General features: G+C 46.6%; 51 protein-coding genes, 5 tRNA genes, 1 pseudogene and 1 riboswitch (2 of these 58 cut by a window edge). Of the genes and pseudogenes, 17 read left to right on the top strand and 40 right to left on the bottom strand.

All coding sequences use genetic code 11. The features are described from left to right. Positions 1-629, top strand: partial view of an acetyl-CoA C-acyltransferase FadA gene (fadA, locus tag FTT64_RS02295; protein ID WP_004975824.1) — the 3' portion only. 544 nt of this gene lie to the left of the window's left edge; 629 of the gene's 1,173 nt are visible here — the last part of the coding sequence; the start codon falls outside the window, past its left edge; the stop codon is at positions 627-629. A 150-nt stretch (positions 630-779) separates the two neighbouring features. Here fadA and FTT64_RS02290 read toward each other — a convergent pair whose 3' ends face one another. Both FTT64_RS02290 and FTT64_RS02285 read right to left on the bottom strand, forming a co-directional pair. Next, positions 780-2,141 carry a nucleobase:cation symporter-2 family protein gene (locus FTT64_RS02290; protein ID WP_168396661.1) on the bottom strand — a complete coding sequence of 454 codons (1,362 nt, stop codon included), beginning with the start codon at positions 2,139-2,141 and terminating at the stop codon, positions 780-782. A 548-nt stretch (positions 2,142-2,689) separates the two neighbouring features. Then, positions 2,690-3,439, bottom strand: a complete 750-nt coding sequence (locus FTT64_RS02285) for a hypothetical protein (protein WP_104471815.1) — start codon at positions 3,437-3,439, stop codon at positions 2,690-2,692. Positions 3,440-3,723: 284 nt separating this feature from the next. Between FTT64_RS02285 and FTT64_RS02280 the strand changes: the two genes are divergently transcribed. After that, positions 3,724-4,407 carry a DsbA family oxidoreductase gene (locus FTT64_RS02280; protein ID WP_180181997.1) on the top strand — a complete coding sequence of 228 codons (684 nt, stop codon included), beginning with the start codon at positions 3,724-3,726 and terminating at the stop codon, positions 4,405-4,407. A 65-nt stretch (positions 4,408-4,472) separates the two neighbouring features. On the opposite strand, the gene FTT64_RS02275 is transcribed toward FTT64_RS02280, so the two are convergent. After that, positions 4,473-4,673 (bottom strand): dodecin family protein, encoded by a 201-nt coding sequence (locus tag FTT64_RS02275; protein WP_005181715.1) that lies wholly within the window; start codon positions 4,671-4,673, stop codon positions 4,473-4,475. 405 nt (positions 4,674-5,078) lie between these two features. On the opposite strand from FTT64_RS02275, the gene FTT64_RS02270 reads away from it, so the two are divergent. The 5 genes and pseudogenes from FTT64_RS02270 (at position 5,079) to FTT64_RS02250 (ending at position 9,780) form a co-directional block, all read left to right on the top strand. Further along, positions 5,079-5,240: a hypothetical protein gene (locus FTT64_RS02270; protein ID WP_168369786.1), complete on the top strand. Its 162-nt coding sequence runs from the start codon at positions 5,079-5,081 to the stop codon at positions 5,238-5,240. Positions 5,241-5,562: 322 nt separating this feature from the next. Continuing rightward, positions 5,563-5,742, top strand: coding sequence for a hypothetical protein (locus FTT64_RS02265; protein WP_005181710.1), 180 nt, complete (start codon positions 5,563-5,565; stop codon positions 5,740-5,742). Between the two features lie 9 nt (positions 5,743-5,751). Beyond that, positions 5,752-7,071 (top strand): hypothetical protein, encoded by a 1,320-nt coding sequence (locus FTT64_RS02260; protein WP_180181998.1) that lies wholly within the window; start codon positions 5,752-5,754, stop codon positions 7,069-7,071. A gap of 262 nt (positions 7,072-7,333) precedes the next feature. Beyond that, a pseudogene (locus FTT64_RS02255) lies at positions 7,334-8,296 on the top strand (hypothetical protein); the annotation flags it as partial. Between the two features lie 96 nt (positions 8,297-8,392). Next, positions 8,393-9,780, top strand: a protein-coding gene (locus tag FTT64_RS02250) for an IS3 family transposase (RefSeq protein ID WP_373685922.1) whose coding sequence is annotated in 2 segments (ribosomal slippage) — positions 8,393-8,887 and positions 8,890-9,780 — 1,386 coding nt in all. Because the reading frame shifts where the segments join, the coding sequence is not laid out codon by codon here. A gap of 54 nt (positions 9,781-9,834) precedes the next feature. On the opposite strand, the gene htpG is transcribed toward FTT64_RS02250, so the two are convergent. The 5 genes from htpG to FTT64_RS02225 all read right to left on the bottom strand — a co-directional run bounded on the left by htpG (position 9,835) and on the right by FTT64_RS02225 (position 15,672). Beyond that, the gene (gene htpG, locus FTT64_RS02245) at positions 9,835-11,754 is read right to left on the bottom strand and encodes a molecular chaperone HtpG (protein ID WP_005181707.1); all 1,920 of its coding nucleotides are present in this window, start codon (positions 11,752-11,754) and stop codon (positions 9,835-9,837) included. A 92-nt stretch (positions 11,755-11,846) separates the two neighbouring features. Continuing rightward, positions 11,847-12,191 (bottom strand): lysozyme inhibitor LprI family protein, encoded by a 345-nt coding sequence (locus tag FTT64_RS02240; RefSeq protein ID WP_016659674.1) that lies wholly within the window; start codon positions 12,189-12,191, stop codon positions 11,847-11,849. Positions 12,192-12,362: 171 nt separating this feature from the next. Then, the gene (locus FTT64_RS02235) at positions 12,363-12,962 is read right to left on the bottom strand and encodes an OmpW family protein (RefSeq protein ID WP_163146198.1); all 600 of its coding nucleotides are present in this window, start codon (positions 12,960-12,962) and stop codon (positions 12,363-12,365) included. A 356-nt stretch (positions 12,963-13,318) separates the two neighbouring features. Further along, positions 13,319-14,686 carry a Na+/H+ antiporter family protein gene (locus FTT64_RS02230; protein ID WP_005181697.1) on the bottom strand — a complete coding sequence of 456 codons (1,368 nt, stop codon included), beginning with the start codon at positions 14,684-14,686 and terminating at the stop codon, positions 13,319-13,321. A gap of 110 nt (positions 14,687-14,796) precedes the next feature. Beyond that, complete coding sequence (locus tag FTT64_RS02225; RefSeq protein ID WP_168383607.1) at positions 14,797-15,672, bottom strand: alpha/beta fold hydrolase; 876 nt, start codon at positions 15,670-15,672, stop codon at positions 14,797-14,799. A gap of 134 nt (positions 15,673-15,806) precedes the next feature. Here FTT64_RS02225 and FTT64_RS02220 point away from each other — a divergent pair, with 134 nt between their 5' ends. Continuing rightward, the gene (locus FTT64_RS02220) at positions 15,807-16,289 is read left to right on the top strand and encodes a DUF4442 domain-containing protein (RefSeq protein WP_005181693.1); all 483 of its coding nucleotides are present in this window, start codon (positions 15,807-15,809) and stop codon (positions 16,287-16,289) included. 56 nt (positions 16,290-16,345) lie between these two features. Here the strand turns inward: FTT64_RS02220 and FTT64_RS02215 are convergent, their stop codons facing one another. From FTT64_RS02215 to FTT64_RS02075, 29 genes are all read right to left on the bottom strand, one after another. Further along, entirely contained in the window at positions 16,346-16,702 is a 357-nt protein-coding gene (locus FTT64_RS02215) for a hypothetical protein (protein WP_005181692.1), read from the bottom strand. A 223-nt stretch (positions 16,703-16,925) separates the two neighbouring features. Then, entirely contained in the window at positions 16,926-21,116 is a 4,191-nt protein-coding gene (gene rpoC / locus FTT64_RS02210; RefSeq protein ID WP_180181999.1) for a DNA-directed RNA polymerase subunit beta', read from the bottom strand. Positions 21,117-21,271: 155 nt separating this feature from the next. After that, positions 21,272-25,360 (bottom strand): DNA-directed RNA polymerase subunit beta, encoded by a 4,089-nt coding sequence (gene rpoB, locus FTT64_RS02205; RefSeq protein WP_163146199.1) that lies wholly within the window; start codon positions 25,358-25,360, stop codon positions 21,272-21,274. A 309-nt stretch (positions 25,361-25,669) separates the two neighbouring features. Then, positions 25,670-26,041, bottom strand: coding sequence for a 50S ribosomal protein L7/L12 (gene rplL / locus FTT64_RS02200; protein ID WP_004774018.1), 372 nt, complete (start codon positions 26,039-26,041; stop codon positions 25,670-25,672). Positions 26,042-26,089: 48 nt separating this feature from the next. Beyond that, complete coding sequence (gene rplJ, locus FTT64_RS02195) at positions 26,090-26,596, bottom strand: 50S ribosomal protein L10 (protein WP_075167586.1); 507 nt, start codon at positions 26,594-26,596, stop codon at positions 26,090-26,092. Between the two features lie 320 nt (positions 26,597-26,916). Then, positions 26,917-27,612 carry a 50S ribosomal protein L1 gene (gene rplA / locus FTT64_RS02190; RefSeq protein ID WP_005181684.1) on the bottom strand — a complete coding sequence of 232 codons (696 nt, stop codon included), beginning with the start codon at positions 27,610-27,612 and terminating at the stop codon, positions 26,917-26,919. A 3-nt stretch (positions 27,613-27,615) separates the two neighbouring features. After that, a complete protein-coding gene (gene rplK / locus FTT64_RS02185; RefSeq protein ID WP_004868049.1) occupies positions 27,616-28,044 on the bottom strand; it encodes a 50S ribosomal protein L11 in 429 nt (142 codons plus the stop codon). A 118-nt stretch (positions 28,045-28,162) separates the two neighbouring features. Further along, a complete protein-coding gene (gene nusG, locus FTT64_RS02180; RefSeq protein ID WP_005181681.1) occupies positions 28,163-28,696 on the bottom strand; it encodes a transcription termination/antitermination protein NusG in 534 nt (177 codons plus the stop codon). 7 nt (positions 28,697-28,703) lie between these two features. Then, positions 28,704-29,144, bottom strand: a complete 441-nt coding sequence (secE, locus tag FTT64_RS02175) for a preprotein translocase subunit SecE (protein WP_005181678.1) — start codon at positions 29,142-29,144, stop codon at positions 28,704-28,706. A gap of 72 nt (positions 29,145-29,216) precedes the next feature. Beyond that, positions 29,217-29,292 (bottom strand) — tRNA-Trp (locus FTT64_RS02170). Between the two features lie 51 nt (positions 29,293-29,343). Continuing rightward, positions 29,344-30,534, bottom strand: coding sequence for an elongation factor Tu (gene tuf / locus FTT64_RS02165; RefSeq protein ID WP_104513317.1), 1,191 nt, complete (start codon positions 30,532-30,534; stop codon positions 29,344-29,346). Between the two features lie 148 nt (positions 30,535-30,682). Continuing rightward, positions 30,683-30,757 (bottom strand) — tRNA-Thr (locus FTT64_RS02160). A gap of 15 nt (positions 30,758-30,772) precedes the next feature. Continuing rightward, positions 30,773-30,848, bottom strand: a tRNA-Gly gene (locus tag FTT64_RS02155). Positions 30,849-30,884: 36 nt separating this feature from the next. Further along, positions 30,885-30,968, bottom strand: a tRNA-Tyr gene (locus FTT64_RS02150). Between the two features lie 56 nt (positions 30,969-31,024). Next, a tRNA-Thr gene (locus FTT64_RS02145) sits at positions 31,025-31,100 on the bottom strand. Between the two features lie 98 nt (positions 31,101-31,198). Next, positions 31,199-32,692, bottom strand: a complete 1,494-nt coding sequence (gene trpE / locus FTT64_RS02140) for an anthranilate synthase component I (RefSeq protein WP_180182000.1) — start codon at positions 32,690-32,692, stop codon at positions 31,199-31,201. Between the two features lie 120 nt (positions 32,693-32,812). Then, complete coding sequence (gene gph / locus FTT64_RS02135; protein WP_005181670.1) at positions 32,813-33,484, bottom strand: phosphoglycolate phosphatase; 672 nt, start codon at positions 33,482-33,484, stop codon at positions 32,813-32,815. 63 nt (positions 33,485-33,547) lie between these two features. Beyond that, positions 33,548-34,255, bottom strand: coding sequence for an FHA domain-containing protein (locus FTT64_RS02130; RefSeq protein ID WP_005181667.1), 708 nt, complete (start codon positions 34,253-34,255; stop codon positions 33,548-33,550). A gap of 66 nt (positions 34,256-34,321) precedes the next feature. Beyond that, positions 34,322-36,571, bottom strand: coding sequence for a type II secretion system secretin GspD (gene gspD / locus FTT64_RS02125; protein ID WP_180182001.1), 2,250 nt, complete (start codon positions 36,569-36,571; stop codon positions 34,322-34,324). A gap of 40 nt (positions 36,572-36,611) precedes the next feature. Continuing rightward, positions 36,612-37,448: a type II secretion system protein N gene (locus tag FTT64_RS02120; protein WP_180182002.1), complete on the bottom strand. Its 837-nt coding sequence runs from the start codon at positions 37,446-37,448 to the stop codon at positions 36,612-36,614. Further along, entirely contained in the window at positions 37,448-38,188 is a 741-nt protein-coding gene (gene gspN, locus FTT64_RS02115) for a type II secretion system protein N (protein ID WP_005181650.1), read from the bottom strand. Before gspN ends, FTT64_RS02120 begins: the two co-directional genes overlap by 1 nt. A gap of 163 nt (positions 38,189-38,351) precedes the next feature. Further along, on the bottom strand, positions 38,352-38,678 hold the full coding sequence (locus FTT64_RS02110; RefSeq protein ID WP_005181647.1) for an H-NS family nucleoid-associated regulatory protein: 327 nt from the start codon (positions 38,676-38,678) through the stop codon (positions 38,352-38,354). 145 nt (positions 38,679-38,823) lie between these two features. Beyond that, positions 38,824-39,252 carry a thioesterase family protein gene (locus FTT64_RS02105; RefSeq protein WP_016659684.1) on the bottom strand — a complete coding sequence of 143 codons (429 nt, stop codon included), beginning with the start codon at positions 39,250-39,252 and terminating at the stop codon, positions 38,824-38,826. Between the two features lie 10 nt (positions 39,253-39,262). Further along, positions 39,263-40,456 carry a heme biosynthesis protein HemY gene (locus tag FTT64_RS02100; protein ID WP_168382011.1) on the bottom strand — a complete coding sequence of 398 codons (1,194 nt, stop codon included), beginning with the start codon at positions 40,454-40,456 and terminating at the stop codon, positions 39,263-39,265. Positions 40,457-40,458: 2 nt separating this feature from the next. After that, positions 40,459-41,304: a hypothetical protein gene (locus FTT64_RS02095; RefSeq protein ID WP_168398238.1), complete on the bottom strand. Its 846-nt coding sequence runs from the start codon at positions 41,302-41,304 to the stop codon at positions 40,459-40,461. Continuing rightward, positions 41,301-42,080 (bottom strand): uroporphyrinogen-III synthase, encoded by a 780-nt coding sequence (locus FTT64_RS02090; RefSeq protein ID WP_180182003.1) that lies wholly within the window; start codon positions 42,078-42,080, stop codon positions 41,301-41,303. Before FTT64_RS02090 ends, FTT64_RS02095 begins: the two co-directional genes overlap by 4 nt. A 1-nt stretch (position 42,081) precedes the next feature. Next, positions 42,082-42,999: a hydroxymethylbilane synthase gene (gene hemC, locus FTT64_RS02085; RefSeq protein WP_168382019.1), complete on the bottom strand. Its 918-nt coding sequence runs from the start codon at positions 42,997-42,999 to the stop codon at positions 42,082-42,084. Positions 43,000-43,107: 108 nt separating this feature from the next. After that, positions 43,108-43,848, bottom strand: coding sequence for a LytTR family DNA-binding domain-containing protein (locus FTT64_RS02080; protein WP_005181633.1), 741 nt, complete (start codon positions 43,846-43,848; stop codon positions 43,108-43,110). A gap of 55 nt (positions 43,849-43,903) precedes the next feature. Next, on the bottom strand, positions 43,904-45,058 hold the full coding sequence (locus FTT64_RS02075) for a sensor histidine kinase (protein WP_168382009.1): 1,155 nt from the start codon (positions 45,056-45,058) through the stop codon (positions 43,904-43,906). Between FTT64_RS02075 and argH the strand changes: the two genes are divergently transcribed. Then, on the top strand, positions 45,049-46,479 hold the full coding sequence (gene argH, locus FTT64_RS02070) for an argininosuccinate lyase (RefSeq protein ID WP_171525375.1): 1,431 nt from the start codon (positions 45,049-45,051) through the stop codon (positions 46,477-46,479). The genes FTT64_RS02075 and argH overlap by 10 nt on opposite strands. 21 nt (positions 46,480-46,500) lie before the next feature. Next, positions 46,501-46,770 (top strand): oxidative damage protection protein, encoded by a 270-nt coding sequence (locus FTT64_RS02065; RefSeq protein WP_005181625.1) that lies wholly within the window; start codon positions 46,501-46,503, stop codon positions 46,768-46,770. Positions 46,771-47,502: 732 nt separating this feature from the next. On the opposite strand, the gene phoU is transcribed toward FTT64_RS02065, so the two are convergent. Together phoU and FTT64_RS02055 are read right to left on the bottom strand one after the other, a co-directional pair. After that, positions 47,503-48,225 carry a phosphate signaling complex protein PhoU gene (phoU, locus tag FTT64_RS02060; RefSeq protein WP_005181619.1) on the bottom strand — a complete coding sequence of 241 codons (723 nt, stop codon included), beginning with the start codon at positions 48,223-48,225 and terminating at the stop codon, positions 47,503-47,505. Positions 48,226-48,349: 124 nt separating this feature from the next. Continuing rightward, entirely contained in the window at positions 48,350-49,690 is a 1,341-nt protein-coding gene (locus FTT64_RS02055; RefSeq protein ID WP_168383639.1) for a TolC family outer membrane protein, read from the bottom strand. A 348-nt stretch (positions 49,691-50,038) separates the two neighbouring features. Here FTT64_RS02055 and FTT64_RS02050 point away from each other — a divergent pair, with 348 nt between their 5' ends. The 7 genes from FTT64_RS02050 (at position 50,039) to FTT64_RS02020 (ending at position 56,720) form a co-directional block, all read left to right on the top strand. Continuing rightward, positions 50,039-51,061 carry a hypothetical protein gene (locus FTT64_RS02050; RefSeq protein WP_042119428.1) on the top strand — a complete coding sequence of 341 codons (1,023 nt, stop codon included), beginning with the start codon at positions 50,039-50,041 and terminating at the stop codon, positions 51,059-51,061. 60 nt (positions 51,062-51,121) lie between these two features. Continuing rightward, a riboswitch (TPP riboswitch) is annotated at positions 51,122-51,252 on the top strand. A gap of 84 nt (positions 51,253-51,336) precedes the next feature. Beyond that, positions 51,337-53,232, top strand: coding sequence for a phosphomethylpyrimidine synthase ThiC (thiC, locus tag FTT64_RS02045; protein ID WP_180182004.1), 1,896 nt, complete (start codon positions 51,337-51,339; stop codon positions 53,230-53,232). Between the two features lie 77 nt (positions 53,233-53,309). Beyond that, positions 53,310-53,918 carry an NUDIX domain-containing protein gene (locus FTT64_RS02040; protein ID WP_005181612.1) on the top strand — a complete coding sequence of 203 codons (609 nt, stop codon included), beginning with the start codon at positions 53,310-53,312 and terminating at the stop codon, positions 53,916-53,918. A 21-nt stretch (positions 53,919-53,939) separates the two neighbouring features. Then, positions 53,940-54,743, top strand: coding sequence for a metallophosphoesterase (locus FTT64_RS02035; protein WP_180182005.1), 804 nt, complete (start codon positions 53,940-53,942; stop codon positions 54,741-54,743). A 214-nt stretch (positions 54,744-54,957) separates the two neighbouring features. Next, positions 54,958-55,485, top strand: coding sequence for an RNA polymerase-binding protein DksA (gene dksA / locus FTT64_RS02030; protein WP_016659695.1), 528 nt, complete (start codon positions 54,958-54,960; stop codon positions 55,483-55,485). A 2-nt stretch (positions 55,486-55,487) separates the two neighbouring features. Then, positions 55,488-56,408 carry a tRNA glutamyl-Q(34) synthetase GluQRS gene (gluQRS, locus tag FTT64_RS02025; protein ID WP_180182006.1) on the top strand — a complete coding sequence of 307 codons (921 nt, stop codon included), beginning with the start codon at positions 55,488-55,490 and terminating at the stop codon, positions 56,406-56,408. 51 nt (positions 56,409-56,459) lie between these two features. Continuing rightward, entirely contained in the window at positions 56,460-56,720 is a 261-nt protein-coding gene (locus tag FTT64_RS02020; RefSeq protein ID WP_005181597.1) for a zinc-ribbon domain-containing protein, read from the top strand. Here FTT64_RS02020 and ftsW read toward each other — a convergent pair. Next, positions 56,709-57,671, bottom strand: partial view of a putative lipid II flippase FtsW gene (ftsW, locus tag FTT64_RS02015; protein WP_180088566.1) — the 3' portion only. Its footprint extends 234 nt past the window's final position; the window shows 963 of its 1,197 coding nt (coding positions 235-1,197); the start codon falls outside the window, past its right edge; its stop codon occupies positions 56,709-56,711. The two genes, FTT64_RS02020 and ftsW, sit on opposite strands and share 12 nt — an antisense overlap.

Below are 57,671 nucleotides of genomic sequence, written 5' to 3'. Positions count from 1 at the left end.
CTGCAACACAAGAAGGTCGTTTTAAAAACGAAATCATTGGCATTGAAGGTCATGACGCAAATGGCTTTAAACAGCTATGCGACATCGACGAAGTGATCCGTCCAGATGCCAACCTTGAGGCGTTCCAAGCTTTACGTCCTGTATTTGACCCGAAAGGCGGTACGGTCACTGCGGCAACATCTTCAGCATTGTCTGATGGTGCATCTGCGATGCTGCTTATGTCTGCTGAACGTGCACAAGCTTTAGGTTTAAAACCACGTGCGGTGATTCGCTCTATGGCAGTTGCAGGCTGCGATGCAGCAATCATGGGTTATGGCCCTGTACCTGCAACACAAAAAGCGCTTAAACGTGCAGGCTTGTCAATTGCAGACATTCAAACTTTTGAATTAAACGAAGCGTTTGCTGCACAAGGTTTGTCTGTTCTTAAAGGCTTAGGCATTTATGATCAGCAAGATCGTGTGAATTTGAACGGTGGTGCAATTGCACTCGGTCACCCATTGGGTTGTTCAGGTGCGCGTATCACCACCACATTGCTGAACGTGATGGAACAACAAGATACCCAAATCGGTCTTGCGACCATGTGTATCGGTCTTGGTCAAGGTATCGCGACCATTATCGAGCGTGTTTAATCTTTAAATACCGAGATAAAAAAATCCCCGTTTGATACGGGGATTTTTTATATTCGCGAAAATTATTCAAAACAAAACGCCCCATGTGCTACATCGGGCATTTTTAAATTGCATCTCAATCACGACTGAAGCAAGCTTCAGCTCATCGCCTTAATGTTCCGGCTTGGCCACTGTGGTTAACACTGGCTCAACCGTTGTCTTTTTACCAAAATGAAGATGGTTAAACAGGATATTCAGGAAAATCGCCATCACACAGGTCGAGCTAATGCCCGAATGGAACAGGGTTTTAAACCAGGTTGGAAACTGGGCATAGAAAGAATGATCAATAATTGGAATCATCCCGGCAGCCAGAGACGTCGCGACAATAATCAGGTTTTTCTGATCGCTATAGTCCAGTTTAGATAAAGTACGAATTCCGCTGGCCGCCACTGTACCAAATAGGACCAGACCAGCGCCGCCTAATACCGGCGTAGGAATGGAAGCAATAATACGGCCCATAATCGGTAGCAGGCCCAAAATCACCAGAATCAGGCCACCGGCAGCTACCACAAAGCGGCTTTTCACACCGGTAATCGCCACCAGTCCCACGTTCTGGGCAAAGGCACTTTGCATAAAGGTGCCAAAGAAGGGCGCTACTGCTGAGGAAATCATATCGGCGCGCAGGCCATTGGCAATACGCTTGTCATCTACTTTGGCACCGACAATATCTCCCACCGCAATAATATCGGCCGTGGTTTCAGTTAAGACCACCACCATCACAATGGTCATGGCCAGAATTGCGGACAGATGAAAAGTCGGTGCGCCAAAGGCTAAAAAGTCAGGAAAGGCAAACCATGCGCCCTCACCCACTTTGGAAAAATCGCCAAAACCCAAAGCATAAGCCAGAATCGAACCGATCAGAATTGCCAGTAAAATTCCGGTACGGCGAATGGTTTCAGAACCAAAACGGCTTAGAAGCAGCAAAATCCCCAGGGTCATGGCGGCCAGACCAATATTTTGCATAGAACCCCAGTCGGGTGCATTGCTATTGCCGCCCATAATCCAGCGCACAGCCACCGGCAATAAAGACAGGCCGATGATGGTAATCACACAGCCGGTCACCACCGGTGGAAAGAAACGGATAATCTTGGCAAAGAAAGGTGCCAGCAATAACCCGATTAAGGAGGAGGCAATCACCGCGCCCAGAATGGCATTAAAACCGCCACCCGTGGTGGCAATACCGACCATGGTGGCCACGCCGGCAAAGGACACGCCTTGTACCAGTGGCAAGCGTGCCCCGAAATATTTCACGCCTAAGGTTTGTAACAGGGTCGCCAGTCCGCCCATAAATAATGAGGCAGTAATCAAAATCCCAATTTGCGCAGCAGTTAAACCGGCCGCTGTGCCGACAATTAACGGCGGTGCCACAATACCGCCATACATGGTTAATACATGCTGTAAGCCATAAGTCAGGCTTTTTCCTGCCCCTAAAAATTCATCTTCGGGCGAAATATTCTGTTTGCTCGTTGTCATATGTAGCCCCACGCCGCAGCTCAGTGATGCTTTTCTCTGAAGCCATCTTTTAAAAATATACTGGCCCTTGCCTGCATGTTGCAGACAAGCGCTATTCCTGCGGGATTGGAGCAATTACTATGCCATTTTAAAAAAAAATCTGCCGGATTTTGCTGGTAAATCGGCACCAACATGAGGAGGAGATGAACTAGTTAAAAACAAGAAAGAATAGAAAGATAATTTCTTAAATTTTAGAATTTTATCAATTACTTATACCAATATTTTTTCATTCATAATTTTATTCTTTTCCTCTTTTTAAATGGATCACGCACGATGCTGTCCATGTATATAACTCGTAGCCATCCACACCCTTAAAAAGCTCTAGAGGCTGTACACTCACAGTGCATTTTCACAGCCATCGCGGCCAGCAGCAGCACTAAAATATGTCCTGAGCCTGTGGCCAGGTGATCATTAAGAATGCACCTTGCATCTGCCGATACTGCCCCATGACGGTGTTGGGGCAGTATTAAGCTTTGGCTTAAAACAGGTGCAAGAAGTTGAGCTGTTACTTACAGTTTTTCAGCCAATGCCTGCTGATGCGCCTGGGTAATCTCCTGCATTTGCTGATTCAGCTTGAGCATGTCCTGATAGGCCTGATTAAACTGTTTCAGGCCTGCATCTTCATAGAACATAAACAGGTTGTTTTTCATTTCCCAGCGATTATTTTTTAGAATCCCAAGCAGCACATAGGCCTGACTCAGGCTCTGTTTTTCCAGCTCAAACAGCACTGTGCCTTCATCATTCTGGCGGCTTTCCAGCAGAGATTCACTTAACTGACGGCGTAGATGCGATTTAATCGGTAATTCTTCAATTTGGGCCAGCGCCTGTGCTTCATGTTCAGTCAGATGCTCCTGATATAGCTCCATCATAGCCTTGACCTGTGACAGCATCGCTTCAGTTTCGGCATAGTCCTGTTTTTTATCTTCATTCAGGCGTTTAATATCCAGAAACTGATCCCATTGCAACGCTTTCAGTTCGCGTAAATAGCTGTTACGCGCTTCGGCACTTTGCACCAGATGGCTAATCACAAATTCAGCCATCAGGGCATAATCACCGCTTAAACGCGGATCGGACGGATCAACCTGAATCGGGGTCGACCAATCCTGCGCCTGTACATAAATCTGCTCGGCCTTGTCATACAGTACGTTCTGATATTCGTGTAATTGGGTCAGTTCTTTTTGTTGTGCCTGATATTGATAAAACATCAATCCAAACACGGCACAGGTCACGAGGACGATGATCCACACTATACGTCGCATATCCTGTCCTCTTGTTGTATTTCTCGTTATCATAACGCTTTGTTGTTGTATCGCCTGTTTTTTAGACAAAATTATTCAACAAAGCACACAAAAGATCAAACAATAAAAATGACTTAAGTGATTTATTTTATTCAGCTAATTTTTTTATTGTTTAGCTCATTTTCAAAAAATATAAAGTGATGAGGATGAAAAATACGGTTTGCTGGCGGCAAAGTACCCATCTCGGCTTTAATTCAGGCAAATCATCCCCATCAATAGTTGAAAACAAGGCAAAGAGAATATTCATGCGTGTAGATATCTGGTCCGATGTGGTCTGCCCTTTCTGTTATATCGGCAAAAAACGTCTTGAAGCCACGGCAGCACAGGTCGGCGTAGAACTTGAGGTGCACTGGCACAGCTTCCAGCTTGACCCGGAGGCACCGGAACGTCAGGAAATTTCCAATTCTGAACGTCTGGCGCAAAAATATGGCCGTACCCTGGCGGAAGTAGAAGACATGCAGCGCAATATTGCCAGCATGGCTGCTGAAGAAGGCATCCAATTTAACTGGGAACAGGCCAATTCCGGCAATACCTTGAATGCCCACCGTCTGATTCATCTGGCGCAAAGCAAAGGCTTGGGCAATGAAGCCAAGGAAGCCTTTTTCTACAGCTATATGACCCAAGGTCTAGCCATTGGCGAACGCGAAACGCTGGAAGATGTCGCTGCGCGTATCGGTTTAAACCCGGTGGAAGTCGATGATGTGCTCGATTCTGATGCCTATGCCGATTTTGTGAAATTTGATCAGGATGTAGCACGTGATCAGCTTAAAGTGACGGGCGTACCCTTTTTTGTATTTGACCAGCGCGTTGCTTTAGCCGGTGCACAGCCACGGGAAGTGTTTGAACAGGTGCTGAAAAAAGCTTTGGAAACACCTGCAGACAACGGCGCGCAATGCCAGGATGACCAGTGCGATGTACCGGAACAATAAGCAGTTGTATCTTTAAGCAGCTCTGTCATAAAAAAATCCCCTTACGGGGATTTTTTCTATGTGCCTTATTCCACCAGGAAACTGATTTTTAAATTGACCCGATACTCGGTAATCTTATTGTCCTTAATCACCACTTTCTGTTCATTAATCCAGGCACCCTGCAGGTTTTTGACTGTTTCACCGACTTTGGCAATGCCGCTTTGAATGGCATCTTCAAAACTTTTATTACTGCTGGCATTCACTTCTACTACTTTTGCAATCGCCATGATTGATCCCTCAGTGTTGGTATAAACGTTCATCTTAGAATAAAAAATAGACAATAAAAGAGCGCTTAACCATAGCGCGTCAAAAACTTACATCTCTATACAGATCAAGGGATTTGTACAGAGATGACGCGTGGATGGGGCAAAAAATCTGGAGATTTTTTCATCTTAAAACAGGATGATCTCGTTCTTGTAAAAATCATCATTAATTTAAATCTTGTAGCTAAATGATTAGAGCAATTATTCTAATTTATTGTTTTTAAATGTTATTTTTTAACAAAAAGTCTTAAACTTGCCGATATGATCATTTTCTCTCAATCACAACGCGCTATCATAGCTGTTGTTTGAATACACTCTCCCACGATGACTTTTCTCCCAAGTCATCCTTTTTTTGTGAAGGTAAGATTGATGAACGTTTTAAAAGCGCTTGGCCTGTTTATGGTCACCCTGTATGCAGCCAATGTATCAGCAGAAATGGTTTATGTACCAAGCTTCCCGACTGAAAAAGCCCACACTGAAACCGTGAGCAACGATCAGCCTGCAAGCGCTGAACAGAACAAAGAAGCTTAAGCACTTCTTTAAATACAAGCAGACCTCAGGTCTGCTTTTTTTATTGCGGTTTGGGACCATTCTGCGCCTTGCACCTGATCCGACCGGACAATTTGAGACTGACATTTTTTGTCAATTCGGCAGCATGATCTGTTTATTCTCTGATTTAACTGAAATTTATCTAAAAAATTTTTTAATATTTCTTATATTGAAATCCCAATTTCTGTCATAAATGCCTAAAAATCCACAAAAGCTGACATTTTTTTTCATGTAATTTTTAGTGAAATACCTATAATCAAAGTGATCCAAAACAATTATTTAAGTACAGGTTGATGAGAGAGCAATGCACGAACTTCAAGCCCTGATTCAGAGAAAAATTTCTCCACAAGAGATTAATGTAGAAAATCTGGTGGCGCTGGCGGAACATTATTCACAGCCGCATTCTGCCGAATACAAATTGGTTGAACTGGCCCTGAATATTGTCCTGGCCAGTTATCTGGAAAAAGCACAACAACTGGTTTAAGTTTCCACCATGAATACTTTAGAAAAATCCCGGCTGATTAAAGAACTGCATGACCTGACGGGCGCACTGGAGCGTCGTTCCTTGAGTCTGTATGAAACCGCCAAGGCCAAAAGCCGGATTAAAAGTATTTTTGTTGAATGCGACCAGCCGCTGTTTAAAAAACAGATTCTGGCCTATAAGGCACAGGTGCAGCCGGAACGTTCTGCCGAAGAATTTGCGCGCGACACCATTTATGCATGTTCTTTTCGGGGGGTGTTTCAGCAGGTTGAGGCTCTAGAACAAGCTTTATATACCCAGCCCGATTCAGGTTGGGCCATCTTGTATCAGCCCGCCTCCGGCTGGCAAATCTGGCTGATTCCGGCACCCGCACGTACTGCCCTGCTCAGTGACTGGGGCAATCTGGAACAGGTCTATCGCTGGATGTTGCAACAGCAGCATCAGTATCGCAGTCTGCACACCGATCTGGAATTACTTAACCAGCAAAACTATGCCGCAACGCAGGCCTTTCAGCATACCGTCGCAGCACGTTCATCTGTAGCGATAGAACCTGAAGAAGCAGCTCAGCAGTTCAAGCCTACCAAAGCCGCACCTGTTCAGCCTGAACAGCAAGCAGAGTCTAGCGCCCGTCATCTGCTGCTCAATCAGCTCAGCTGCCCGATTTCCGAATTACCCCTGGACCATCTGCCGGCGGAAAAACTGTGCTGGGTATTTTTACCGGCCCGGCCTGAAGTGATGCAGTATGCCGATGTGCTGGTTCATGATGCAGAGCAAGCGGCTCTGCTCAAACGCCCCGGTTATGTGGCCGAGCAAATTAATGCCCAAGGCCGTTTTATTAAATATCTGGTCTTGTTTGGCGCCTTGGATGCTATGCAGGCCACCCGTTTTGCCCACGCCTTTAGCCAGCAGCATGAACATGAAATTGCCGCAATTCGTGAAATAGACAGCGCTGTACTGGAAAGCCAGCTGTTTGCGCTGGACAGTCTGTTTCAGTGCTATCAACATGCCGAGCAGATGATCTGGCACAAAGAAGATTATTATCCGTTTATTCCGCTGCACCTGATTCATACCCAGAAATTTATCCAGTTTGAGGAAACAGCAGCCACGCTGGCCACCCCGCTGATTTTATTAAAAGAGCGACAAAAAATTCGCCTGATTCATGGCCAGCAGCGTTTACAACTGGCGCGTACCGAACCGGCCTATCCCTATATTCTGCTCGATCGTCAGCAGGGCGTGAGCTGGCAAATCATTCAAAAAGTCTTGAATCACCTGCCTGCGCCGGTCGACCCTTTACGTCTGGTTCAGGCCATTCAACGGCTCACCGCCAGTTAATGTTTATGTTTTTGTAGCTGCATCTTGCTTTTCGCCTGAAGATTTTCAACACTAGCAAAAAGAGCTTAAAGATCAGTAAATAATGCCAAGAAAAGTACATTTTATAGCGCCATCATTATTATTATTTTGCCTGTTAGGCAGTGGATATACGGTTGCAGACAACAATACCAACCTGGAGACAGAACCGCAGACCGCACCACCAGGTTATGAGGTGCCACTGGTGCCCGAAACTGAGGCGGGTAATGGTTTTTTCTATACCCTGCCGCGGCTGATTGATGCCACCCCGACCATTTTGCCGGAACAGTCGAATGAACCGATTGTGCCGCCCACGCATGAAACCGAAGAACAAAGCTGGGTAGACCGGCGCCAGAAGCAGATTCGCCATTGGGCAGACAATACCGCACATAAAATTGATAACTGGTTTGGAGAAACCAGCCCGGAGGAACCGGCCTCTGCGACCTTGCGTATTCTGGTCGACAGTCGCTGGAACAAATATGATGACTACGATATTAAACCGCGGGTACGTGGCCGGATTAAACTGCCGACGCTGGAACGCAAATTAAGTCTGGTCTTTGGTGATGACTCACTGGATAACGAACTGCAAAACAGTGTTGCCATTACCAATGAAAACCCCAGCAACAGCCCGGACAAAACCCTGGATGGTCGACGGGCGCGTGAAGACAACAGCTCCCTGGCCTTACGCTGGTCTGACTTCACTGAACGCTTACCCTTTGAAACTGATGCCGACCTCGGGGTGCGTTCCGGTGATGATATTTATGCCCGTTTAAAAATTGCCAAGGACTGGGAACTGGTCAATGACTTTTCCTTTCATGCCGAGCAGATTTACCGTTACGGCCTCGACAGTGAAAACTATTTAAGAACCAACCTGGAACTTATTCATGCCCGGCCTGATCATCCGTTTTTAAGCAACCAGTTTAGCCTGACCTATGCCGATGAACAGGATGATGACCTCAGATGGGACAATTACAGCTTTAGACAGCACCAGTTTTTCCATGGCAACCGTTTTAACTACGGGCTCTACACCGGCGGTTATTATCATAATGATGATTTACGCCTGAACAGCTGGGGGCCATTTGTGTCCTGGCGTCAGCCGTTCTTGCGCGAATGGTTTTTTGTGCAGGGCGACCTGAATTACTATAATGATGACCGTGAAGACCGCAGCCATTTCCCGAGTGTCTTGCTGCGTTTAGAAGCCCTGTTCTAAAACCGTCAACAATATAATCGTGCATTAAAAAACCTCCCGCATGATCTGCACCCCGAAATTTGGACACTCTTAGTCCAATTTGAAGGGTGCTTTTCTATGGCTAAATATTCTCAACAGTTTAAACTTGAAGTTGTTCAAAATTATTTATCAAATAAAAATGATGATGGGTTTAGAAAAACAGCTAATAAATATAAATTAGACAGAGCTACTATTCGACAATGGGTTGCTATATACCAGACTCTTGGCGAAGACGGCTTGAAACCTCAATCTCATCGCATAACCTACTCTACAGAGTTCAAACTTAAAGTTGTTCTTAAAATATTGAATGATGGCTTGTCACTTATCGATGCTTTAAGATTTTTTAAATTAAAAGAAGTTGGAACTCTTTCTACATGGTTGCGCAAATATCAGGCACACGGTATAGATGGCTTAAAATCTAAGCCCAAAGGACGCCCCAAACAGATGCCAAAGCCACAGCGACCTAGAATTAAAACCTCACAAGAAGATCGAAATAAAACTCAAGAACAGCTACTTGAGGAATTGGCGTATCTACGGGCAGAGGTCGCTTATCTAAAAAAGCGGAGAGCCTTGATTCAGAAGCGCAAAGAACAGGAAAAAGCCGAACAGCAACGGCTGCAAGATTCATATCTGAATTAAGGCAAAGCTATCAATTAAGGCACTTGTTACGTACATCAGAAATGGCTCGAAGCACTTACTTTTATCATGAGCAGCAATCAAAGCGTGAAGATAAATATAGTGACCTTAAACAGCAAATTAAGGCGATATATCATAAACATAAGGGACGATACGGGTATCGCAGGATTACACTTGCCTTGAAGAATTTGGGGTTTACCATTAACCATAAGTGTGTTCAACGCTTGATGCAGTCCATGCAGCTCAGATCATGTATTAGAGCTGTAAAGTATCGCTCTTATAAGGGGCAAATTGGTAAAATTGCTAAGAATGTGTTGCAGCGTCAATTCAAGGCAGACAAGCCCAATCAGAAGTGGGTAACAGATGTAACTGAATTTAATGTACGCGGTGAAAAACTTTATCTGTCACCCATAATGGATTTGTTTAATGGTGAAATCATTGCGTTTCAGCTCCAACGTAGACCACTGTTTGGTTTAGTTAAAGATATGTTGAAAGATGCTATCGCCAAGCTCAGCCCGAATGATAAGCCAATTATTCATTCAGATCAGGGCTGGCAATATCAAATGAGATTTTATCAGCAACAGCTTCAACAGCACGGGCTTATTCAAAGTATGTCGCGTAAAGGTAACTGTCTAGACAACGCTTCAATGGAAAGCTTCTTTGGAATACTTAAATCAGAATGTTTCTATGGTGAGGAATTTAATTCAGTTGAAGAGTTGGAACAGACCGTGAAAGAATATATTCATTATTACAACCATGAACGAATCAAGGTTAAATTAAAAGGACTGAGTCCTGTACAATACAGAACTCAGTCCTTAAAAGCTGCTTAATCAAACCGTCCAACTTATTGGGGTCAGATCACGCAGGAGGTTTTTTTAATAGGCTTATTTTAAGAGCAGACTGTTGATGCGTTTCAGGTACTCTGCCGGATTTTCTGGTAGTCCCCCTTCTGCAATCAGGGCCTGATCAAAAATCACATTGGCCAGATCATCAAACTGAGCCGAACCTTGCAGTTTTTGCACCAACGGATGCTGCGGGTTAATTTCCAGAATCGGCTTCATTTCTGGCACCGGCTGACCGGCATCTTTTAGCATGCGGATCAGCTGTGGCGACAATTCCCCGTCAGCCGTAACCAGACAGGCCGGAGAGTCGACCAGTCGTGTGGTCACGCGCACTTCTTTGGTTTTGTCTTTCAGCGATTCAGACAGCTGCTCCACCACCGGCTTAAACTGCTCTGCAGCCTGTTCCAGTGCCTTCTTCTCTTCGGCATCTTGCAGATCACCCAAATCGACCGCACCTTTAGACACGTTTTGCAGCGGTGTACCATCAAACTCATGTACGAAGTTCATGGCCCATTCATCAACACGTTCAGTCATCAGCAGGACTTCAATGCCTTTTTTCTTGAACAGCTCCAGCTGCGGCGAGTTCTTGGCCGCGGTCAGGCTATCTGCGGTTACATAGTAAATGGCTTTCTGGCCATCCTGCATCCGCGCTTTATAATCTGCCAGTGAAGTGCTGACCTCATCCTGAGTGGAGGTTGCATAGCGTAATAATTTCAGGATACGCTCACGGTTACCAAAGTCTTCGCCCAGGCCTTCTTTTAGGACCGAACCAAATTCACGATAGAAAGTCTTGAAGTTGTTTTGGTCTTTTTCATCTTCAGATTTGGCCAGACCATCCAGCATGGTCAGCACACGGCGTGCGTTACCTTCACGGATAGTTTTCACGTCGCGGCTTTCCTGTAGCAGTTCACGGCTGACGTTCAGTGGTAAATCGGCGCTATCCACCACACCCTGTACAAAACGCAAATAGTTTGGAATCAGGTTGTCAGCATCATCCATAATAAATACGCGTTTGACATACAGCTTGATGCCAGCTTTGGCTTCGCGGGTAAAAATATCATGTGGTGCTTTTGGCGGAATATACAGCAACTGGGTATATTCGGTGCTACCTTCGACACGGTTATGCGACCAGGCCAGCGGTGCCTCAAAATCATGGCTCAGGTTTTTATAAAACTCGATATACTGTTCTTCGCTAATCTCGTTTTTACTGCGGGTCCATAAAGCACTGGCCGAGTTAATCGCTTCCCATTCATCAGTTTTCACATACTGGCCGCCTTTTGGCTGTTCACCTTCCGCTACTTCCTCTTCCTGCCAGACTTCTTTTTGCATTTGAATGGGCAGGCTGATGTGATCAGAATATTTATTGATAATCTGCTTCACTTTATAGCTTTGCAGATAGTCCAACGCATCTTCACGTAAATGCAGGATGATGTCGGTGCCACGACCTTCCTTGTTGATTTGCTCGACTTCAAATTCACCGGTGCCACCGCTGATCCAGCGTACACCTTCCGATGCGTCCAGACCGGCACGGCGTGATTCTACGGTAATTTTATCGGCCACAATAAAGCCAGAGTAGAAACCCACCCCAAACTGGCCAATCAGCTGGGCATCGGCTTTTTGATCACCGGTCAGCTTGGACATAAAGTCTTTGGTGCCGGATTTGGCAATGGTCCCCAGGTTATCAATCGCTTCCTGCTGGCTTAAACCAATACCGTTATCGGAAATGGTCAGGGTATTGTTCTCTGCATCCAGACGCACACGCACGCGCAGGTCCGGATCATTTTCATAATATTCAGGATGGTTGATGCCTTCAAAACGCAATTTATCGCAGGCATCAGAGGCGTTAGAAATCAGTTCACGCAGAAAAATTTCAGGGTTGGAATAAAGAGAATGCGTCACCAAATGTAAAAGCTGAGCCACTTCAGCCTGGAAACTGTGTTTTTGTGCGCTTTGTTCGCTCATTCATCACTCCTTAAATTGACAGCATTGTTGTATTGGAATGCCTTATGAATTGGAGTGAGGCGACGATTTTTCAATAGGAAAACAAAAAAATATTAAAATGGGCCCTGCTGATAGACCCGCTGCATATACTGCTCCAGCTTTTGCTGACGCATCTGGTAAACCTGGGTCAGACATTCAACCGACTGGCCACAGCGGTCACGCAGGGCCAGCCAGCGCACCTGTTCATCCCGTATAGCCGAACGTGTCCCCATCGGTACCAGACGGTTAATAATTTTATAGGTGGTGGCCATCTTCACATCGGCATCATTAACATTACGATGTTCACAAATGGCATGTTCGGTTGGGGTTTGAGCACGTTCACAATTAAAGCTGGCTGCAGCGGCAGGCAGGCTGATCAAACTGGCGAAGACCAAGGCAAAGGTTGTATTTCTATTCATATTTGATCTTCTCACTTTTTCATTTCTTTCATTTCATTCACTACAAATTAAATGAAAACGAATACTTAACTCAATATTCTGATTTTGTTCTATTGTTATCATTTTGCAATAAAAAGGCCCCATCACAAGGATGGGGCTACGCTGAATTTTATTATTGGTACTTTTTTATAATTAGAATTTGTAGCTATAACCGATGGTGTACACCATTGGATCGATATCTAAATCGAATTGGGCTGCCACATCACCACTTAAAGTAACTTCAGGGCTAAGTTGCGCATAACGTGCATCAAAGAATACGCCCCAGTTTTTGGCATCTGCTGGCTGGAAGTTAAAACCAATCTGGCCGGCAAAACCAAAATCTTCTTTTACTTTCACATCGGTATCACCCAGACCTTTGGTACGCTCATCCCAAGCCACAAATGCGGTACCACCGACACCAATGTACGGTGTAAAACCGGTATTGTTTTTAAAATGGTATTTTGCCGTCAGCGTTGGTGGTAAATGTTTAATACGTACCACATCTGTACCCGCTAACTGAACATCATGGTTAATTGGTGCAGCTAAAAGCAGTTCTGTCGAAATATTGTCATTAAAGAAATATTCAACTGACGGGGTAAATGCATATTCATGATCTGCCTCAACTGTTGCGCCGCCTAGATTATAATCGCCTGTAGGTGCTACAACCGAACCGCCCAGCTTGACTTGCCATTGGCCTGCCATCGCAGAAGCAGAAAGACCCATTAATGCAACGAGTGTAATTTGCTTTAACATTTTAATACCCCACTGGAAGATTATTTATTCAAAAATTAAACATTAATTAATAATAAACACGTTATAAATTAATATGCAATACTTATCCGATATAATAATTTTATATTATTTTCAAACTATTGATTATTAAATTAATTTATTTTAACCAACCACACAACTTGGTTTTAAATACCAACCTGATTCATCAAGATTAAATAATAATATTCAGATTAAAATACTCAGGTTTATTTTAAACACTCTATAATATATATTTTAAATACATCTATTATTAGATTATCAGAATGATTATAAGATTTATTATAAATACATCTATGATTCAAAAAAATCCCGGGATTTTATTCCCGGGATATTTCAGGTTAAAGCACCATGGCGGCAATCCAGCCAAAAATCATCAGCGGGATATTAAAGTGAATAAAGGTCGGCACTACACTGTCTTTCATATGGTCATGCTGACCATCCATATTCAGGCCTGAGGTTGGCCCCAAGGTCGAATCCGAAGCAGGTGAACCGGCATCGCCCAGTGCAGCCGCAGTCCCAATGATCGCAATAGTTGCTGCAGGACTAAAACCAAATTGAATACAGAGCGGTACATAAATAATCGCCAGAATCGGAATGGTAGAGAATGATGAACCGATACCCAGAGTAATCAGCAAACCAATCAACAACATTAAAAAGGCTGCAAGTGCCTGGCTATTACCAATCCAGTCAACCGACGCTTCAACCAGCGCAGAAACCTGTCCTGTTGCCTCAATCACGGCAGCAAAACCTTGCGCAGCAATCATAATAAAGCCAACCAGTGCCATCATCCGCATACCGGTAATAATAACATCGTCCGCTTCTTTCCACTTAAAGATCCCGGCACAGCTCAGAATCGCTACACCAACCAGACCGGCCAGAATCATCGAATCTGAATACAGCTGCACGCCAAGGGTTACCAGAATCGCAATGACTGCCATCCAGATGGTGAACGTCGCCACTTCAGGTTGACCTGATTTTTGTGCCACACCCATTTCAGCCGAAATGCTTTGCTGCTCTTCAATATGCACGTCTTTATATTCACGTGGCTTACGGTATGAGAAAAACACCGCGATCAGCAAACCGACAAACATCCCGAATACCGGAATGGCCATCGCTGTTGGAATCTGGTCATAGCTGATCTCAAATCCATACGGCTTGCCAAAGGTATTAATATTATGGCCCAGAATATCATTCAGGAAGATGGCGCCAAATCCGACCGGCACCAGCATATAGGTGGCCACCAGACCAAAGGTCAATAAACAGGCCACCAGACGACGGTCCAGTTTCAGGTGGTTAAATACCATCAACAATGGCGGAATCAGCACCGGAATAAAGGCAATATGTACCGGAATCACGTTCTGGGAGAATACCGCGGCAATGGCCACCACCAGGAAAATAAAGTATTTGACCCGGTTTTGCGCTTTCAGATCGGCCTCACCCTTTAAGGTGTGAATCATTTTATAGGCCAATAAATCAGGTAAACCTGAACGCGCCAGAGCCAGTGCAAAAGCACCTAAAATACCGTAGGCCAAAGCAATTTTAGCACCACCGCCCAGGCCATTATTAAACGCCTCTAAAGTACCTTGCAGGCCCAAACCAGCCAGCAAACCACCCGTAACGGCACCAATGACCAGTGCAAAAACAACAGGAACACGTGCCAACGACAGCCCGAACATGACTGCGATGGCGGCAAGAATTGCAAACATAAGAAAAGACGGATCGAGAAAAAACGCTATTTTATCAGAGATTGATCGCTATTTAGCTGCTGTTGTTGCGCTGTCCGATATTTGTCTTGACCTTGCCAGTAACAGTCAAATTAACTGCCTGATTTTGAAAATGCAAAATCCCGAAGATGTTGAGCAATCCGCTCCGGCTGGCTTAAAATTGCCCAGTGATTGGCCGCAATCTCCACTCGCTGGAAGTCTGCTGCCCAGTTCGGCACTTCATCAATCAGCTCCGGACTGACAAAGCGGTCTTCGGTCAGTACCACGGCCTGTACCGGACAAATCGCCACACGCTGACGTGGTTTGAGCAAACGCGGGATAAAATTGGCCCGATACAGATTGACGCCATATTGACCATCCTGCTGGATATTCGGGTTTAAGGCCAGACCCGAGCTTTGCTCCAGCTGCTGTAGCATTTTGCCCCAGCGCTCTGCACTCATGTATTGCCACACCGTCGGTGCCAGTAACGGCAATTGAAACACAGCGATATACCAGGACTTGCCCAGCTGTTTTAAGAATTTAGTCTTACCCTGCTGTAACTGGGCACGCATCCAGAATGCAGCATGGTCCAGACAAGGCCCGGAAATGCTGCTGTAAGAAAGAATCCGCTGGCGAAACCGGGCATCGGTCACCGACTCCCAGGACTGAATTGAACCCCAATCATGCGCAGCCAGATGAAATGGCCGGTTGGGCAGCACTGCATCCACCACAGTCAGTAAATCTTCAGACAGGCGTGCCAGCCGATAATCATGAATATGCTTTGGAATGGAAGACTGACCGGCCCCACGCACATCATAGGTCACAATATAAAAATCCTGAATCAGCTGGGTAATAACAGCTTCCCAGACTTCCTGATTGTCGGGATAACCATGAACCAGTACCAGCGCCGGATTGTCCGGCTTGCCCCAGCTTTTGACATACAGGCGCTGCTGGTCTGAGGTATGAATCCACTGCGTATGAGCGTGCATGATGACATCCTGTTCTGTTTATGGGTGATTTCTTGTATTGGCTGTTTATTGGCAAGTGCAGTCAATCAAATCAATGCCACCTGCCGGTTTCTGTTCTAGTATGCAGATCAGTGCAATAAAAATAATTGACCCTTATGAGCCTTTTAAAAAAACTACAGACAATTCCGACCCTGTCCAAATTCCTGATCAATCGCTATGCCCCCTATCGCGGCGCCGGTATTGCGGTCGAGAAAATGGATCTGGCCAATTACCACATTCGTGTCAAAATGCCACTGACGCGTAAAAACCAGAATATTGTTGGGGTGCATTTTGGCGGTAGCCTGTATGCCATGGTCGATCCGTTTTATATGCTGCTGTTGATGCATCATCTTGGCTCAAAATATATTGTCTGGGATAAGGCCGCGACCATCCGCTTTCTAGCGCCCGGTCGCAGTATGGTCTATGCCGATATCCGCCTCAATGCCATGGAGGTCGCTACCATTCGGGAACTGGCCGAGAATTATGCACCGGTATATCGCAACTACCGCCTGAATATTTTTGATGAAGCCGGCGTACGTATTGCCGAGGTAGAAAAGACGGTATACATCCGCCGCAAAAAGCCGCATGCTGCCGGCTAAATAAAAAAGCGCTTATATTTAAGCGCTTTTTTTATGTGAGATCGTCTAAACCAGACTTAGCGGTTCTGCTCAATCGCGGCACCTGCACCGCCACCAATCGCACCACCAATCGCTGCACCAGTACTACCACCGAAGATGCTTTTACCTACCGCAGAACCAATTGCACCGCCGACACCACTATAGGTCGCGTTACGGTTTGAACCATCCTGGGTTTTACTACCGACCGCTGCACCGGCACCACCACCAATGGCTGCACCTGCAGTACCGCCGACATTACCACCGACACCACCACCAATTGCACCACCTAAGGCCGCTGCACCAATACGCTGTTCATTTGGAGACATACTTTCACAGCCGGCCAGCATAAAGGTAGATAAGGTGGCAGCTGCCATAACACCGATAACTTTTTTCATGATCGCTCTTCCCCTGTTTTGGTCATAGCTTTAGCTTATTCGATATTGATGGGTCGAATCTGAGCAATATGTTACCAACTTGGTAACCAATAGAGGATTTATGTAAAAACACCCGCTTTGCTGCAGCAACCCAGCCAATCTAACACCAAAGTACAGCGCGATACCTTTTTTGCAGGCATAAAAAAGACGCCCGAAGGCGTCTCTTTGTTGTCATTTCACCAGCTTAGAATTCCTGGTTAAATGCCTGACTTAATGCTTGGTCTACATCAGAGAAGTCATTTTGCAGTTCAAACTCTGCAGCTTCTGCTTCCTGACGACGACGCTCTAAGTGGTAAGCCAAACCTGTACCCGCTGGGATCAAGCGACCAACAACGACGTTTTCTTTCAGACCACGTAGATCATCTTCTTTACCGGTTACAGCCGCTTCAGTTAACACACGTGTGGTTTCCTGGAACGATGCAGCAGAGATGAATGAATCCGTCGACAATGATGCTTTGGTAATACCCATCAACTGGCGATCAAACTTCGCTGGGAACTTGTTCTGTGCAAGTACAGCCTGGTTTTCTTGAACCACACGGATGTAATCCACCTGTTCGCCTTTGATGAAGCTGGTATCACCACCGTCAGTGATTTCAACTTTACGCAGCATTTGACGTACGATAACTTCAATATGCTTATCGTTGATTTTTACACCTTGCAGACGGTAAACGTCCTGAACTTCATTCACGATGTAGTTGGTCAACGCCACTTCACCTTTCAGACGTAAGATGTCATGCGGGTTTTGTGGACCATCAGAAATGGTTTCACCACGGTTCACATGCTCGCCTTCGAACACGTTAATGGTACGCCATTTCGGAATCAGCTCTTCGTAGATCTCTGAACCATCATCCGGTGTAATCACCAGACGGTTCTTACCTTTGGTCTCTTTACCGAAGCTCACGATACCTGACACTTCTGCCAAAATCGCATGCTCTTTTGGTTTACGCGCTTCGAACAAGTCGGCAACACGCGGCAGACCACCGGTAATATCACGGGTACGTGAAGATTCTTGTGGTACACGACCAATAACGTCACCGACACCAATGGTTTCGCCATCGCGAACCGAAAGAATGGTGTTTTGTGGCAGGAAGTAGAACTGTTCACCACCGTCCACAGTGTCTAACACAACAGCAGGACGTAAATCTTTACCTGACGCAGGACGTGAAGTCACTGGCAAGATTTCGATTGTGGTCATACCAGTTGCATCATCCGTTTTCGAGGTTACGGTTACGCCATCAGCGATCTGACTGAAACGCACTTTACCTGCAACTTCAGTTACCAGTGGATGGGTATGCGGATCCCAAGTCGCCACGATACCGCCTGCTTCTACCGCTTCGCCATCTTTCAGCAGAATAGACGCACCGTAAGGGATCTTATAACGTTCACGCTCACGACCTAAGTCATCTGCAATACCAATTTCACCTGAACGAGAGGTCGATACCAAATGACCTTTGGCATGTTGTACAGTTTTCACGTTGTGGAAACGTACGGTACCTTTGTTACGTACTTGAACGCTGTTGGCAGCAGAAGTTCGGCTTGCCGCACCACCCACGTGGAAGGTACGCATGGTTAACTGTGTACCTGGCTCACCAATTGATTGTGCCGCCATTACACCCACAGATTCACCTGGGTTCACCAAGTGACCGCGTGCAAGGTCACGACCATAACATTTCGCACACACACCGAAGGTCGATTCACATGATACTACTGAACGTACTTTCACTTCATCGACACCTTGCTCTTCCAGGAAGTTGGCAAGTTTTTCGTCAATTAAGGTGTTACGTGGCAGAATCACTTCATCTGAACCGGCTTTCTTCACGTCTTCAGCAACCACACGACCCAGTACTCGCGTACCCAGGTTCTCGATCACGTCACCGCCCTGAATGAATGGGGTCATGACTAAACCAGCCATGGTGCCACAATCTGGCTCAGTGATCACCAAGTCTTGCGCAACGTCAACCAGACGACGTGTCAGGTAACCCGAGTTCGCAGTTTTCAGTGCAGTATCGGCCAAACCTTTACGCGCACCGTGTGTTGAAATGAAGTACTGAAGTACCGTCAAACCTTCACGGAAGTTCGCCTTAATTGGCGTTTCAATGATCGAGCCATCCGGCTTCGCCATCAGACCACGCATACCTGCAAGCTGACGAATCTGAGCTGCCGAACCACGGGCACCAGAATCCGACATCATGTAGATCGAGTTGAATGATTTCTGCTTCTCGTCTTCACCCTGTTTGTTTTTCACAGTGGTGAAAGACAAGTTGTCCATCATCGCTTTCGCTACCTGGTCATTGGTACGTGCCCAGATATCGACGACTTTGTTATAACGTTCACCGGCCGTTACGAAACCTTGTTCGAACTGTTGTTCGATTTCACGAACTTCAGCTTCTGCCTTGTCAATGATCGCCTGTTTGCTTGGTGGAATAACCATGTCTTCCATACCAACAGATACACCTGAACGCGTCGCTTGACGGAAGCCCAAGTACATTAATTGATCAGCAAAGATGACCGTGTCTTTCAGACCCAGTTTACGGTAGCAAGAGTTGATTAACTTAGAGATGTTTTTCTTGGTCATCTCAACGTTAATTTGCTCGAAGCTCAAACCTTCTGGCACAACTTCCCACAGCAGGCAGCGACCTGGTGTGGTGTCTACAACAATAGTTTGTTGCTCACGCTCACCGTTGTCATTGATGACAGTTTGGTATACACGCGCTTTTACGCGAGCGTGCAGATCAACCTGACCGGTTGCAAGGGCACGGTTAACTTCATGCGTATCTGCGAACACCATGCCTTCACCTTTGGCATTTACCGCATCACGGGTGATGTAGTAAAGACCCAAGACCACGTCCTGAGACGGTACGATGATTGGCTCACCGTTGGCTGGAGACAGAATGTTGTTGGTCGACATCATTAACGCACGCGCTTCTAATTGCGCTTCAAGTGTTAATGGTACGTGTACCGCCATCTGGTCACCGTCGAAGTCGGCGTTGAACGCAGCACAAACGAGCGGGTGCAGACGGATCGCTTTACCCTCAATCAGAATCGGTTCAAACGCTTGCAGACCCAAACGGTGAAGGGTTGGCGCACGGTTCAACATCACTGGATGCTGACGAATCACAGATGCAAGAACATCCCAAACTTCTGGCGTCTCGCGCTCAACCATTTTCTTCGCAGCTTTAATGGTAGTGGCTTGACCAGAGGCTTGCAGTTTCGCAAAGATGAACGGCTTGAACAGTTCCAGCGCCATTTTCTTCGGAAGACCACATTGGTGCAAACGTAAAGTAGGACCTACGGTAATCACCGAACGGCCTGAATAGTCAACACGTTTACCCAACAAGTTCTGACGGAAACGACCTTGCTTACCTTTGATCATATCGGCCAAAGATTTCAGCGGACGTTTGTTCGAACCGGTAATCGCACGACCACGACGACCGTTATCAAGCAATGCATCTACAGACTCTTGTAACATACGTTTTTCGTTACGTACGATGATGTCTGGCGCTGCAAGGTCAAGAAGACGCTTCAAACGGTTGTTACGGTTAATCACACGACGGTAAAGGTCGTTCAGGTCAGACGTTGCGAAACGGCCACCTTCAAGCGGAACCAGCGGACGAAGGTCTGGCGGAAGTACTGGCAGTACATTCATCACCATCCATTCTGGCTTGTTGTTCGACTCTTTGAACGCTTCCATCAATTTCAAACGCTTAGACGCTTTTTTCAGTTTCGTCTCAGAGGTTGTTTGTGGAATTTCTTCACGCAGGCGTGAGATTTCGTTTTCAAGATCGATGTCTTTTAACAGGTCCTGAACTGCTTCTGCACCCATTTTCGCTGTGAATTCATCACCGTGCTCTTCCAACGCATTGAAGTATTCTTCATCGTTCAGAAGCTGGTATTTCTCAAATGGAGTCATACCTGGGTCAGTCACTACATAAGATTCGAAATACAGAACACGTTCGATATCACGTAAGGTCATGTCTAATAACAGACCGATACGGCTCGGCAGTGATTTTAAGAACCAGATGTGTGCTACTGGAGATGCCAGCTCAATGTGACCCATACGTTCACGACGAACTTTTGCAGTTGTTACTTCAACGCCACATTTTTCACAGATGACGCCTTTGTATTTCATACGCTTGTATTTACCACACAAGCATTCGTAATCTTTGACTGGACCAAAGATTTTGGCACAGAATAAACCGTCACGTTCTGGTTTGAAGGTACGGTAGTTAATGGTTTCAGGCTTTTTAACTTCACCATGAGACCACGACTTAATCATTTCTGGTGACGCAAGACCAATACGGATGCGGTCAAACTCTACAGGAGCATGACCGTCTGAGTCCGTCTTTTTGCGCATGATATCGAGCAAGTCTTTCAATTTTTTTCTCCGTGTGCCGGTAAGATTTTCACTTTCCGACTGGGTCACAAATATTGTTTTTTAACTGAATTTTAATCCCCCTTAATCCCCCTTTTTCAAAGGAGGAAAAGTCCCTCTTTTACAAAGAGGGATTTAGGGAGATTTAATGGAGATTCTTAGTCACCATTTTTCAGTTCAATGTTGATACCTAAAGAACGGATCTCTTTGGTCAATACGTTGAACGATTCAGGCATGCCCGGATCCATATAATGGTTACCATCTACAATGTTCTTATAGATGCGGGTACGGCCTTCAACGTCATCCGACTTCACAGTGAGCATTTCTTGAAGCGTATAAGCTGCACCGTAAGCTTCCAGTGCCCAGACTTCCATCTCACCGAAACGCTGACCACCGAATTGTGCCTTACCACCCAGCGGCTGCTGTGTTACTAATGAGTAAGAACCAGTTGAACGCGCATGCATCTTGTCATCAACCAAGTGGTTCAGTTTCAGCATGTACATGTAACCAACAGTGACAGGACGGTCGAAACGCTCACCCGTACGGCCATCATACAATACGGTTTGACCGGTACGTGACAGACCCGCAAGTTCAAGCAAGTCTTTGATCTGACCTTCTTCAGCACCGTCAAATACAGGTGTTGCCAATGGAACACCGGCACGCAGGTTGCCAGAAAGTGCCAAGATTTCATCATCCGTCAGGCTGTCAAGATCTTCTTGCTCGCCGCCCACCTTATTGTAAATCTTGTCCAAGAATTCACGCAGTTCAAGAATGGTGCGCTGTTCTTTCAGCATCTTGTCGATCTGATCACCCAAACCTTTGGCTGCCATACCCAAGTGCGTTTCCAGAATCTGACCCACGTTCATACGCGATGGTACACCAAGCGGGTTCAGTACCACGTCTACTGGTACACCATTGGCATCGTGTGGCATGTCTTCAACCGGCAGAATGTTGGATACAACACCCTTGTTACCGTGACGACCCGCCATCTTATCACCCGGCTGGATACGACGTTTCACCGCAAGGTAAACTTTAACCACTTTCAGTACGCCAGTGGTCAGTTCGTCACCTGTAGACAGTTTGCGTTTCTTCTCAGCGAATTTCTCGTCAATTTCAAAGCTCTTCTCTTTCAGGAAGGTTTGAATTTGCGTTAAACGTTCCGCAATCGCTTCATCACTTGGCTGGATTTCAAGCAGATCAACCAGTTCAAGACCAGACAGCATATCTTCAGACAGTTTGTCGCCACGTTTAGTGCCACCACCGCCATTTGATTCTTGACCTTTTAACAGACGGACAATACGTTCACGTGCTGCTTCTTCGAAGATTTTGTATTCTTCTTTCAAGTCTTTACGGTATGCATCAAGCTGCGCTTTCTCAATTGCCAGTGCACGTTCGTCTTTTTCAAGACCATCACGTGTAAACACTTGAACGTCAATCACGGTACCTTTGGTGCCTGATGGAACACGTAAAGATGAGTCTTTCACATCCGCTGCTTTTTCACCGAAGATGGCACGAAGCAGTTTTTCTTCAGGCGTCAACTGGGTTTCACCTTTTGGCGTAACTTTACCCACCAGAATGTCACCGGCAGTCACTTCTGCACCGATGTAAACAATACCTGATTCGTCCAGTTTAGACAGCGCAGCTTCACCGACGTTTGGAATATCAGCCGTGATTTCTTCAGCACCCAGTTTGGTATCACGTGCAACACATGACAGTTCCTGAATATGAATCGACGTTAGACGGTCTTCTTGAAGCACACGCTCAGAAAGCAAGATCGAGTCTTCGTAGTTGTAACCATTCCAGGTCATGAACGCCACGCGCATGTTTTGACCCAGCGCCAGTTCACCGCCATCTGTCGATGGACCATCCGCCAGGATGTCACCACGTGCAACTTTATCGCCTAAACGTACCACAACATTCTGGTTGATACAGGTGTTCTGGTTTGAACGCGTGTATTTGATCAGGTTGTAGATATCTACGCCTGCTTCACCCGCGATCATTTCATCTTCATTCACGCGAATTACGATACGTGATGCATCAACAAACTCGATCACACCACCACGGCCTGCAACTACACACACACCTGAGTCACGTGCCACGTTGGCTTCCATACCCGTACCAACCAGCGGTTTGTCCGCGATTAATGTAGGTACGGCCTGACGTTGCATGTTAGAACCCATCAATGCACGGTTGGCGTCATCGTGCTCAAGGAATGGAATCAGCGATGCTGCAACAGAAACCACCTGCTGAGCAGATACGTCCATATGCGTCACTTTTTCAGGTGACATACGTACGAATTCACCGTGGTGACGTACAGAAACGAATTCTTCAGTCAGGTTGCCGTCCTGATCTACAACCGAGTCGGCCTGTGCAATCACAGTACCCACTTCTTCAATCGCAGACAGGTATTCAACTTCATCCGTTACACGACCATCAACAACTTTACGGTAAGGCGTTTCTAAGAAACCAAAGTTGTTACATTTTGCATATACAGAAAGCGAGTTGATCAAACCAATGTTTGGACCTTCAGGCGTTTCAATTGGACACACACGACCGTAGTGAGTTTGATGTACGTCACGTACTTCGAAGCCAGCACGTTCACGCGTCAAACCACCAGGCCCAAGCGCTGATACACGACGCTTGTGGGTGATTTCAGACAATGGGTTGTTTTGGTCCATGAACTGAGATAACTGGCTTGAACCAAAGAATTCCTTGATTGCAGCAGCCACTGGCTTCGCATTGATTAAATCTTGCGGAGACAGGTTATCAGTTTCAGCCTGTGATAGACGTTCTTTAACCGCACGCTCTACACGAACCAGACCGACACGGAATTGGTTTTCAGTCATTTCACCCACTGAACGAACACGACGGTTACCCAAGTGGTCGATATCGTCGACTTCACCTTTACCGTTACGGATTTCAACCAATGTTTTCAGTACATCCGTGATGTCTTCGTTGGACAGGATGCCTTCAACTTCGCGCGACTTCTGGTCAGTACCGACTTCATAAGGACGACCCAGACGACGGTTGAACTTCATACGGCCGACTGGTGACAGGTCATAACGCTCAGAAGAGAAGAACAGGTTGTTAAACAGGTTCTCAGCTGCTTCTTTGGTTGGTGGCTCGCCTGGACGCATCACTTTGTAGATTTCAACCAGTGCTTCTTCACGACCTGTAGTCGTATCGGCACGTAGCGTATCTGCAATGAATGAACCGCAGTCGATGTCGTTGGTGAACAGGATATTGAACTGCTTCACGCCGCCTTCAGCCAGCTTCACCATCACTTCATGGCTTAACAGTGTGTTGGCCGGAATCACATCGCCATCTTTCAGCACGATGTCTTCGGCAGTAATGCGCTCATACAGGTATTCATCCGGCACTGACAGTTTGGTCAGACCAGAGGCTTCCATTTGACGAACATGACGTGCGTTGATACGCTTACCTTGTTCAACAATGACTTTACCATCAGCATCAGTGATATCGAATTGTGCCATTTCGCCACGCAGACGTTCTGGAATCAAGTCGATCTGATAGCTACCCATATCCAGGTAAACAGGAACTTTTTCGTAGAACAGGTCAAGAATCTGTTCGTTGTTATAGTTCAGGGCACGCAGAACCACAGTCGCCAGTAATTTACGACGACGGTCGATACGTACATAGACTAAATCTTTGGCATCAAATTCAAAGTCTAACCATGAACCACGGTAAGGAATAATACGCGCTGAATACAGCACTTTACCGCTTGAGTGAGTCTTACCTTTGTCATGGTCAAAGAATACGCCTGGTGAACGGTGTAATTGCGATACGATTACACGCTCGGTACCGTTGATCACAAAAGTACCGTTATCCGTCATCAATGGCATTTCGCCCATATAGACTTCTTGTTCACGTACGTCTTTGATTGATTTCGTTTCACGATCTTTCAAGATCAAACGAATTTTAACGCGCATTGGTGCCGCATAAGTTGAGCCGCGAAGAATACATTCGCGCACATCAAACTCTGGTTTACCAAGACTATACTCAACAAATTCTAAAGCAGCATTGCCAGAATAACTTTCTATAGGAAAAACTGAACGAAATGCGGCTTGGAGACCGATATCTTCGCGGTTTTTTGGAGATTTGCCATCTTGCAAGAAAGTACGGTACGAGTCGACTTGAATCGCCAACAGGTACGGTGCTTCCATGACTTGGGGCAATTTACCAAAATTCTTACGGATCCGTTTCTTTTCGGTATATGAGTATGCCATCTGGAGTCCTCGGAAAGTAAACCAAGCCCGCCTGCAGAACGGGCTCAGAAGGAATTACGCAGGCCGATATGGCCACCACTCTTTACAAATGCTGCAATTTTTAGTGGTATTAAAACGCTTAACAATATTTTTTAACATTGAAAAATATTGGTAAGCGTTTGATTGTTATCTTTATTTTTAATTTGTATGAAATTTATATCATGCAAACAAAAATCGAGCCGATTATTGTAACGCAAAAAGGCTGATGACCCAAGAGCCATCAGCCATTTTTTGGAGTCGATTATAAAAAAATCGACTCCGCTTAAGCTATTACTTAAGTGTAACTGTAGCACCAGCTTCTTCAAGTTTCTTCTTAAGCTCTTCGCCTTCTTCTTTAGAAACGCCTTCTTTAAGTACTGCTGGAGCACCTTCAACCATGTCTTTCGCTTCTTTAAGACCAAGGCCAGTCGCTTCACGAACTGCTTTAATTACTGCAACTTTGTTTGCACCGAAAGAAGTCAACTCAACGTTGAATTCAGTTTGCTCTTCAGCAGCAGCAGCGCCAGCGCCTGGAGCAGCAGCAACTGCAACAGCAGCAGCAGATACGTTGAATTTCTCTTCGAAAGCAGAGATCAGTTCAACAAGTTCAAGAACAGTTTTTTCAGCAACTGCGTTTAAAATTTCTTCGTTAGTTAAAGCCATGAGAATAACTCCAAATGGAAATTGAATGGTGTGTAAATTGATTTAAGCTTAAGCTGCTTCTGACTCGTTTTTCTCTTTGAGTGCTGTAATAAGGCGACCCAATTTCGAAATAGGAGCTTGAAGAACGTTTGCAAGCATAGTAAGCGCTTTTTCTTGGTTCGGAAGATTTGCAATCACGCTAACTTCAGCACCTTGATAAACCTTGCCGTCAAATGCAGCAGCTTTAAGTTCAAATGCTTTGTTTGTTTTAGCGAAATCTTCGAACAAGCGTGCAGCTGCACCCATGTCGTCTTCAGAAGTCGAGAAAGCTAAGATTGTTGGACCAACAAGAGTTGCATTCAAGATATCGAATTGAGTACCTTCGAATGCACGCTTAGCCAAAGTATTACGCACGATACGAGTCGTAACACCAAGCTTACGCGCTTCAACACGTAAAGCAGTTAATTGCTCAACGGTTAAACCTTGATAGTCAGCAACAACAGCAGAGAACGCGCGAGAAGCAACTTCGTTTACTTCTGCTACGATCTGTTTTTTGTCTTCGATAAGAAGAGCCATTGTAAAACCTCCTAACGGTGATTTATGTACCCACAAGGGATACACTCCCAATTCGTGAATTCATCACTGAACTCACACGCGGAGGAGGAATAAATCACACCACCGCGTCTACGCAGGCTGGGATTTTAAGAGAAGAGCATAAAACTCCCCTCGCCTGAGGTCTTTGACGCTGATAAATTCTCATTTACCAATTCAAAGTCCGCCTGAATGTCCCCTCTCCTTTCAGGAGAGGGCTAGGGAGAGGTTTAACCCTCATCCCAACCTTCTCCCAGAGGGAGAAGGAGACCTTTCAGGACTTTAAAATTCTGTCTAAGTTAAACTTAGTTAGAAACGTTGTTTACATCAACAGTCAGACCAGGACCCATAGTTGAGCTTAGAGTGATCTTTTTGATGTATACACCTTTAGAAGTCGCAGGTTTTGCTTTCTTCAGGTCAGCTACAAGAGCTTCAACGTTTTGACGAACAGCTTCAGCAGTGAAACCTACTTGACCGATCGCAGCGTGGATGATACCCGCTTTGTCTACACGGTAACGTGCTTGACCAGCTTTTGCATTTTTAACTGCAGTTGCTACGTCAGGAGTAACCGTACCCACTTTAGGGTTTGGCATTAAGCCACGTGGACCAAGGATTGTACCTAATTTACCTACAACGCGCATTGCATCTGGAGCAGCAATTACCACGTCAAAGTCAAGGTTACCCGCTTGGATACTTTCAGCCAGGTCATCAAAACCAACTACGTCCGCGCCTTCAGCTTTAGCAGCTTCAGCAGCAGCGCCTTGAGCAAACACAGCTACACGTACAGTTTTACCTGTACCTGCAGGAAGTGTAGTCGCGCCACGAACAACCTGGTCAGATTTACGAGGGTCAACACCTAGGTTTACAGATACATCCAAAGATTCTTTGAATTTAGCTGCAGGAAGGCTGTTAAGAACTTGTACTGCTTCTTCCAAAGTATAAACTTTGTTTGCTTCTACAGCAGCAGCAATGGCTTTTTGACGTTTAGTTAACTTTGCCATGTCTTATAGCTCCACTTCCAAGCCCATAGAACGTGCAGAACCAGCGATGGTACGTACACGCGCGTCTAAGTCAGCACCAGTTAAGTCTGGTTCTTTCGTAGTCGCGATCTCTTCTAACTGAGCACGAGTCAACTTACCAACTTTAGTTTTGTTTGGCACAGCTGAACCCTTCTGGATACCAGCAGCTTTCTTAAGCAGAATAGCAGCAGGTGGAGTTTTCATGATGAATGTGAACGACTTGTCGTTGTACACAGTGATCACTACTGGAATTGGAAGACCAGCTTCAACTTTTTGTGTCGCAGCATTGAATTCTTTACAGAATGCCATGATGTTAACACCACGTTGACCTAGTGCAGGACCAATTGGTGGAGATGGATTTGCTTTACCAGCTGGAACTTGCAGCTTGATATAGCCGTCAATCTTCTTAGCCATTTTCAATTACCTCTGGGTACAAACGCCGCTAGGCTCCCCAATGATTTCTAAGTAACGATACCGTTACAACAACAATGCCCGATCCATAACAAATCGGGCGTTTTCAACCAGCAGTGAATTAAACTGATTTTTCGACTTGGCGAAATTCCAGCTCAACCTGTGTTGGTCGATTGAATACATTAATCGTCAACGTTAAACGCGACTTGTCGTAAAGGACTTCTTCCACCACGCCTTTAAAGTCGGTGAATGGACCGTCAATTACCAGTAATTCTTCGCCTGGTTCAAACATCGTCTTCGGACGAGGTGCTTCACCAGTATTGCGTACACGTGCAAGAATCGCATCAGCTTCACGCTGCGTAATTGGCGCAGGTTTTTCCGGTGTACCACCAATAAAACCTAATACTTTTGGACATTCTTTTACAATGTGCCAAGTATCATCATTCATTTCCATTTCGACTAGCACATAGCCCGGAAAGAATTTACGCTCAGATTTACGTTTCTTGCCATCCTTCATTTCTACCACTTCTTCGGTAGGAACCAGGACTTCACCAAAGCTATCGGCAACAGCGCTACGCTGGATTCGATCATTAAGCGAACGCATCACTTGTTTTTCATAACCAGAATAGGCATGAATAATGTACCAACGTTTCATAGCTCTCTTACCCGATAATAAATTTAATTGCCCAACCTAAAACGTAGTCAAAACACCACAATAAAATGGATGCTACAACTACAACTGCAAGTACGTGCCAAGATGTGGTCACTGTCTCTTGCTTGGTTGGCCAAGTCACTCGACGCAGCTCGATTCGTGAATCTTTCAATAAACGAACAAAGCCTTTGCCTTGATGGGTGGCGTATAATAAACCTAAAGCCACTACGATACAAGCCAAAATTACCCCAACGCGCACCCAAATATCATTTGCCGGTGCCCAGTACGCTGGTAGATGCTGATTCACCATGGTTGCCGCAATGAATAAAATCAAGGCGATAATCCACAACACGTAGTCTAATGGAGAACCCGAATTTACAACTTCAGCAGGATTATTTCTTTGAGGAATTGGCGCTTCGCTTAATGCGTCACGCGATTTATCATTCGACATTTTTGTACTCGTCGTAGGATTCGCGACTTATTATATGACCAGTTTTGCCAGCATCAAGCTTTTTTTGAAAAATGGCAGGCCAGGAGGGACTCGAACCCCCAACATTCGGTTTTGGAGACCGACGCTCTACCAATTGAACTACTGGCCTGCAGAACAAGCCGAAATCCGCAAACTTCGGCTTGTGAAACTTATTTTATAATTATGCAGTTACTTTAGCAACTACACCCGCACCTACAGTACGGCCACCTTCACGGATCGCGAAGCGTAAACCAGCGTCCATTGCGATTGGGTGGATTAATTCTACTGACATTTCAACGTTGTCGCCTGGCATAACCATTTCAACGCCTTCTTTCAGCTGGATCGCACCAGTTACGTCCGTAGTACGGAAGTAGAACTGTGGACGGTAACCATTTAAGAATGGAGTGTGACGGCCACCTTCGTCTTTAGAAAGTACGTATACTTCTGCGTCGAATTTAGTGTGCGGCTTGATTGAACCTGGTTTAGCAAGTACTTGACCACGTTGAACTTCTTCACGCTTAGTACCACGTAGAAGAACACCACAGTTCTCGCCAGCACGACCTTCGTCAAGAAGCTTACGGAACATTTCAACGCCAGTAACAGTTGTTTTCGCTGTATCTTTGATACCAACGATTTCAACTTCTTCACCAACTTTAACGATACCAGTTTCTACACGGCCAGTTACAACTGTACCACGACCAGAAATAGAGAATACGTCTTCGATTGGCATCAAGAATGCTTGATCGATTGCACGTACTGGCTCTGGAATGTAAGAGTCAAGTGCTTCAACAAGAGCAACAACAGCGTCTTCGCCATATTGACCTGATTCACCGTTAAGTGCTGCAAGAGCAGAACCACGGATTACTGGAGTGTCATCGCCTGGGAAGTCGTAAGTAGAAAGAAGTTCACGAACTTCCATTTCAACTAATTCGATTAACTCTTCGTCGTCTACGATATCGCATTTGTTTAAGAATACGATGATGTAAGGTACACCTACCTGACGAGAAAGAAGGATGTGTTCACGAGTTTGTGGCATTGGACCATCAGTCGCTGAACAAACAAGGATCGCACCGTCCATCTGAGCAGCACCAGTGATCATGTTTTTAACATAGTCGGCGTGACCTGGGCAGTCAACGTGAGCGTAGTGACGAGTTGGAGAATCGTATTCTACGTGAGAAGTGTTAATTGTAATACCACGTGCTTTTTCTTCTGGAGCAGAGTCGATTGCAGCGTAATCTTTCGCTTCACCACCGAATTTCTTCGCACATACAGTTGCAATTGCAGCTGTTAAAGTTGTTTTACCATGGTCAACGTGACCGATTGTGCCCACGTTAACGTGTGGCTTATTACGTTCAAACTTAGCCTTAGCCATGTTTATTTTCCTCGTTTACGTCGAACACAATCTGAGTAATACCCAGCCTCGACATATCGCCTAAAAAACTAGACACCTAATACTTAAAAAGCAGACTAAATAGCCTGCTTTCTTTAAATCTCATGCAACCAAGTTGCTAAACTGTATCTGGAGCTCTTATCGAGATTTGAACTCGAGACCTCTCCCTTACCAAGGGAGTGCTCTACCACTGAGCTATAAGAGCGATCATCTTCGATGATGGAGCGGGAGACGAGGATCGAACTCGCGACATGCAGCTTGGAAGGCTGCCGCTCTACCAACTGAGCTACTCCCGCACATTGTTGGTAATGTACCACTTCATTCGAAGTTAATGGTGGTGGGAGAAGGATTCGAACCTTCGAAGCTTACGCGGCAGAGTTACAGTCTGCTCCCTTTGACCGCTCGGGAATCCCACCAATATCACACTTATTGCAGTGCTCGTTCTTTACTTCACATCTCGAATTCTCTAAGATGGTGCCGGCACACGGATTCGAACTGTGGACCTACTGATTACAAGTCAGTTGCTCTACCAACTGAGCTATGCCGGCGTTTCTTAGTGTTTCGTACGTTTCGTATCGGAACGGTGTGCAGTTTAGCAAAACTTGAAATCCGTGCAAGTGTTTTTTTTAAAAAAACCGTCAAAAACTCACAAAATCAATCCGTTTGACGATAATTCAACCGCTTTGATCACTGCGCGAGCTTTTATTTGGGTTTCATTCCACTCAGATTCAGGATTTGAGTCGGCAACAAGGCCTGCGCCAGCCTGAACATAGACCTTATTTTCACGAATAACGCAGGTCCGAATCGCAATCGACATGTCCATTTCGCCATGCCAGCCTAAATAACCAACAGCACCACCAAAAATTCCACGTTTTACTGGCTCAACTTCGTCAATAATTTCCATGGCACGGATTTTTGGTGCCCCAGAAAGTGTGCCTGCCGGGAAAGTTGCCTTAAAAACATCCAAGGCATCAACATCATCACGCACTTCACCCTGCACATTGGACACAATATGCATGACATGCGAATAACGTTCGATCACCATTTGATCAGTCAGCTGCACTTTGCCAATTTTTGAGACGCGACCAACATCATTACGACCCAAGTCAATCAGCATTAAATGCTCAGCAATCTCTTTTTCATCAGAAAGTAAATCTTTTTCCAAGGCCAGATCTTCTTCTTTGGTTTTACCACGTGGACGTGTGCCAGCGAGTGGACGCACGGTGGCAATACCATTTTCCAGACGTGACAGAATTTCCGGCGATGACCCAACAATATGGAATGGGGTGTCATTGTCCAAGGTGCGCCCTTGCACCAGGAACAGATATGGTGATGGATTAAGGTGACGTAAAGCGCGATAGACCTGTAACGGCTCACCATCAAAGTCAGACACCATACGATGCCCCGGCACCACTTGCATGACATCACCAGCACGGATGTATTCTTTGACTTTCTCAACCGAGGCAATAAAGTTGTCGTGACCGGTTAAAGATTCAAAATGCGGTGCCGTATGGGTTTGCGCCTGCAAGTTCACCGGTGTCGCCAGCAACTGCTCCAGCGCATCCAGTTGCGCCTGCGCTTTCTGATAGGCATCAGCATCCTTGCTATCGGCATGCACAATCAGGAATAAGGTATCTTTTAAGTTGTCAAATACGATTACGGTTTTAGACAGCATCATCCAGATATCCGGCAGGCCCACCGGATCAGCATCTGGAATATTGTTCAGGCGCGGTTCGATATAACGCACCGCGTCATAGCCAAAGTAACCGACCAGTCCACCAGTAAAGCTTGGCAACGCCGGTAAATCGGCCTGTGTTGGCACTTTAAACTGGGCCTGGAAATCACGGATAAACTGGAAAGGATCACTACACGGCTGCTGTAGCAGTTCGCCATTGGTCTGCTGAATGGTCAACTGCCCTTCATTGCAAGAAAATACGGTCGACTCGCCCAGACCAATAATCGAATAGCGCGCCCAGTTTTCACCGCCTTCGACAGATTCAAACAGATAGGCCTGTTCATGCTCTTTTAAACGCGCAAACACAGACAATGGGGTTTCGGTATCGGCCAGACGCTGACGGTAGACAGGAATCAGGTTATAGCCGGCAGCTTGCAGTTGTTGATATTGGGCTTGAGTGGTCATGTTGAATCTCTTTCATTTTCGCGGGGTCATAGGAAGGTTGCTGGTAGGTGCTGACTTAGTGACGCCATCGAAAAACTACACAATCACTCATTGCGGTGTCCTTTTACATCTATTCTTACATTAGGAAGCTAATAATTCTGTCAGATTATCCACCACTTGCTGCGGCTGACAATCATAAATACTCTCGCCATGATTATAGCCATAGCTGACTACAATACAATCAATACCGGCACGACGTGCGGCTTCCACATCATTGGAAGAGTCGCCAATCATCAACACTTGGGATTTTTCTACCCCAAAGGTCTCAACACAGTGCAATAACTGGCGTGGATGCGGTTTACGTTCGCTAAACCGATCACCACCAATCACATCAACAAAATAATGGCTCATGTCCAGTGCATCTAAAATGGCGCGTGATGGCAGCTCGGGCTTGTTGGTGACACAGATCATTTTTTTCTGCTGCTGTTTGCCCCATTCCAGAAACTCCAGAATTCCGGCAAAAGGCTGGGTATCCAGACAAGGATCGGCATTGTAAATTCCTAGGAAAGTTTCCAGCAGCTGCTGATGCTGATCGGGATGCACCTCTCCGGTTAAATGCAGCAAGGTGCTGTGACAAAATACCGAGGTGCCTTTGCCAATCCAGGTGCGTACCTGTGCTTCGGTGACCATGGGCAGCTGCAAGGCATTCAGGCTCATATTCATGGCACGATACAGATCGGTGGCTGAATCGACCAGCGTGCCGTCCAGGTCAAATAAAATCAGCTCACGGGTGTCAAGTTTGGCCACAGACATTTTGGTCCTCTCAAAAAATAAAGGCATGCCAAAGCATGCCTCGATTGTATGCTGTGTCGCGGTTTATTTAAACAACAGCCAGGCAATAATTGCCAGGATCACCAGCACAATAATGGTCATCAGGCCAACAGAGGCATTTTTCTGCTGCTCTTTTTCCTGCTCAACGCGTGATACAGGCTGCTCAACCGGTACCGGTTGTGGCTCTGGGGTGGCCGCGCTTAAATCGGTCCCTTCAGGAATTGGGGCCGGTTTTGGTACACCGACATTGGTTGGCATGCCATCACGTGTCAATTGTACCGATGCATCACGCTCTTTCAGCTCAGGCATACCCTGATCATTCATCTGCTGTGCCGGCGTTTTCACTGCTACAGTTTCTGTCGGCTCGGCTGCAGTAGCGGTTTCCACCACATCCAGCTCAGGAATCTGTTCTACTTCGGTGCCTGCAGGCGCAAGTGGCTCATCTGCCAACAGTTCCGGTTTGGCTGGTGCCAGGACTGAAAATTTAAAGCTGGCGAACTGGACAATATCACCCTCATGCAACGGAGTTTCCTGCTCAATCCGCAGGTCATTTACAAAGGTGCCATTGGATGAATTTAAGTCCTGGACCCACAAGTCTTCAGCCTTCAGTAACAACGCAGCATGTTTGCGTGATACTTCAGCCGACTGCAGCACCACATCAGCTTCCTGATGACGCCCCACCAGCATGTCACGATCAACACTAATTTCCTGCCCGGTAAATTCACCCGTAATTGCTTGTAATTTCCAAGTCATAGCGAACTTCTCTTTAAATTTTTGCCCATCATAACATGCTCAAAACCAGATTCCATGTCCGCTCTGTTAAGAGCGCGGTCTTAAGGTAGTCGTGGTGGTGGTATTGGTGGTTTTGTTGACTTGCGGGCTTAAGGTCTGACGCTGCAGCGCCGGCTCTACCGCAACGGGTGTGGTTACTACAGCCGCCCCCGACTGTGCTGCAGGGGTCGCGGATGGCACCTGCTGATAACGGGTTTGATTTAGGGGAGTTTTAGACACTGGCACCCGCTGCTGATAGATATCTTCCACCCGTTCCGGCAGTTTGGCAAAATTACCATCCTGATCTAGTGCCAGTTGCAGGCTATACAGCTGACTATAACGCTGCTGCGAAATCCGGCGGATATCATTCTGATCCCCAACAATGGTTGGGTGAATAAAAATCAGCAGATTACGCTTCTGATTAGACTTGCCATCGGAACGGAATAAACGCCCCAGCCCTGGAATTGCACCTAACCCTGGCACGGCCTGGCGCGAATAGGCAGTGTTATCTGAAATGAGGCCACCCAAAACAATGGTCTGACCATGCTCGGCCAGAATCGAGGTTTTAATCGCTCGTTTGCTGGTGACCAAGTCCTGCGCCTGACCTTTGCTGGATTTGACCCCAGAGACTTCCTGTTCCACTTCCAGACGCACTGTGCCATTTTCGCCAATATGCGGCACCACTTTCAGGGTAACCCCGACGTCTTTACGTTCAATGGTGGTATAGGGATTGACGGTACCATTTCCTGTACTGACCGAACCGGTGACAAACGGCACGTTCTCACCAACCACAATATAGGCTTCTTCATTGTCCATGGTGACAATAGATGGGGTCGACAACAGATTGGATTTGGTGGTTTCTTTTAAGGCTTGAATCAGCGCACCATACAAACGGCGTGAACCATCACTACCTTCTTGATAATCCCCCAGCACCAGTGAGGTACCCGCACCAATCGCACCACCTGCACCCGCTGCACCTCCAGTTAAATAACCAGCGGCAATATTTTTCAGGCTGGAACCCAAGTTATCAAAATTGATCAGGCCAATGCCGCTGCTTAAATCACCCAAGGCCCATTGCACGCCAAGCTGATCGGCATCGGTGCCTTCTACTTCAATAATCGCGGCTTCAATGAGAACCTGTTGACGGCGTGTATCCAGCTGCTGAATCGCAGATTCAATTTCACGCATCAGCTGTGGATCAGCCTTGACCACCAAGGCGTTCTGGCTACTATCGGCAATAATACTGACGCCATTACCATTAAAGCTGGTGATCTGGCTCTGCTGATCAAAACCGTTATTCAAAGTGATGCTTGGCGAGGTACTGCCCGAGCTATTGCTGGACGTGCTGTTACTGCTGTTATTGACCAGATTGCTAACGCTATTATTACTGCTGTTTTTCGTATTGGAAGATGAACTGCTGACCGCCTGCCCCGATACCAGCCCTTGCAGAATTTCCGCCAGGCTTTGCGCACTGGCATATTTTAAGCGAAAGACTTTTAAGCCACCGAGACGGTCGGCCGCCGGCACATCCATCATTTCAATCATCTGACGGATACGCTTGCGGGTGGCGGTATCACCTTTAATGATGATGCGATTGGTCCGGTTATCCGCCACAATTCGCACCCGCGAGCCTTTGAGATCTTTGGCATTACCGGTTGAGCTCATTGACTCCAATAGCCCGATCACTTCTTCGGCCTGACTAGACTGTAGCGAGATGGCTTCAATATCATTTTGGCCGGTGCCATCTAAATTACGGATGATATTTTCCAGCTGATAGATATTGCTGGCCCGGTCCGAAACAATCAGGGCATTGGTGCCGGCCACCGCAGACAGGTGGGCAAATTGCGGCATTAAAGGCCGTAAAGCCGGAATCATGTCATTGGCATTGGTATTTTCCAGCCAGATGACCCGGGTCACAATCTGGTCGCCACGCGCATTCTGGCGCGCATCAAATGGAATTCCGGAGCTTTTGACATTGTTATCTGGCACCAGCTTGATGGTATTGCCCGATGGAATAGCCACTACCCCATTAACATTAAGCACGCCTAGAAACAGGTCATAGACTTCATTGCGGTTCAACGGCTTGTTGGAAATGACCGTAACATTGCCGCGCACCCGCGGATCAACGGCGAAGTTCTTGCCGGTAATATCGGCCACTTCATTAATAAATGCAGTCAGGTCAGCATCACGTAAATTAATTTTCCAGGTTTGTGCATAGCTCGCCGTACTTACCATAGCCACCAGAGGTGCGCCGACCACCAATGCCCAAAGCGGACGCTCATGATTTAATAAAGCCATAATCTACCGTGTTTCCTAACCCTATAAGGTGACAAATCCGTCACTTAAAATTTTGTTGTACCGTGATGACCTGGTCACCACGCTGAACTTCCAGTCTGACCTGACCGTCCTGTCTTGCCTGTTCCAGCAATTGGGCTTCATTTTGCCCTTGTCCGACAGTCTGACCATTTAAGGATAAAATCCGGTCGCCTGGTTGTAATCCCAATCTGTTTCTGAGTGCCGCCGGTGTCCGTGCGGTAATTTCATAACCCTGACCATTGCCACTATTTACACCCATATCCTGTAAATAGCGTTCCCGGTCTTGCTGAATCTTTTGCACCGCCTGACCAATCGCATTTTGCGCGCTTGTTGCCGGTGCCGGATTTCTGTTAGGCGCAGTTGGGGTTTGTGTCGGCACAATCGGCTGATTCAGCCCGTTTTCAATGCCTTTAAACTCTATCTCACGGGTGGCGCCACTGCTATGACGCAAAACCACCCGATCCCAGTACACTTCAGCCAACTGATAGCCACTGCCTTCAATCACATCACCGACGCGATAGCGCTCTGCCACTTCATTGACTTTGAGCACAGCAGAAGAAAACTGGTTGGGATAACCGACCATCACGCCTTGTAATTGAAGGTTCAGATTGTCTTCGGCCTGCGTACGCTGGCTCACTTCATGAAACAAGGCAAAACTGCTGATATTCGGTACGCGCAGCTGCTGCGAACCCAGTTCGACCCGATCCAGTTGCATCGCTTGAGGCGGCGCCAGTAATAGCCAGAACAGACTGGCCAGCTTCCAGCATAAATACAGAATCAGCAGCGCCAGCAATAACGGTGCGACACGATCGGCCTGTTTCAGCTGGATAGCCTGCAGCTGCTCCCAGATTTTCTGCATCAGAAGCCTCCCTTGAACAGAGGCTGGCGGGTACTGATTACATAGGTATCGGCACCAGCCTTGCCTTCATAAGAAGGAACATGCATCAATAAACGCTGGGTCAGCTGCACATCCAGCATCATCTCCTGATCCAGACTCAGGTTTATCATTTTCTGGTCACGTGCATCACGCACATCAATTTTCAGTTTACCGCTTTCATCCGACAGCGTGCCTTTCAGCGTTGGTACGGTCATGCGCTCTTGACGCTGGGCAAACTGATACACCAGCTCCCCGCCGGCCCAGTTCAGCTGGCCTTGTGCCTGGGCAAACCCTTGCTGCTTGTTATAGTTCAGATCGATATTTTGTAATTGAATCGGATTGGTCGGCCATTGCCAGTCGACCAGGGTTTTTAGAGTTTCTGGCGCAACACGGCCATGTACAGCGTTCAGCATGAAGGTCCCAAAACGGTAACCCATCACGCCTTTTAATTCGGTATGACCACTATGGATTTCAACATCGGCTGCCACTTTCAGCAATAACAGGTCTAAAGGACGCGTATTCCAGCTTAAGCTGCCACGCAACTGTCCCTTGTGCCAATCTGCCTGCCCCTGCCAGATGTTACCACTGACATTATGTAAACTCTGATTGTTTTTATAAAACTTTGAAATTAACCAAGCTGCAGGAATCTGTAATAACACAAAAATTAAAAAAGCAATGATGGCGAAAATCCACCACGTGATGTATCTCGGTTTCTTTATCATTCCACCACGACCAACCTATCTAATGCATTCATGAACAAATTGTTATTTTCATGCACACATTATGCACACTTTTTTTACAACACCAACGGATACACATAAAAAAACCAAGCAGTTCTGCTTGGTTTCGACACTCTAGTGCGCTTAGATGACAATCTGATGAAGTTTAGATCAAGAAGTCTTCAAGCTTGGCACCTTTTTCCAGTTCTGCCACTAACCAGCGCGGTTGCTTACCACGACCTGTCCAGGTTTCATTGGCATTGGCTTTATTACGATAACGCGGCTCTACCGATTTACGGACATTCTTTTTGCGTTTAGACGCACCAAACTCAAGAATCTGTTCAATGCTTAAACCCGCATTTTCAGCAATTGCCAAAATCTGATTATATGCATCTTCAACTGCCTGGTCCTTTTTCGATGCAATTAATGCTTCCGCTTCTTCCTGCAAGCGCTTTAATTGTTCTACAGACAAATTACTAATATCGGGCATCATATTTACTCCACAAGTATGCTTTTATATTAATTTACTTCAATTGCATTAATACATCATATTTTTATCTGAATTAAGTTTCAATCATTATTTGAAATGAAAAACAATTATTAACAGAGATAAATAATCTATTTATTCGGGATTAGAATTAATCCAGATAATGCCCCACACTATTTTCCAAAGCCAAAATACGCTGCCGAATCGACTCGGGTAATGGCATTTTCTGCATACTTTCAGAATTCACACAAACCATGATGGCTTCTGCACTCGCGACTACAGCCTGCTGCTGCTCGCTCCATAATAGATAATGCATGCGAAAAGCACTATTTCGGATTTCCTCAACCCGCACACCTATTTTTAAGGTATCCGGATAAAATACCGGACGCATATATTTGCACTGATTTGATGCCACTACCGTCGAAAAGGATTGCTGCATCATTCTGATCTGATCCATATAATGAATGCGGGCACTTTCAATATAGCGGTAATACATCACATTATTGACATGACCAAGCGCATCCATATCGCCCCATGCCACCACTTGTTGATGAATTACTGGATAATCGGTTAATTGCATGCGACTTTACCTAGATTTTAATTTTCATGAAATGACTATTATTTTCAAACACCAGATTTAACTGCTGCTGTAAATGCGGTTGATCTTTTAATGCCGATTTAATTCTTAAATAGTTCATTAAAATATGTTCCGGATATAAATCCAGAAGCTGTGCTGCATCGTCATGACGACCGGTAGCTTCCAATATATGCCATTTGGCAAAACTCAATACCGGTAAAGCAGGATATTGCTGTTCCCACTGATTCAGATAATCTTCAATCTTGAGATAATCCGGTACCGGTTTTAACAGCTGCTGCTGGAACCATAAATAGAACACATCCTGATGAAACTGTTCAGACAGTAAATGCACCGCCAGATGCTCCTGCTGCTCTCCCATATCGCTTAAGCGTACCAGCACTTTTAACCACAGCACTTTAATCGCATACGGCTGGGTAAATATCTGCCCTGACAGATTGCAATAACGCTGTTTTAAATCCTGCAATGCTTCCGGTGTGGCCTGCTCAAAATGCTGCAAGATTTGCTCAAGCCATAACTGCTTGCTGTCCAGCCCTAAATGCCCATATTGGGTCGCACGCAAATATAACCATGGATACTGCAGCGCAAACTCTCCCCACAGTGCGGTTAAGCGCTGTTCATAGGCTTGTTTAACATCTTTGAGCCACGGCGACAGTTGATGGCCATTTAAAAATTCCAGATGAGTCAGGGCTTTTTCCGGTTGCTGCTGCGCCAGATAAATTTCAATACGCTGCAATTCGGCCAGCTCAAAGGCCATGGCATTGCTCTGGTTTAACATCTGCAAAGCCACCGGATAATCCTGCTGCATCAGCGACAGGCGTGAATGAATCACGGCTTTTAATAAACCAGACTGGTTAAATACCTGACGGATAAAGGCATCCTGCTCACGCGCGGCATCCAGCAGCCAGATTACTGCCATTTGCTCATAAGGATGTAAATGCTGGAAATCAAACACCGCTGCCTGCTTACGCTGTTCACGGCTTAAATAACGCTTTAGCATCGCCCAGATCAGCTGCACCACCAGACTGATCAGCATCAATAAAATTAAAAGCACCCAGATATTGGTCTGTAGCTGCCAGTCCCGCCAATACAGATAAACATAGCCCGCGCCATAGCCATAACTGAATACACTGAGCAAGGCCACCAGCACCAACGTGACCAAGACATAGGCCAGAACAATCTGCTTCATGATCATTCATCCAATAAGGTGCGGCTGGTCAGCACCGGAACCGGAATTACGGTCAGGCTCTGAATTTCCGCCAATTCAGCACTTAACTGCTGCGCCCCCCGATCCGGCAGTGGCTGTAACAAATGAAGAATTTCAGTCAGCTCCTGCTGATAATTCAGATATTGGCCTTGTCCTAATAACTGACGTGCCAGTAATAAGCGCAGCTGCGCTTCTTTTAACAGCAATTGACGCTGACTAAGTACAGTCGCTGGCTGCTCGGCGGCTTCCAGTTTCAACCACTTATGCCAGAAGGCCGGATTGGCCTCTTGCGCCGGCTGCAGTTGTGGCTGCTGGATTTCCTGACGCAACAGCTGATCCAGCTGCTGTAGAGCCTGAGTGACCTGCTGCTGCTGGGCACTGCGCTGTGCCGCAAATTGCTGGATCAGCTGCCGGTCTTTGCTCAGGGTTTGATGCAGGCTTTCGGCCAAGGCCGGTGACAAAGCCCACTGATTCAGCTGAACATCCAGTACTGCCAACTTTTCCAGTGCATACGGATATTGCGCCTGCTTTAAGGCAAACTCGATCAGTTCCAGCTGCTGTTGAAGCATCTGCTGCGGCGTGATCGTGGTCTGGCTGATCTGCACTGTAGTATTAGTTGCAGGCGCACTTGAAGATGCTGACGGTGAAGGATTGCTACTCTGGCGCTGCAAAGCCACTAGCTGGTCATTGAGATTGGCGCGGCTTTTTTCCGCCTGATGCATACTCTGAGACAATTCGGACTGCTGCGCCGTTATTTTAAATACGTCATAGCTCAGCTTTAACATCCAGGCCAAGCCGATGATCAATAATAAAATAAGTAGCTTCTTCATGCGTGTCCTGATTTAAGCTCAATCTGCTGCAGTATTGTTTCTGTTTTTAAATTCGTCAACTTGATCAGTTGAAAACGGGTGTGATGCTGTTGTTGATAATCCATCAACAGCGCTTCCAGGCGGTCACCCAACACCAGATAACGTCCCCGGTTCAATAATTCTTTTTGCGCTTGACTCAGCCGCAACCAGTTTAACCAGCTGGCCTCACTGCTAATCAGCATCCAATAGTCCCGGTGCTGCTGCAGTTGTGGCAATAGCGCGGGCATCTGCTGAATGGACGCGGCCGGACACTGACGCTGATATAAAATAAAATTCAGAATCTGCATTCCGGCCTGTTGCAGGCTGTCCATCATAAACTGACGACCGCCTTCACCGCGCCAGAAGGCAATACATGAACCGGCCGCCAGGGATTTTAATAAAGGCAGTTCCAGCATCCCTTCCGAGGTTTCAACCTCCGGCACGGCGCTCGAAATTCCGTATTCTGCCAGTACCTGCGCCGTTTTTTCACCAACCGCAATCCACTGTAAATGTTGTAATTGATCGAGATGAATACAGCTTTGCGCCAGATACTCCATCCCGATGTGTACCGCGGTCGGGCTGACCACCACAATCCGCTGCGCCTGCAGTAATTGCTGGTACAGCTGTGCCAATGCATCGGACCAGGGACAGGCCTGTAATTCCAGCAGAGGCAGCTCAATCACCGACCAGGCCTGTTGCCTTAAAGCCTGTGACAAGGTACAGGCACGATCGGCCGGGCGGGTATTAATAAACAGCATCTTAATATAAGGCTTTTAGCAGCTCACCTGCCCCTTGTGCCAACAGGTTCTGTGCCAGTTGTTCACCCAGCTGTTCGGCCTGCTCGGGTGCGGCACTGAGCTGTGCGCTTAACAAGGTCTGGCCATCGACACTGCCCACCCGGCCTTCCATCGACAGCTGGCCATCTTTTAAAGTGGCATAACCGGCAATCGGCACCTGACAGCCACCTTCCAGATAAGCATTAAACGCACGTTCTGCGCGTACACAGACATTGGTTTCATCATCCATCAACGGCAAAATCAGCTCGAGTACGGCCTGATCATTAGTCCGGCATTCCAGCCCCAAAGCGCCCTGACCCACGGCCGGCAAACTCACTTCAGGCGCGAGCGTATGACTAATCCGCTCACTAAGGCCCAAACGCTTCAGGCCGGCACTGGCCAGAATAATCGCATCATATTGACCTGCATCCAGCTTGGACAGACGGGTACCAACGTTACCGCGCAAATCAATAATCTCCAGGTCAGGGCGTGCTTTTAAAATCTGGCATTTACGGCGCAAACTGGACGTTCCGACTTTGGCACCCTGCGGCAAGTCCTGAAAGCTGGCATAAGTATTGGACACAAAGGCATCCAGCGGATCTTCACGCTCGCAAATCACCGCCAGGCTTAAGCCTTCTGGTAGCGCCATTGGCACATCTTTCATGGAATGCACAGCAAGGTCAGCACGACCATCTAGCAAAGCTGCTTCTAATTCTTTGACAAACAGTCCCTTGCCCCCAATTTTGGCTAAGGGGGTATCGAGAATTTTATCACCCTGGGTCACAAAGGTAACCAACTCCACGTTTAGACCGGCATGCAAGGCTTCTAAACGCGCACGAATGTGTTCCGCCTGCCATAATGCCAGCGGGCTTTGTCGAGTTGCAATTTTCAGGGTGTTCATCATGTCAGTGAAAGCAAATAAAAGGATTCCCTTAAACTTAACCTGATCGCTTGAAAATGCAAGTCAATTTGCACCCTGAGATGGCGAAAAAACCATTTCAACCGGTGCTTACAGTTTCTGAATACGTTCTCTTAAGGTCGGTAAATGACGACGGCTTACCGCCAGACGTTCTTCCAGCTCACGACAACGCACCTGATATTGACCGGTATTAATCACTTCCAGTCCTTCAAGATAATGAATCGAGACCAGTGCATTGCGATGAATCCGAATAAACTGATCGGCAAATTCATGCTCCAGGTCTTTTAAGGTTTCGTCAATCAGCACGCTGCCATTTTTATGGCGCACGGTGACATATTTTTGATCTGCTAAAAAATAATAAATATTTTCTACAGGCACCAGTTCAACACCACGATAAGTTTTCGCCGTGATCTGGTGGCGTTTTATATTCAATTCTTCCATATTTTCTTTTTGTTTTATGTGACTCAGCTGGGCTTGCGTGAGTTTGGTTAAGTGATCTAAAACCTGCTGCAATTCCTGTTGCATGACCGGTTTTAACAAATACCCTTCTGCCTGCGATTTAAATGCATCAAGTGCATGCTCATCATAGGCGGTACAAAAGACAATTGCCGGCATGGGGTCAAGCTCGCGCAAATGCTGGGCGCAGCTTAGTCCATCCATTTCTGGCATCTGAATATCTAATAACACGACATCTGGCTGATGTTCATCTGCTAGCTCAATGGCCTGCTCACCATGACTGGCGGTTGCCACCACCTGATGTCCAAGTTGAGTCACCAAGCGGGCCAAACGCTCAGTTGCAAGAGGTTCATCATCACAGATCAGAACATCCATTTATCCCTCCTTTACGTTAAATCATTTATTTTTATAGCTTAACGTGAATTTTTTTTTATTTATATGGATACTGTACCACGGTGGTATACATGCCCTCCCCTGCATACGTTTGAAAGACCACCTTTCTTCCATAAAAGGCGCGTAGACGCTGTTGCACATTTTGAATTGCAATACCATGTCCTTGTCGTAAATTCATTTTAGCGTTTACGTAAGGGTTTGTAATGACGATATTGACTTGATTTTCCAAAATTTCTACCAATACGCTAATGGTACTCGGTCTGGATATTTTTTCAACACCATGAAAAATACTATTTTCCAGTAAAGGTTGTAAAGTTAATAAGGGAATTTGTACCTGACTGAGCAGTTGCGGCTGTTCAATTTTCCATTCCACCTGCAAGCGTTCACCCAGACGAATCTGCTCAATCTCCAGATAACGCTGGCATAATTCAACTTCTTCCTGCAGCTTGACCAGCTTGACTTCCTGTAAACTGGCACGAAACAGACGTGACAGATTGAGCAGCATCTGCTCGGCTTTTTCAGGATCAATCGCAATCAGGCTAATGACATTATTTAAACTGTTGAATAAAAAATGCGGATGGATACGCGCTTGCAAGGCATGCACCTTGGCCTTTAGAGCACTTTGCTCGCGCAGATAATTCTGTTCGCGCAAATATAAATAGCGAAAACAGAATGCTCCCAGCAAGATGCCATAACTTAAATGCAAATCCAGCCCGGCCCCCAGCTCGGCTGCAGTCAAGTCACGCAGATGAAAATTCTGGCCAAAATGCGTCAGCAGATTCAGGCTTAAAGTAGTCACCAGTACAATCAGCTGCAGCAATAAAAAACCAAAACCGAGCGAAAAGCCCAGACTCATCCGACCCAAACGTCTTTGAAAATATTCAATAAAGGCAGTAAAGGCCAGTAACACCCAGTTAATGTACAGCACATATTGCAGCAGTCGTGAACCGGTTAATGCCTGCCAGCCTTGCGCTTCAGCCAGTGCCAGCACCATGGCCAATACATTGCTGGCAATAAATAATTCAATTAGATGTTGCCAACGCCCTATTTTCGTAAAAAAATAACTGTAATTTTTTTCATCAGCCGTATCTGCAAAAGATGATCTCACCTGCCCTTCGGCAAGTGATTCCGAATTTGTTATACTCGTTTTCAAATTATTGCTTTTTATTCTATTGAGCCGACATGACCACATCTTCTAATTCCTCAAATCCGTCACAAACCCAGACTTCGGGTATGTGGGGCGGTCGTTTCTCTGAAGCTACTGACGCATTTGTTGCTGAATTTACAGCATCTGTCCAATTTGACCAACGCTTTTATAAACAAGATATTGCCGGTTCCATCGCCCATGCGACCATGTTGGCCAAAGTCGGCGTGCTGACTGCACAGGAACGGGACGACATCATCAACGGCTTAAACACCATTAAAGTCGAAATTGAAGCGGGTCAATTTGAATGGCGTATTGACCTTGAAGATGTGCACATGAACATCGAATCACGCCTGACCCAGCGCATTGGCATTACCGGTAAAAAACTGCATACCGGTCGTAGCCGTAACGACCAGGTGGCGACCGATATCCGTCTGTATGTGCGTGATGAAATTGATGCCATTTTAGAATTATTGAAAAAACTACAAACCGGTATTCTAAGCCTGGCGGCAAAGAACACTGACACGATTATGCCGGGCTTCACCCATTTACAAACTGCTCAGCCTGTGACTTTTGGTCACCACCTTATGGCCTGGTTTGAAATGCTGGTGCGTGACTCTGAGCGCTTAATTGACTGCCGTAAACGTGTGAACCGTATGCCACTCGGTTCTGCTGCTCTGGCAGGCACCACCTACCCAATCGACCGCGCCTATACCGCAGAATTACTGGGCTTTGATGCCGTGGCTGAAAACTCTTTAGATGCAGTATCTGACCGTGATTTCGGGATTGAATTTAACGCTGCGGCATCGTTAATCATGATGCACCTGTCACGTATGTCGGAAGAACTGATTCTGTGGACCTCAGCCCAGTTTAAATTTGTGAATATTCCTGACCGTTTCTGTACCGGTTCATCGATCATGCCGCAAAAGAAAAACCCGGATGTCCCTGAACTGGTTCGCGGTAAAACCGGCCGTGTTTATGGTGATTTAATGAGCCTGTTGACTCTGATGAAAGGTCAACCACTGGCCTATAACAAAGACAACCAGGAAGACAAAGAGCCTCTGTTTGATGCAATTGATACTGTACGTGGTTCACTGATGGCGTTTGCTGACATGATTCCGGCATTGGTGCCTAACATTGCAGAAATGCGTGAAGCGGCGCTGCGTGGTTTCTCTACTGCAACCGACCTTGCGGATTACCTGGTGAAAAATGGCGTTGCTTTCCGTGATGCCCATGAAATTGTTGGTAAAGCGGTCGCACTGGGCGTACAGGAAGGCAAAGACCTGTCTGAACTGACCCTGGAACAGCTGCAGCAGTTCTCTGACCTGATTCAGGCCGATGTATTTGAAAAAGCCCTGACTCTGGAAGCTTCAGTGAATGCACGTAACCATATTGGGGGGACTGCTCCGGCACAAGTCGCTGCTGCGATTGAACGCGCCCACGCCCGTTTAGAGCAACTTTACGCTTAATCTTAAATTCGGAGTATGGATATGTCTCGACAAGTATTTTGCCGTAAGTATCAACAAGAAATGGAAGGCTTGGACTTTGCCCCGTTCCCGGGTGCCAAAGGTCAGGAATTATTTGATACCGTGTCTAAACAGGCCTGGAACGAATGGCTGAAACATCAGACCACGCTGATCAATGAAAAGCGTTTAAATGTGTTTGAAGCAGATGCGAAAAAGTTTCTGGAAGAACAGCGCGAAAAATTCTTCAATAATGACGAAACCTTAGAAAAAGCCGAAGGGCTAAAGCCTGAGTAAAACTTAAAGCGCTGCTTTAAGTTTTACGCAAGACAAGGACGAAGTCCGCGTAGGCTTTCATGCAAAAAGAATCTCCATTTTTTGGGGATTCTTTTTTATGCACGGTTGTAAAAATTACGTAAGACAAGCGAAGCGCGTAGGCTTAAATTTGAAAGGCTCCAGAAATGGAGCTTTTCTTTTACTCTATCCAAACCCAAGATCAACCACTGCACATAGGGTTTTATCTCGGAAGATGCTTTTAGCCTTTAATCCAAAAAAATTTCATCGATAAAAAATGAATTCCTCTTCATTCACCCATTTCAGGCTTGGCACAGAAAAAGTAGATGAACTTTGTTGTTTTCCAGCCGCAAGCTCCCTGTTTATAGTGAGCTTAAGGTGATTGGTTTTTATTGAATTGACAGGTATATCTGGACAACTATAAAGTTTTACTTCACCAAAATCAGGGGTTTATAATTTAGATTAAAATTAACCTATTTAACCGATTGGTATTGTAACTGGCCGATACATTTGTTTATAAAACTCAACATTAGACTACAATAAGCTTAAAGATTTCCGCGCATCATCTTCCTATAATAACAATCAAGGAGATGGAAGCATCTCTTATAATAGATATAAATGTCCCCGATTTCGATCTCAGATTTCCCCCAAAATCTGGGATTTTTTTTATCCATTTTATGCGTAATCCATAAAAAAAAGCCTGAAATTATTTCAGGCTGTTTCTGGTATTCAAACTTAGCGTTCTTGAACTTTCTGTTCAATTTCTTCCATGCTGGTATGACGCACATCCAGACCTTTGACCATATAAATCACTTGCTCGGAAATATTACGCGCATGGTCACCAATCCGCTCTAGGGAACGCAGTACCCACATTACATTGATGACGCGGGAAATATGACGTGGATCTTCAATCATATAGGTCATTAAAGTCCGGGTGGCCGACTGGTATTCACGGTCGATATCGGCATCGGCCAGCAGTACACGTAAAGCCTGATCGACATCCAAACGGGCAAAAGCATCCAGCGCATCATGAATCATGACTCGCACCTGGTTACCAATATGACGGGTCTCCATATAACCGCGCGGCGAGCCCCCTTCTTCACATAGGCTTTGTGCAATCCGGGCAATTTTGGCCGCTTCATCGCCAATACGTTCCAGGTCGGTATTGGCCTTGCTCATGGCAATCACCATGCGCAGGTCAATTGCAGCGGGATGACGGCGTGCCAAAATCAGGGTTAATGCTTCATCAATTTCAGTTTCCAGACGGTTCACTGCATTGTCCTGAAATTGCACCTCTATTGCCATCGCGGCATCTGTGTCCAGCAATGCATGAATCGCATTGGCCACCTGCTGCTCTACCAAGCCACCCATGGTCATGAATTTTGTATTGACATCCTGTAGATCTTCATTAAATTGAGAAGAAATATGGTGATTTAACACAGGATTATTTGGACTCAAGAGATGTACTCCAATGCAATAATAACGGACTTATTTGATCATTGATTATTAAATCACATTAAACATTAAGCTTTTATGACAATTTAAACAAGTGCCCGATTGCATCATTTTATTTTATTGAAATTTAAGGTTTTTCTATTAACCACAAGTTCATCTCGGCCAGATCTTTTTCACTGAGTTGCCCCACCGATGCCCGGAGGCGCAGCACATTAATCAGATAATCATATTTGGCATTCAAATAGTCCTGCTTGGCCGAAAAAGCATTACGCTGGGCCAGCAGGACATCGACCATGGTTTTTAGGCCTTCATGATATTGGGCACGGGAGGCGCGCGATACCAGTTCTGCCGATTGCATGGCCGCCTGTCGTGCCTGTAACTTGGATTGATCGGTTTCCACCTGCAAATAGGCACTTTTTACATCGGTATTGGCTTTACGGATGGCCGCATCCAGCTCGGCTTCGGCTTTATCGACATTCACTGCTGCTTTCTGGATATTGCGCTGGGTACGGCCGCCGGTAAACACATTCCAGTTCATTTCAATGCCGACCTGATCAAACTGACCATCCTGAGAAATCAGGCTTTGTGGCGTCTGCTTGTTATAGCCATAAGTACCGACCGCTTCAATTTGCGGATAACGCGCGGCCTGCTCCACCCGTTTCTGGTCTTCGGCATAACGCTGCTGCAAGCGGGCCTGTAAAATGGACAGGTTCTGACTTTGTGCCAGCTCGGTCCATGCCTCTAAACTGGCCGGATAAGGCTTTTGGAACTGAAAGTCATCTCGCAGTACCGCCAGATTTTCACGATATGGCCCGATCAGCTGCGCCAGTTGTTCCTGTGCCAGCACCAGCTGCACATGGGTAGCAATCCGGTTGGCCTTGGCATTTTGATATTGCGCCTCGGCTTCGCTGACATCACTGCGCGCGACCAGTCCCTCGCGCAGCTTGGCATTCATCATGTTCAGCTGTTCCAGCAGTGCCTGCTCTTCCTGCAAATAGGCCGTCGTTAAAGACTGCTGGCGCAGCACATTAAAATAGGCTTCGGCCACATTTAAAATATGCTCCTGCTTTTGCAGTCTTAAGGTGACTTCACTGAGACTGAGTGAGGTTTTGACCTGTTTTAGGCCTTCCCAGGCATCCCAGCGGAATAAAGGCTGGCGTGCAGTGACACTCACCTGACGGGTGGTGGTTGCTGAAGGTGACAGGCTTTCAGAGCTGACTGGAAAACCTGGAATTGTCGCAGCATTGGCGTCCTGACTGCGCCGGGTGATATTGCCAGACACAGTCACGGTCGGCAGCAAATTGCCTTTGGCAATGCCTAAATTCAGTTGATCGGCTTCATATTGCAGCAGATTGGCCTGCCAGTTCGGATCGGTGGCTTTGGCACGCTCATAGGCCTCGACCAGATCCAAGGCTTGCGTCCAAGGGCTAAACAACAGCAGGCCCAATATACATATTTTTTTCTTCATTTTATTCGTTTAACTCATCTCGCCAAAATGGCCATGTCTCAGTCAAGCATTGACTCAATTTGCTCCATAGTAGCGATTTATCGCATTTTTTTCGTATGTTTTTGATTATTTTTTTATATTTTACCGCTTTAACCCGAGCAGCAAGCTGTCCAGTTGAGTTGAGCCAGGAGCGCACTCACAGCCATGTAACCAAACTTCAGCACAACGCTACAATTCGCCGGCCCGAAGCTGGTTACAATAGCGCCATACATTCCGCACTTGTTGTTTTTTGCTGCTTTTTTTAATTGGGTTATCGTGAAGCTTATTTCTCCCCGCTGGCGTACTTTACTGCTCAGTTTATGTTCTGCAATGGTTTTGACCGCGTGTCAAAGGCCAGAACCTCCTGTGGTCATTGAACAGAAGCCGAAGCAGGCTGTGGCTGAACAGGCGGTCGATTTAAAGTCGATCTGCCGCGGTATTGAACAGGAAATGCGCGAGATTAACCAGCAGCGCACCACCTTTGCCCTGGAACAGATTAACCAGGATTTAAAAGTCTGTTTGCCACTAATGGATTTCCCCGACCAGCAGCATCTGCTGGAACTGTCTGCCCAGATGTACCAGAATTTTCTGAAAGTCGAACGTACCGCCCAGCAGCAGACCGCTTTTGATCAGTATGCCTTTGATCTGGCCCAGCATCCCACCATTCAGCAAAGCCATTTCGAACAGTTTGCCTTACGCGACCAGTATCTGCTGAAACACAAAGGTCAGGCCTATGTCGACCTGTATGATGCCGGTGAAGGGCAACTGGTCTATCGGCGTAATCCGCAGTACCTGGCTCGTATTTTTGCGCCTTATCTGCCCGATGCCGAACGGATTTTTATTGAAAATCTGGCCGAACAGAATATGCAGCGTCCGATTCGTGATGGCGGCCTGACCATTGATGCCCAGGAAGTGGTGCGTCGCGCCCTGTTCTGGGAAGATTATGTCAAAAACTATCCTGACAGCAGTTATATCCGCGATGCGCGTTATCTGGATCAGGTCTATCGTATGTTCCTGTTTAAAGGCACCTTAAATACCCCGGTTTCAGACAGCTATGAAGCAGAATATGCGATTCAGCCCAGTGTCTGGTATGAAATTGAAAAGCTGGCCAAGCTGGAGCAGTCACGACTGGCAGATCAGGCGCGTAAATTCCGCAGCTTTGTACAGATGTCGCCACAGGAACGGCGTAACCGTATTCCAGTCAGCCTGACCGCACAGGAACAAAACAATGAACGTGCCAACACCCTGGCGCTAAAGCAGCTGTCCCATTATCTGGATTTACCGCTAAACGGCTTAAGTCCGACCCGTGACTGTTTTAGCGATGCGGTCTGTATGCCTTATCAGAATAACTAAGCCACCCACCAATTTGGCAGTTTTATCACTGGCCTTTTTAAGCCAACCTGTTAAGATTTAAGCAGCTTGACGGAGCGCGAGTAAATCCTCGCTGAGATTGTGTAATTGTCTAACCGTATAGATGATTAAGCACAAGTACCGTTGAACCTGATCAGGTTAACACCTGCGTAGGAATCAAGCGCAACTAAACCTTAAGTTTCGATTTATTATTCAGGATAAATCCGTTTCGTTTTGGTCGTGCTTGATTCGTTGATGCTCTTCATAAGGATCATGGTATGAACCAATTAACGAATCTTTCTTCCGAGGCTATTTCTGCTCAACACGAGCAAGATGCCAAAGACCTCACCCGTATTTTACCCGCTTCGAGCAAAGTCTATATCCAGGGCTCACGTGAGGATATCCTTGTCCCGATGCGCCAGATTGAACTGACCGAGACCCCAACCAGTTTAGGCGGTGAACACAATCCGCCGGTAATGGTCTATGACACCTCTGGCGTTTACACCGACCCGGAAGTCAATATTGATCTGAACCAGGGTTTACCGAATGTGCGTGAACGCTGGATTGAAGAGCGTAACGATACTGAAATTCTGGATCAGCTCAGTTCTAAATTCGGTCAGGAACGCCTGCGCGATATCCGCACCGCCGACATCCGTTTTGCCCATATCCAGAAACCGCGTCGGGCCAAACGCGGGCATAACGTGACCCAAATGCATTATGCCAAACAGGGCATTATTACCCCGGAAATGGAGTACATCGCCATCCGTGAAAACCTGCGCCAACAGCAAGGCGTCGATATGCGCCAGCATCCGGGACAAAACTTTGGTGCACAAAACCTGCGTGAAATTACCCCGGAATTTGTACGTCAGGAAGTCGCTGCCGGCCGCGCCATTATTCCCGCCAACATTAACCACCCTGAAATTGAGCCGATGATTATTGGCCGTAATTTCCTGGTGAAAATTAATGCCAATATTGGTAACTCGGCACTGGGTTCCGACATTGCCGAAGAAGTGGCGAAAATGACCTGGGCCACCCGCTGGGGCGCCGATACCATCATGGACCTATCGACCGGGAAAAATATTCATGAAACCCGCGAATGGATTATCCGCAACTCGCCGGTGCCAATTGGTACCGTGCCAATTTATCAGGCGCTGGAAAAAGTTAACGGCGTAGCAGAAGACCTGACCTGGGAAATCTTTAAAGACACCCTGATTGAACAGGCCGAACAAGGTGTGGACTACTTCACCATTCATGCTGGGGTACTGCTGCGTTATGTACCGCTGACCGCCAACCGCCTCACCGGTATTGTGTCACGTGGTGGTTCAATCATGGCACAGTGGTGTCTGGCGCATCATGAAGAAAACTTCCTGTATACCCACTTCGATGAAATCTGCGAAATCATGAAAGCCTATGACGTGTCGTTCAGTCTGGGCGATGGTCTGCGTCCGGGCTGTATCCAGGATGCCAATGATGAAGCACAATTCAGCGAACTTCGCACCTTGGGCGAGTTAACGCATCGCGCCTGGGAACATGATGTGCAGGTGATGATTGAAGGCCCGGGCCATGTGCCAATGCATATGATCAAGGAAAATATGGATCTGCAACTGGAAGTCTGCAAAGAGGCGCCGTTCTATACCCTTGGTCCGCTAACCACCGATATTGCACCGGGCTATGACCATATTACCTCGGCCATTGGGGCCGCCATGATTGGCTGGTATGGCACGGCCATGCTGTGCTATGTGACGCCAAAAGAGCATTTAGGTCTGCCGAACAAGAAAGATGTTAAAGACGGTATTATCACCTACAAGATTGCTGCACATGCCGCCGATCTGGCCAAAGGCCATCCGGGTGCGCAGGCGCGTGACAATGCCCTGTCCAAAGCCCGCTTTGAATTCCGCTGGGAAGATCAGTTTAACCTGAGTCTGGACCCGGATACGGCGCGCAGTATGCATGATGAAACCTTGCCGAAAGAAGCACACAAATCGGCGCACTTCTGTTCGATGTGTGGACCGAAATTCTGCTCCATGAAAATCACCCAAAATGTGAGAGATTATGCGCAAAATCAGAATCTTGCTAAAGAAGCCATGCAAAGCGACACAGAGGTTGCGGAAGGTCTCAAAGCCATGAAGGAGACCTATCAGCAGACTGGTCAAAAATTGTACCACGACGTCTAAACTATCGAAAAAGAGTTTGTGTTCCATTTAATCTCAGTTAGGATGAAAACTGATGTTCTTCATCCGTATGATGTTTTATGGAAATACTTAAACAGGCGACCTATGGTCGAAATGAACTGCGCATTCAACAGCGTGAATTCTTGTTTCGTGGCTTTATTCAGGTTGAAAAAGTCAGTCTGAGCCATCGCCTGTTTAATCAAAACCACTATACACCGGTCATTCATCGGGAGTTGATTCAACGCCCGGAGGCGGCCGGTGTATTGTTATATGATGAAAAAAAACATAAATTTGCATTAATAGAACAATTTCGTATTGGGGCAATGGATGATCAGGATTCTCCCTGGCAACTCGAAGTCATTGCGGGCGTACTCGATGGTGATGAATCACCGGAAAGCTGCATTCGCCGTGAAACCCTAGAAGAATCAGGCTGCGAAGTTGAAGAACTGCAGCATCTGTTTACCTTCTATCCTTCTGCAGGGGCTTGTGCGGAAATCTTTCATTTATATAGTGCGAAAGTAAATTTGCCTGAACAAGGCGGTGTGTTTGGTCTTAGTGAGGAAGGCGAAAATATTCAATTGCATATTTTTGAGTATGAGCACTTACCGATCTTATTGGCCAATGGTCGGCTCAGGAATGCGCCGCTGATCATCGCCCTGCAATGGTTACAACAACAAATTAAACCATAAGGAATGTCTAAGGGGTCAGGCATGACTTTTATAAGCAAAAATACACAAAGCTGGACCATCGTCCAGATTTCAGACACACATTTAATGGATCAGGAAGACCTTAAATTTGTGCAGATGAATCCGGAACACAGCTTTCATGGCATCATGCGCGATATTCAGCAACGCTATCCTGAGCTGGATGCCATTGTTCATACCGGGGATCTGGCACAGGTGCCGGTGCCGGCGACCTATGCGCGCTATCTGGCATTTATGCACCGCCTAAATATTCCGTTTTATCAGATTCCGGGCAATCATGATGAAGTGGAGTATTTTCCGTTTCACCAGCAGCAAAACCGGGTACATGCCATTCATTTGGGTCGCTGGACCATCATGCTGCTGAACAGTGCGGTCAAGAATCAGATTGATGGCCGGATTGAACCCTCCCAGCTCGCGCAACTGGACCAGCTGTTAACCGAACATGCCGGCCAGCATGTGATTCTGGCCTGTCATCATCATCCTTTTGCCATGCAGTCGCATTGGGTCGATCAGCATAAACTGAAAAATACCGCCGATCTGACTGAAGTGATGGTCAAGCACCAGAATATTAAAGCGGTTTTATTTGGCCACGTGCATCAGGATTCACTGAACATCTGGAACAATATTCCTTTTTATTCAACGCCTTCGACTTCAGTGCAGTTTAAACCACACAGTGATGATTTTGCCCTGGGACAGGAAGCACCGGGCTATCGGGTCTTGCATTTAAAGGGCAATGGCGAGTTCGACACACAGGTGCATCGTGTTGAAAATTTGGTCGGTCAAATAAATAATGAAATTTCAGGTTATTAACTTTTCATTTTAATCTTTTTGCTTTAAGTTATGGCTGCGAAGGAAAACGTGATACGACGAAATCCAAACATCAAAGACTATCAATATACATAAAAAGTCTATATGATGACGACCCCCGAAGGGATAATCTTCTCCTTGGGAGTGGATAAAAACACTTGCATATCACCATATTTTTTGCGTATAGATAATACGTATATGATGAGGAATGCCCTACATGGCGAATGACAACCAAAATCAAGTCTTGGACGAACAAACAGATGTTGTAGAGGAAAAATCTACAAAGCGCGTGCGTAAGACAAAGCCAAAGGCGTCAGAAGGTGGTTCTACTGCTAGCTTATTTGGTATTGAGCCTTATCAGCCGAAAAAAAATGAAGAATATATGTCTGAGGGCCAGCTTGAGCACTTCCGTCAGATTCTCTTGGCCTGGAAAGCCGAGCTGATGTCTGAAGTTGATCGTACGCTAAACACAATGCAAGATGAAAATACTGCATTGCCTGACGTAAACGACCGCGCCACTCAGGAAGAAGAGTTTGCCATCGAGTTACGTACCCGTGACCGTGAACGCAAACTGATCCGTAAAATTGAACAATCCATTGAAGCCATTAAAAACGATGACTACGGTTTCTGTGAAACCTGCGGGATCGAAATTGGTTTACGCCGTTTAGAAGCGCGTCCAACTGCGACTTTGTGTATTGACTGCAAAACTTTGGCAGAAATCAAAGAGAAGCAAAATAACGGTTAAGCATGTCTATTCGTAATCCCTCCCTGCCCCTCCCTTTGATAAAGGGAGGGAAAGCTGAAGAGAATTACGTGGGCCGGTTTGCGCCATCGCCAACCGGCCCTTTGCATTTTGGTTCCCTCATTACCGCGGTGGCCAGTTATTGCGATGCCAAGGCCCAGCATGGGCGCTGGCTGGTCCGTATTGAAGACACTGACATTCCCCGTATTTATCCCGGCAGTGAAGCGCATATCCTGCGTTCTTTAGATGCCTTTCAGTTCGAGCCGGATGGCAAGATTCTGTTTCAAAAAGACCGTTTGGCCATTTACGAAGACGTTCTTGAGCAACTCGCCGAGCAAGGCTGGGTCTATGCCTGTCAGTGCACGCGTAAAATGCTCGGTTCCAATCATATTTATGCTGGCACCTGTCGCAATCTGCAACTCCCCTTTGCACAGCAGGCCATCCGCCTGAAAGTGACCGATACAGACATCTGCTTTGAAGACCGCTTGCAGGGCCGGCATTGCTCCAACCTGCAACAAGATCTGGGGGATTTTGTCTTAAAACGCCGTGACGGGATTATTAACTATCAGCTGGCCGTGGTGGTCGATGACTATCTGCAAGGCATTACCGATGTCGTCCGCGGCGCAGACCTCTTGGACAATACCGAACGACAGATCTGGCTTGGGCGGGTGCTGGGCTATCCGGAACTGCACTATCTGCATTTGCCGCTGGCCATGAATGATCAGGGGCAAAAACTCTCCAAGCAGAACCTGGCTCAGCCGCTGGATTTAAATCAGGCTCCTCTGCTATTACAACAGGCGCTCATGGCCTTGCATCAACCTCCGGTAGTTTTAGACACCCCGGCACGTATGCTGCAGCAGGCCATTGCCCAGTGGTCAATTGAGGCCATTCCACATACAACTCAGCTACAGGGCAGCTACGCATAACTACACAATTTGCGCTAATCTAGAAAAAAATAACTGCAAGATGGGATTACTATGTTTTTTATTTTCGGGATTGGTCCAAAAACCAAAGTGCTGGAGAAAAACCAGTTTGTCTGTCCGGTCTGTCGCACCCGCACCAGCTATGAACTGAAGCAGCAGCGCAATTATTTTTCCTTATTTTTTATTCCTTTAATTCCGCTATCCAAAGCCAAAGGCAGCTTTGTCAAATGTCTGAACTGTAAAACAGAAATGCCAAGCACAGTGTTGCACCATGCTCAGCCAGATCCATTTCAGCAGAGCAATCTAGAAGCTTGATTCCTCACGGCTTGGATTGGTTTGCTGGGTAGTACTTTCAATCTTTAAAATCAGACTGACCATCACCGCACACATAATTAGCGATGAACCCCCATAACTGATAAATGGCAGGGTCAATCCTTTGGTCGGCAACATGCCCATATTCATGCCGGCATTCACCAGAATCTGTAACAGGAAGATGATGCTGATGCCATAGGCCAGATAACCGGCACGCAAGTACTGATGACGCAAGGCACGATGACCAATGCGAATACAGCAGACCAGCATGGTGAAAGACAGGCTCAGCACCACCAGAATGCCAAAAAAGCCAAATTCTTCGCCTAAAACGGCCAGCATAAAGTCGGTATGCGCTTCCGGCAGATAGGACATTTTCTGGATACTATGCCCCAAACCCACCCCGGCCCATTCACCACGGCCAAAAGCCATTAAGGCATTTGACAGCTGATAACCGGCCCCGAGCGGATCATTCCACGGGTTAGAGAAAGACATTAAACGTTCAAAACGATAGGGTTCAAACACCACCAAGAAGGTAAACGCACCCAGCATCGCACCCAAGGCAATCCCGAACTGAATCAGCGGTGCACCGGCCAGGAAGAACACGCCAAGCATGGTCAGCGCAATCACCACGGTCGCACCCAAATCCGGTTCTGCCATAATCAGACCCACAGTCGCTGCCATAATTACCGCCAGCCGCACCAGACCTTTAATATTATTACGCACTTCTTCGGCGCGACGTACCACGTAGTCGGCGGTAAAAATGGCCATCATCACCTTGGCCACTTCCGAAGCCTGCAAGGTAAACCCGGCCACCCGAATCCAGCGTTTGGAACCATTGACTTCGGTGCCAACCACCAGTACTGCAATCAGCAAGGCAATGGTAATAATCCATAAAAAGAAGGTGTTATTGAACCAGAGGTTTAAGGGAACTTTATACACGGTATAGGCGGCAGC

This window comes from Acinetobacter sp. Q186-3, assembly GCF_013420655.1.
Classification (GTDB): Bacteria; Pseudomonadota; Gammaproteobacteria; order Pseudomonadales; family Moraxellaceae; genus Acinetobacter; species Acinetobacter indicus.
This window is presented reverse-complemented; position numbering and strand designations above follow the sequence as displayed.

Coding starts and splice junctions, on each gene's coding strand:
- secE (WP_005181678.1), bottom strand. CDS start 29,144: ATGTCGAATGATAAATCGCGTGACGCATTAAGCGAAGCGCCAATTCCT.
- argH (WP_171525375.1), top strand. CDS start 45,049: ATGACCACATCTTCTAATTCCTCAAATCCGTCACAAACCCAGACTTCG.
- FTT64_RS02130 (WP_005181667.1), bottom strand. CDS start 34,255: ATGACTTGGAAATTACAAGCAATTACGGGTGAATTTACCGGGCAGGAA.
- FTT64_RS02240 (WP_016659674.1), bottom strand. CDS start 12,191: ATGAATAGAAATACAACCTTTGCCTTGGTCTTCGCCAGTTTGATCAGC.
- FTT64_RS02065 (WP_005181625.1), top strand. CDS start 46,501: ATGTCTCGACAAGTATTTTGCCGTAAGTATCAACAAGAAATGGAAGGC.
- FTT64_RS02265 (WP_005181710.1), top strand. CDS start 5,563: ATGCACGAACTTCAAGCCCTGATTCAGAGAAAAATTTCTCCACAAGAG.
- FTT64_RS02090 (WP_180182003.1), bottom strand. CDS start 42,080: ATGCTGTTTATTAATACCCGCCCGGCCGATCGTGCCTGTACCTTGTCA.
- FTT64_RS02055 (WP_168383639.1), bottom strand. CDS start 49,690: ATGAAGAAAAAAATATGTATATTGGGCCTGCTGTTGTTTAGCCCTTGG.
- gspD (WP_180182001.1), bottom strand. CDS start 36,571: ATGGCTTTATTAAATCATGAGCGTCCGCTTTGGGCATTGGTGGTCGGC.
- FTT64_RS02105 (WP_016659684.1), bottom strand. CDS start 39,252: ATGCAATTAACCGATTATCCAGTAATTCATCAACAAGTGGTGGCATGG.
- FTT64_RS02280 (WP_180181997.1), top strand. CDS start 3,724: ATGCGTGTAGATATCTGGTCCGATGTGGTCTGCCCTTTCTGTTATATC.
- FTT64_RS02020 (WP_005181597.1), top strand. CDS start 56,460: ATGTTTTTTATTTTCGGGATTGGTCCAAAAACCAAAGTGCTGGAGAAA.
- tuf (WP_104513317.1), bottom strand. CDS start 30,534: ATGGCTAAGGCTAAGTTTGAACGTAATAAGCCACACGTTAACGTGGGC.
- trpE (WP_180182000.1), bottom strand. CDS start 32,692: ATGACCACTCAAGCCCAATATCAACAACTGCAAGCTGCCGGCTATAAC.
- FTT64_RS02270 (WP_168369786.1), top strand. CDS start 5,079: ATGAACGTTTTAAAAGCGCTTGGCCTGTTTATGGTCACCCTGTATGCA.
- gph (WP_005181670.1), bottom strand. CDS start 33,484: ATGTCTGTGGCCAAACTTGACACCCGTGAGCTGATTTTATTTGACCTG.
- FTT64_RS02075 (WP_168382009.1), bottom strand. CDS start 45,058: ATGTGGTCATGTCGGCTCAATAGAATAAAAAGCAATAATTTGAAAACG.
- FTT64_RS02050 (WP_042119428.1), top strand. CDS start 50,039: ATGGTTTTGACCGCGTGTCAAAGGCCAGAACCTCCTGTGGTCATTGAA.
- FTT64_RS02220 (WP_005181693.1), top strand. CDS start 15,807: ATGAGCCTTTTAAAAAAACTACAGACAATTCCGACCCTGTCCAAATTC.
- FTT64_RS02225 (WP_168383607.1), bottom strand. CDS start 15,672: ATGCACGCTCATACGCAGTGGATTCATACCTCAGACCAGCAGCGCCTG.
- FTT64_RS02275 (WP_005181715.1), bottom strand. CDS start 4,673: ATGGCGATTGCAAAAGTAGTAGAAGTGAATGCCAGCAGTAATAAAAGT.
- rplK (WP_004868049.1), bottom strand. CDS start 28,044: ATGGCTAAGAAGATTGACGGCTATATCAAGCTGCAAGTTCCAGCTGGT.
- FTT64_RS02095 (WP_168398238.1), bottom strand. CDS start 41,304: ATGAAGAAGCTACTTATTTTATTATTGATCATCGGCTTGGCCTGGATG.
- FTT64_RS02035 (WP_180182005.1), top strand. CDS start 53,940: ATGACTTTTATAAGCAAAAATACACAAAGCTGGACCATCGTCCAGATT.
- FTT64_RS02100 (WP_168382011.1), bottom strand. CDS start 40,456: ATGAAGCAGATTGTTCTGGCCTATGTCTTGGTCACGTTGGTGCTGGTG.
- gspN (WP_005181650.1), bottom strand. CDS start 38,188: ATGATAAAGAAACCGAGATACATCACGTGGTGGATTTTCGCCATCATT.
- FTT64_RS02040 (WP_005181612.1), top strand. CDS start 53,310: ATGGAAATACTTAAACAGGCGACCTATGGTCGAAATGAACTGCGCATT.
- rplA (WP_005181684.1), bottom strand. CDS start 27,612: ATGGCAAAGTTAACTAAACGTCAAAAAGCCATTGCTGCTGCTGTAGAA.
- FTT64_RS02260 (WP_180181998.1), top strand. CDS start 5,752: ATGAATACTTTAGAAAAATCCCGGCTGATTAAAGAACTGCATGACCTG.
- FTT64_RS02230 (WP_005181697.1), bottom strand. CDS start 14,686: ATGTTTGCAATTCTTGCCGCCATCGCAGTCATGTTCGGGCTGTCGTTG.
- FTT64_RS02080 (WP_005181633.1), bottom strand. CDS start 43,848: ATGGATGTTCTGATCTGTGATGATGAACCTCTTGCAACTGAGCGTTTG.
- nusG (WP_005181681.1), bottom strand. CDS start 28,696: ATGAAACGTTGGTACATTATTCATGCCTATTCTGGTTATGAAAAACAA.
- FTT64_RS02285 (WP_104471815.1), bottom strand. CDS start 3,439: ATGCGACGTATAGTGTGGATCATCGTCCTCGTGACCTGTGCCGTGTTT.
- gluQRS (WP_180182006.1), top strand. CDS start 55,488: ATGTCTATTCGTAATCCCTCCCTGCCCCTCCCTTTGATAAAGGGAGGG.
- rplL (WP_004774018.1), bottom strand. CDS start 26,041: ATGGCTTTAACTAACGAAGAAATTTTAAACGCAGTTGCTGAAAAAACT.
- FTT64_RS02235 (WP_163146198.1), bottom strand. CDS start 12,962: ATGTTAAAGCAAATTACACTCGTTGCATTAATGGGTCTTTCTGCTTCT.
- FTT64_RS02290 (WP_168396661.1), bottom strand. CDS start 2,141: ATGACAACGAGCAAACAGAATATTTCGCCCGAAGATGAATTTTTAGGG.
- thiC (WP_180182004.1), top strand. CDS start 51,337: ATGAACCAATTAACGAATCTTTCTTCCGAGGCTATTTCTGCTCAACAC.
- FTT64_RS02120 (WP_180182002.1), bottom strand. CDS start 37,448: ATGCAGAAAATCTGGGAGCAGCTGCAGGCTATCCAGCTGAAACAGGCC.
- rplJ (WP_075167586.1), bottom strand. CDS start 26,596: ATGGCTCTTCTTATCGAAGACAAAAAACAGATCGTAGCAGAAGTAAAC.
- FTT64_RS02215 (WP_005181692.1), bottom strand. CDS start 16,702: ATGAAAAAAGTTATCGGTGTTATGGCAGCTGCCACCTTATCTACCTTT.
- dksA (WP_016659695.1), top strand. CDS start 54,958: ATGGCGAATGACAACCAAAATCAAGTCTTGGACGAACAAACAGATGTT.
- rpoB (WP_163146199.1), bottom strand. CDS start 25,360: ATGGCATACTCATATACCGAAAAGAAACGGATCCGTAAGAATTTTGGT.
- FTT64_RS02110 (WP_005181647.1), bottom strand. CDS start 38,678: ATGATGCCCGATATTAGTAATTTGTCTGTAGAACAATTAAAGCGCTTG.
- hemC (WP_168382019.1), bottom strand. CDS start 42,999: ATGAACACCCTGAAAATTGCAACTCGACAAAGCCCGCTGGCATTATGG.
- htpG (WP_005181707.1), bottom strand. CDS start 11,754: ATGAGCGAACAAAGCGCACAAAAACACAGTTTCCAGGCTGAAGTGGCT.